Source organism: Cellulophaga sp. Hel_I_12 (genome assembly GCF_000799565.1).
Classification (GTDB): Bacteria; Bacteroidota; Bacteroidia; order Flavobacteriales; family Flavobacteriaceae; genus Cellulophaga.
In genome coordinates, this window is the sequence record NZ_JUHB01000001.1 from 1850515 (window position 1) to 1908185 (window position 57671).

General features: G+C 35.0%; 50 protein-coding genes and 1 tRNA gene (1 of these 51 running past the window's edge). 28 read left to right on the forward strand and 23 right to left on the reverse strand.

Annotation, left to right across the window (positions count from 1 at the left end):
- Both GQ45_RS08245 and groL read left to right on the forward strand, forming a co-directional pair.
- Positions 1–220, forward strand: partial view of a four helix bundle protein gene (locus GQ45_RS08245; RefSeq protein ID WP_369798284.1) — the 3' portion only. The gene continues 140 nt to the left of window position 1, outside the view; the window shows 220 of its 360 coding nt (coding positions 141–360); its start codon lies off the left edge, out of view; the stop codon is at positions 218–220.
- Positions 221–283: 63 nt separating this feature from the next.
- Positions 284–1912 (forward strand): chaperonin GroEL, encoded by a 1629-nt coding sequence (gene groL / locus GQ45_RS08250; protein WP_047416634.1) that lies wholly within the window; start codon positions 284–286, stop codon positions 1910–1912.
- Between the two features lie 279 nt (positions 1913–2191).
- Here groL and GQ45_RS17565 read toward each other — a convergent pair whose 3' ends face one another.
- From GQ45_RS17565 to GQ45_RS08290, 8 genes are all read right to left on the reverse strand, one after another.
- Complete coding sequence (locus GQ45_RS17565) at positions 2192–2911, reverse strand: GLPGLI family protein (protein WP_052188168.1); 720 nt, start codon at positions 2909–2911, stop codon at positions 2192–2194.
- Positions 2912–3131: 220 nt separating this feature from the next.
- Positions 3132–3488 carry a heavy-metal-associated domain-containing protein gene (locus GQ45_RS08260; RefSeq protein ID WP_047416635.1) on the reverse strand — a complete coding sequence of 119 codons (357 nt, stop codon included), beginning with the start codon at positions 3486–3488 and terminating at the stop codon, positions 3132–3134.
- A gap of 191 nt (positions 3489–3679) precedes the next feature.
- Entirely contained in the window at positions 3680–5962 is a 2283-nt protein-coding gene (locus tag GQ45_RS08265; protein ID WP_047416637.1) for a TonB-dependent receptor, read from the reverse strand.
- Positions 5963–6694 (reverse strand): heavy-metal-associated domain-containing protein, encoded by a 732-nt coding sequence (locus GQ45_RS08270; protein WP_047416639.1) that lies wholly within the window; start codon positions 6692–6694, stop codon positions 5963–5965.
- Positions 6695–6708: 14 nt separating this feature from the next.
- Positions 6709–7545, reverse strand: a complete 837-nt coding sequence (locus GQ45_RS08275) for an NHL repeat-containing protein (RefSeq protein ID WP_052188367.1) — start codon at positions 7543–7545, stop codon at positions 6709–6711.
- Positions 7546–7634: 89 nt separating this feature from the next.
- Entirely contained in the window at positions 7635–8261 is a 627-nt protein-coding gene (locus GQ45_RS08280) for a heavy-metal-associated domain-containing protein (protein ID WP_047416640.1), read from the reverse strand.
- A gap of 17 nt (positions 8262–8278) precedes the next feature.
- On the reverse strand, positions 8279–9049 hold the full coding sequence (locus GQ45_RS08285) for a hypothetical protein (RefSeq protein ID WP_047416642.1): 771 nt from the start codon (positions 9047–9049) through the stop codon (positions 8279–8281).
- Positions 9050–9153: 104 nt separating this feature from the next.
- Entirely contained in the window at positions 9154–9570 is a 417-nt protein-coding gene (locus tag GQ45_RS08290; RefSeq protein ID WP_156125385.1) for a hypothetical protein, read from the reverse strand.
- A 131-nt stretch (positions 9571–9701) separates the two neighbouring features.
- Here GQ45_RS08290 and GQ45_RS08295 point away from each other — a divergent pair, with 131 nt between their 5' ends.
- The 7 genes from GQ45_RS08295 to rodA all read left to right on the forward strand — a co-directional run bounded on the left by GQ45_RS08295 (position 9702) and on the right by rodA (position 17489).
- Positions 9702–10154: a GAF domain-containing protein gene (locus GQ45_RS08295; protein WP_047420210.1), complete on the forward strand. Its 453-nt coding sequence runs from the start codon at positions 9702–9704 to the stop codon at positions 10152–10154.
- 91 nt (positions 10155–10245) lie between these two features.
- Positions 10246–11778 carry a bifunctional phosphoribosylaminoimidazolecarboxamide formyltransferase/IMP cyclohydrolase gene (gene purH, locus GQ45_RS08300; RefSeq protein ID WP_047416646.1) on the forward strand — a complete coding sequence of 511 codons (1533 nt, stop codon included), beginning with the start codon at positions 10246–10248 and terminating at the stop codon, positions 11776–11778.
- Positions 11779–11832: 54 nt separating this feature from the next.
- Positions 11833–12861, forward strand: coding sequence for a rod shape-determining protein (locus GQ45_RS08305; RefSeq protein ID WP_047416648.1), 1029 nt, complete (start codon positions 11833–11835; stop codon positions 12859–12861).
- 85 nt (positions 12862–12946) lie between these two features.
- A complete protein-coding gene (mreC, locus tag GQ45_RS08310; protein WP_047416649.1) occupies positions 12947–13780 on the forward strand; it encodes a rod shape-determining protein MreC in 834 nt (277 codons plus the stop codon).
- Positions 13767–14276 (forward strand): hypothetical protein, encoded by a 510-nt coding sequence (locus GQ45_RS08315; RefSeq protein ID WP_047416651.1) that lies wholly within the window; start codon positions 13767–13769, stop codon positions 14274–14276. The genes mreC and GQ45_RS08315 overlap by 14 nt, the downstream gene beginning before the upstream one ends.
- 65 nt (positions 14277–14341) lie before the next feature.
- Positions 14342–16216 carry a penicillin-binding protein 2 gene (locus GQ45_RS08320; RefSeq protein ID WP_047416653.1) on the forward strand — a complete coding sequence of 625 codons (1875 nt, stop codon included), beginning with the start codon at positions 14342–14344 and terminating at the stop codon, positions 16214–16216.
- Positions 16200–17489: a rod shape-determining protein RodA gene (gene rodA / locus GQ45_RS08325; RefSeq protein ID WP_047416654.1), complete on the forward strand. Its 1290-nt coding sequence runs from the start codon at positions 16200–16202 to the stop codon at positions 17487–17489. Before GQ45_RS08320 ends, rodA begins: the two co-directional genes overlap by 17 nt.
- On the opposite strand, the gene GQ45_RS08330 is transcribed toward rodA, so the two are convergent.
- Complete coding sequence (locus GQ45_RS08330; protein ID WP_047420211.1) at positions 17486–18286, reverse strand: DNA/RNA non-specific endonuclease; 801 nt, start codon at positions 18284–18286, stop codon at positions 17486–17488. The genes rodA and GQ45_RS08330 overlap by 4 nt on opposite strands.
- Positions 18287–18358: 72 nt before the next feature.
- On the opposite strand from GQ45_RS08330, the gene GQ45_RS08335 reads away from it, so the two are divergent.
- Positions 18359–19924: a YdiU family protein gene (locus tag GQ45_RS08335; protein WP_047416656.1), complete on the forward strand. Its 1566-nt coding sequence runs from the start codon at positions 18359–18361 to the stop codon at positions 19922–19924.
- Positions 19925–20033: 109 nt separating this feature from the next.
- On the opposite strand, the gene GQ45_RS08340 is transcribed toward GQ45_RS08335, so the two are convergent.
- Positions 20034–22217 carry a carboxy terminal-processing peptidase gene (locus tag GQ45_RS08340; protein WP_047416659.1) on the reverse strand — a complete coding sequence of 728 codons (2184 nt, stop codon included), beginning with the start codon at positions 22215–22217 and terminating at the stop codon, positions 20034–20036.
- A gap of 181 nt (positions 22218–22398) precedes the next feature.
- Between GQ45_RS08340 and surE the strand changes: the two genes are divergently transcribed.
- From surE to GQ45_RS08365, 5 genes are all read left to right on the forward strand, one after another.
- Positions 22399–23175: a 5'/3'-nucleotidase SurE gene (gene surE / locus GQ45_RS08345; protein ID WP_047416662.1), complete on the forward strand. Its 777-nt coding sequence runs from the start codon at positions 22399–22401 to the stop codon at positions 23173–23175.
- Positions 23176–23460: a hypothetical protein gene (locus GQ45_RS08350; RefSeq protein ID WP_047416663.1), complete on the forward strand. Its 285-nt coding sequence runs from the start codon at positions 23176–23178 to the stop codon at positions 23458–23460.
- A 58-nt stretch (positions 23461–23518) separates the two neighbouring features.
- A complete protein-coding gene (gene lpxB / locus GQ45_RS08355) occupies positions 23519–24637 on the forward strand; it encodes a lipid-A-disaccharide synthase (protein ID WP_047416665.1) in 1119 nt (372 codons plus the stop codon).
- Positions 24638–24852: 215 nt separating this feature from the next.
- Positions 24853–25425 carry a C40 family peptidase gene (locus GQ45_RS08360; RefSeq protein ID WP_047416666.1) on the forward strand — a complete coding sequence of 191 codons (573 nt, stop codon included), beginning with the start codon at positions 24853–24855 and terminating at the stop codon, positions 25423–25425.
- 13 nt (positions 25426–25438) lie between these two features.
- Positions 25439–27472 (forward strand): ComEC/Rec2 family competence protein, encoded by a 2034-nt coding sequence (locus GQ45_RS08365; protein WP_047416668.1) that lies wholly within the window; start codon positions 25439–25441, stop codon positions 27470–27472.
- Between the two features lie 77 nt (positions 27473–27549).
- Here GQ45_RS08365 and GQ45_RS08370 read toward each other — a convergent pair whose 3' ends face one another.
- A complete protein-coding gene (locus tag GQ45_RS08370) occupies positions 27550–29082 on the reverse strand; it encodes a peptide MFS transporter (RefSeq protein WP_047416671.1) in 1533 nt (510 codons plus the stop codon).
- A 30-nt stretch (positions 29083–29112) separates the two neighbouring features.
- Entirely contained in the window at positions 29113–31278 is a 2166-nt protein-coding gene (locus GQ45_RS08375; RefSeq protein ID WP_047416673.1) for a S9 family peptidase, read from the reverse strand.
- Between the two features lie 401 nt (positions 31279–31679).
- Between GQ45_RS08375 and GQ45_RS08380 the strand changes: the two genes are divergently transcribed.
- Positions 31680–32999, forward strand: a complete 1320-nt coding sequence (locus GQ45_RS08380; protein WP_047416674.1) for a hydroxymethylglutaryl-CoA reductase, degradative — start codon at positions 31680–31682, stop codon at positions 32997–32999.
- Positions 32999–33907 (forward strand): GYDIA family GHMP kinase, encoded by a 909-nt coding sequence (locus tag GQ45_RS08385; RefSeq protein WP_047416677.1) that lies wholly within the window; start codon positions 32999–33001, stop codon positions 33905–33907. Before GQ45_RS08380 ends, GQ45_RS08385 begins: the two co-directional genes overlap by 1 nt.
- A gap of 161 nt (positions 33908–34068) precedes the next feature.
- Here GQ45_RS08385 and GQ45_RS08390 read toward each other — a convergent pair whose 3' ends face one another.
- From GQ45_RS08390 to GQ45_RS08420, 7 genes are all read right to left on the reverse strand, one after another.
- On the reverse strand, positions 34069–36189 hold the full coding sequence (locus tag GQ45_RS08390) for a peptidylprolyl isomerase (RefSeq protein WP_047416678.1): 2121 nt from the start codon (positions 36187–36189) through the stop codon (positions 34069–34071).
- 510 nt (positions 36190–36699) lie between these two features.
- The gene (locus tag GQ45_RS08395; protein WP_081980908.1) at positions 36700–37989 is read right to left on the reverse strand and encodes a hemolysin family protein; all 1290 of its coding nucleotides are present in this window, start codon (positions 37987–37989) and stop codon (positions 36700–36702) included.
- Between the two features lie 2 nt (positions 37990–37991).
- A complete protein-coding gene (locus GQ45_RS08400) occupies positions 37992–38195 on the reverse strand; it encodes a hypothetical protein (protein WP_047416682.1) in 204 nt (67 codons plus the stop codon).
- Positions 38188–38799, reverse strand: coding sequence for an LPS export ABC transporter periplasmic protein LptC (gene lptC, locus GQ45_RS08405; RefSeq protein ID WP_047416685.1), 612 nt, complete (start codon positions 38797–38799; stop codon positions 38188–38190). Before lptC ends, GQ45_RS08400 begins: the two co-directional genes overlap by 8 nt.
- A 1-nt stretch (position 38800) precedes the next feature.
- On the reverse strand, positions 38801–40171 hold the full coding sequence (locus GQ45_RS08410; RefSeq protein ID WP_047416687.1) for a lipopolysaccharide assembly protein LapB: 1371 nt from the start codon (positions 40169–40171) through the stop codon (positions 38801–38803).
- A 17-nt stretch (positions 40172–40188) separates the two neighbouring features.
- The gene (locus GQ45_RS08415) at positions 40189–41451 is read right to left on the reverse strand and encodes a membrane protein (RefSeq protein WP_047416689.1); all 1263 of its coding nucleotides are present in this window, start codon (positions 41449–41451) and stop codon (positions 40189–40191) included.
- Entirely contained in the window at positions 41452–42180 is a 729-nt protein-coding gene (locus tag GQ45_RS08420) for a type III pantothenate kinase (protein WP_047420212.1), read from the reverse strand.
- 101 nt (positions 42181–42281) lie between these two features.
- Between GQ45_RS08420 and GQ45_RS08425 the strand changes: the two genes are divergently transcribed.
- Positions 42282–42354, forward strand: a tRNA-Phe gene (locus GQ45_RS08425).
- Positions 42355–42394: 40 nt separating this feature from the next.
- On the opposite strand, the gene GQ45_RS08430 is transcribed toward GQ45_RS08425, so the two are convergent.
- The gene (locus tag GQ45_RS08430; protein WP_231555173.1) at positions 42395–43918 is read right to left on the reverse strand and encodes a glycoside hydrolase family 32 protein; all 1524 of its coding nucleotides are present in this window, start codon (positions 43916–43918) and stop codon (positions 42395–42397) included.
- A gap of 137 nt (positions 43919–44055) precedes the next feature.
- Between GQ45_RS08430 and GQ45_RS08435 the strand changes: the two genes are divergently transcribed.
- The 5 genes from GQ45_RS08435 to GQ45_RS08455 all read left to right on the forward strand — a co-directional run bounded on the left by GQ45_RS08435 (position 44056) and on the right by GQ45_RS08455 (position 47520).
- The gene (locus tag GQ45_RS08435) at positions 44056–44544 is read left to right on the forward strand and encodes a rhodanese-like domain-containing protein (RefSeq protein WP_047416693.1); all 489 of its coding nucleotides are present in this window, start codon (positions 44056–44058) and stop codon (positions 44542–44544) included.
- Between the two features lie 69 nt (positions 44545–44613).
- Positions 44614–45234, forward strand: a complete 621-nt coding sequence (locus tag GQ45_RS08440) for a TIGR04282 family arsenosugar biosynthesis glycosyltransferase (RefSeq protein WP_047416695.1) — start codon at positions 44614–44616, stop codon at positions 45232–45234.
- Positions 45227–46042 (forward strand): purine-nucleoside phosphorylase, encoded by an 816-nt coding sequence (locus GQ45_RS08445; RefSeq protein WP_047416697.1) that lies wholly within the window; start codon positions 45227–45229, stop codon positions 46040–46042. The genes GQ45_RS08440 and GQ45_RS08445 overlap by 8 nt, the downstream gene beginning before the upstream one ends.
- 46 nt (positions 46043–46088) lie before the next feature.
- Positions 46089–46829 (forward strand): DUF547 domain-containing protein, encoded by a 741-nt coding sequence (locus tag GQ45_RS08450; protein WP_047416699.1) that lies wholly within the window; start codon positions 46089–46091, stop codon positions 46827–46829.
- Positions 46816–47520: a TIGR04283 family arsenosugar biosynthesis glycosyltransferase gene (locus tag GQ45_RS08455; RefSeq protein WP_047416700.1), complete on the forward strand. Its 705-nt coding sequence runs from the start codon at positions 46816–46818 to the stop codon at positions 47518–47520. The genes GQ45_RS08450 and GQ45_RS08455 overlap by 14 nt, the downstream gene beginning before the upstream one ends.
- A gap of 41 nt (positions 47521–47561) precedes the next feature.
- On the opposite strand, the gene GQ45_RS08460 is transcribed toward GQ45_RS08455, so the two are convergent.
- The 3 genes from GQ45_RS08460 to GQ45_RS08470 form a co-directional block, all read right to left on the reverse strand.
- Positions 47562–48584, reverse strand: coding sequence for an N-acetylmuramoyl-L-alanine amidase (locus GQ45_RS08460; RefSeq protein WP_047416702.1), 1023 nt, complete (start codon positions 48582–48584; stop codon positions 47562–47564).
- Positions 48585–48622: 38 nt separating this feature from the next.
- On the reverse strand, positions 48623–49564 hold the full coding sequence (locus tag GQ45_RS08465) for a hypothetical protein (protein ID WP_047416703.1): 942 nt from the start codon (positions 49562–49564) through the stop codon (positions 48623–48625).
- A 93-nt stretch (positions 49565–49657) separates the two neighbouring features.
- Complete coding sequence (locus GQ45_RS08470) at positions 49658–50659, reverse strand: glycoside hydrolase TIM-barrel-like domain-containing protein (RefSeq protein ID WP_047416706.1); 1002 nt, start codon at positions 50657–50659, stop codon at positions 49658–49660.
- Between the two features lie 118 nt (positions 50660–50777).
- Here GQ45_RS08470 and GQ45_RS08475 point away from each other — a divergent pair, with 118 nt between their 5' ends.
- From GQ45_RS08475 to GQ45_RS08495, 5 genes are all read left to right on the forward strand, one after another.
- On the forward strand, positions 50778–52130 hold the full coding sequence (locus GQ45_RS08475; protein ID WP_047416708.1) for an NAD(P)/FAD-dependent oxidoreductase: 1353 nt from the start codon (positions 50778–50780) through the stop codon (positions 52128–52130).
- Positions 52131–52285: 155 nt separating this feature from the next.
- On the forward strand, positions 52286–53875 hold the full coding sequence (locus GQ45_RS08480) for a 4Fe-4S dicluster domain-containing protein (RefSeq protein WP_047416710.1): 1590 nt from the start codon (positions 52286–52288) through the stop codon (positions 53873–53875).
- 39 nt (positions 53876–53914) lie between these two features.
- Positions 53915–54604 carry a glycosyltransferase family 2 protein gene (locus GQ45_RS08485; RefSeq protein WP_047416712.1) on the forward strand — a complete coding sequence of 230 codons (690 nt, stop codon included), beginning with the start codon at positions 53915–53917 and terminating at the stop codon, positions 54602–54604.
- Between the two features lies 1 nt (position 54605).
- The gene (locus GQ45_RS08490) at positions 54606–56090 is read left to right on the forward strand and encodes a cellulose synthase family protein (protein ID WP_047416714.1); all 1485 of its coding nucleotides are present in this window, start codon (positions 54606–54608) and stop codon (positions 56088–56090) included.
- Positions 56091–56266: 176 nt separating this feature from the next.
- A complete protein-coding gene (locus GQ45_RS08495) occupies positions 56267–57574 on the forward strand; it encodes a glycosyltransferase 87 family protein (protein ID WP_231555174.1) in 1308 nt (435 codons plus the stop codon).
- The last annotated feature ends 97 nt before the right edge of the window (positions 57575–57671 follow it).

Genomic DNA, 57671 nt, shown 5'->3' on the forward strand with positions numbered 1-57671 from the left:
TTCAATTTCAACAAATATTTCTGAAGGATGCGGAAGAGATAGTGATGCTGAATTCAGTCGGTTTTTGACTATTGCAGTTGGCTCTGCTTCAGAAGTTGAATATCTTATTTTACTTTCGAAAGATTTGAATTATTTAGATTTAAAGACCTACGAAAAATTAAATGAAGACATCAACACCATTAAGAGAAAAATATATTCTTTAAAACAAAAATTAAATTAATAAATAATTAGCAAAAAGCATAGCGCTTATAGCCTATCGCCTTTTGCATAAAGCAAAAAAAACATGGCAAAAGACATTAAATTTGATATAGATGCACGTGACGGACTTAAAAGAGGCGTTGATGCATTGGCTAATGCAGTAAAAGTAACTCTAGGACCAAAAGGTAGAAATGTAATCATCAGCAAATCTTTCGGTGCTCCAGTAGTAACTAAGGATGGTGTTACAGTAGCAAAAGAGATTGAATTAGCAGATCCTTTAGAGAATATGGGAGCGCAAATGGTCAAAGAAGTAGCGTCTAAAACCAATGATTTGGCTGGTGATGGTACTACTACTGCTACGGTTTTAGCACAAGCCATCGTTAAAGAAGGTTTAAAAAACGTTGCCGCAGGTGCTAACCCAATGGATTTAAAAAGAGGCATCGACAAAGCTGTTGAAGCGATTGTTGAAGATCTTGCGAAACAAGCACAAAAAGTGGGTGATTCTTCTGATAAAATAAAGCAAGTAGCTTCTATTTCTGCTAACAATGACGAAACTATTGGTGAGCTAATCGCTAAGGCTTTCGGCAAAGTGGGTAAAGAAGGGGTGATCACTGTTGAAGAAGCTAAAGGTACAGATACCTATGTTGATGTTGTTGAAGGTATGCAGTTTGACAGAGGATACCTTTCTCCTTACTTCGTAACCGATTCTGAGAAAATGGTTTCTGAGTTAGAGAATCCTTATATTTTATTGTTCGACAAGAAGATTTCTTCGATGAAAGATATACTTCCTGTTTTAGAGCCTGTTGCACAATCAGGAAAACCACTTTTAATTATTGCAGAAGATGTTGATGGTGAAGCCTTAGCTACTTTAGTAGTGAATAAATTAAGAGGTTCACTAAAAATTGCTGCAGTTAAAGCACCAGGTTTTGGAGACCGTCGTAAAGCGATGCTTGAAGATATCGCTATCTTAACGGGTGGTACGGTAATTTCTGAAGAAAGAGGTTTCTCTTTAGAAAATGCTTCTTTAGATCTTTTAGGTACTTGTGAAAAAATAACGATCGATAAAGATAATACCACAATCGTTAACGGTGCTGGTGTTGCTAAAGACATCAAATCTAGAGTAAACCAAATTAAAGCTCAGATAGAATCTACAACGTCTGACTATGATAAAGAAAAATTGCAAGAGCGTTTAGCTAAATTAGCAGGTGGTGTTGCCGTTTTATATGTAGGTGCTGCTTCTGAAGTAGAGATGAAAGAGAAAAAAGACCGTGTTGACGATGCTTTACATGCCACAAGAGCGGCTGTTGAAGAAGGTATTGTTGCTGGTGGTGGTGTTGCCTTAGTGCGGGCTAAAGCGGTACTTGCCAAATTAAAAGGTGAAAACGCTGACGAAGAAACAGGAATGCAAATTGTAGCTAGAGCCATTGAAGCTCCTTTACGTACTATTGTTGAAAATGCAGGTGGTGAAGGTTCCGTAGTGGTTTCGAAAGTATTAGAAGGTAAAGGTCACTTTGGATACGATGCCAAAGCTGAAGTGTATACCGATATGATGAAAGCCGGTATTATCGATCCTAAAAAAGTAACAAGAGTAGCCTTAGAAAATGCTGCTTCGGTTGCAGGAATGATCTTAACTACCGAATGTGCTTTAATTGATATTAAAGAAGAGGCACAAGCGGGCCCTCCAATGGGTGGTGGTATGCCAGGAATGATGTAGTGGCGAGCCGCCACAGGCATTAATTATACTAAATTTAAACGCTCTAACAAAAGTTAGAGCGTTTTTTTTTGAAGTTCTAAAGTTGTGCACTTTTCTTCATGAGTGTTTTATATTCACATTTTTCATAATTAAGCTAATTAAATTTTTTTTCAGTCAATTAAGTTACCCAAACATGTACCATTCTTTGCGAAAGAATTCTGTGAATAGCCCAAAAATTGAGCTTTTGGCTTTTTTATACTACCTAAATGTAAAATTCTAAATATTCCTAAAGACACAATTTTAGAACCTTCCGTATTCACTATTACTTATTTTTTTAAATTCACTCTCAGATATCCACTCGTTTAAGGGGTAGTTTGATTCAATATTTATCATTGGGTTTGTTAGAATATATTCTGCAATGTAAGAAAATCGATTTTTTCCTTCATGAAGTTCTAGTATTATTCCAGGCAGACCTAAATATTCTTTTGGACCATAAGGAAAGGCTAAATCTAATGCAAACCAGGCAGTAATCTCTAAGTCATCTTCTTGTCCTAATCGATTAGTATTTTTTTGTAAAGTCACAGCTTTTTGACATTGATAACCTAGTATTACTTTCTTCTCATCTAATATTTGCCAATTAATTATTGGTGATTCTGTTTTAACAATGTAATTTTTATTATTGATTTCTGTAACTTTATAGAGTTCTTTGGTCATAAAGTCGTAATGGAAGCAATGAGTACCTCCTATGATTAATTTTCTAGCCATATCGAGTGCTTTTGGGAAATCTCTACTCTTTTTTTTTAATAACTCGTATGTGAAAATTGAAGTATAATCATTAAAAAATAGCTTCATTTTCAAACTATCCATGTAGTAAAAAGTATCCTGAGTAAATTTAGAAACACCTTCTATTTTTTCCTTGTTTTTATGAACCTTAACTTTATAACTCAATTCATAATTTTGAGCATTCAAATTGAAAATTGAAAAAATTAAAAATGTGAACAAGTAATATCTATTAATCATAACTCAAAAATTTACAACTTTTAATAATTAAAGCTTTTTAAAAAAAATTAAAAAAAATAGGATAAAAATATCATCAAACAATCTATCGTATAAATTTATTAAAACGTTGTTTTTTTGGCACATTGATCTTATAAAAACCAAAAACGCCCCAAATTTCAATGGAGCGTTTTAAAAAATTATAGTTTAGCCTAAAGCCTATTGCTTAAAGCACGTGGCTACATTAATTCTTATGATCATCCTTTACTTTATCATCTCTGTATTTACAACAAGGATGTACAGTATTGTAAGCTTCATCTGTTGCTTTTAATTCTTTGGTATCATGACCAACCGCAACAATGGCCGTTTTAATTTTCATCACATCGGTTTTGCGTTCATCCATAATTAGGGAAAGTTGATGCGAAGGAATATCCCAAGTGGCAAATTTCACCCCTTTTACGCCTAATGCTGCTTTTTCAATACGCTCTTTGCACATCTCACATACACCATCCACATCAAAGGATAATTTTTTATTTTTCTCTTGGGCATAACTAAATGCTGCAACGAATAGGACTACGACGGTTAAAATTGTTTTTTTCATTTTAAAATGGCTTTATGCTTTAGGCAATAGGCTTTAGGCGCTATGCTCTAAGCGGTTCTTACTAGTTACTTTTATTGCAAGCGAAGCAATCTGTCTAAACTTTTTCACTACCTTTTTTTCTTTTCACTTTTCTATTTTCTATATTTTATTTTCTATATTTTCAATTTTCGGACCTTAGACTTTTGCCATCATCAGATCTTAAACCTAAACCCCGCATAAAACATGCGACCCATAATAGGTGCAAAAACAATGTTGGTATCAAAATTTGAACCAAAAGGGTTATCTGCGCCCAAAATAGGATTCTTCTGTGTTACATCGCTTAAATTTTCACCTCCTAAATATACTTCAAAAGCGGGAGAAAACACCTTAGTTATTTGCGCATTCATTAGGCTATAAGGGGCTGCAAATTCAGGCAATTGGTAGGCTATAGGATTTGATGCTGTGCCCGGCAAACGCTGCTTCCCTTGCGTATGCAGGGTATAATCAAAACGCCATTGCGCACCATTATCCTTTAAAGTGGTTTGATAGCCCAAATTCGCAAAATACCTATTTTGAGCTTGTAAGGGTTTTTGCAGGCTACCACTTCTGTAATCCGTGGTAACATCATAATACTTATAAGCGGCCCTTAATTGTAGATTAGGTAGTATTTCATGATTTACTTCTACCTGTAAACTACTGGCATAACTTTTACCGTTTAAATTGTAAAATGCTATTTCGTCGGGATTCTCCCAATCTACCACAATCTGATTTTTAAAATCGGTTTTATAAAAGTCTACCGTTACATTTCCCTTACGCTCTAAAAATATAAAACCTTGTAAAAAACTTACACCATAGTTCCAAGCGTCTTCGGGTTGTAATCCGTAAATATCACCATCCGTATCTAAAATTTGCAACTGTCTTGATGAAGCAAAAAACTGTTGATTTTCTGCAAAAATATTGGCGGCTCTTTTACCACGACCAAACGACCCTCTTAAACTACCCAGTTCCCAAGGGGTATACCGAATATGAAATCTAGGCGTTACAAAAGTTCCTAATCTGTTGTGGGTATCTGCGCGTATACCTGCGGTTAAGCTTACCTTTTCGATATTATCATAACTATATTCGAAAAAAGCACCTGCCGATGTATCCGCTCGGCTAAAAATAGTACTGTTTACTACTTCTTGGTAGCCGTCATAAGCAAAGGTCAGCCCAGTTTTAAAGGTATTTCTTGTGTCACCAATAATAGAGTTGAACAATAGATTCGTGTATAAACTTTCATGGTCTATGTTATATTGGTTAAACCCAAAATAAGAATCTTGCTTGTGCAAACTATAAGAAGCCTGAAGACCCATACTTTGAAACGGTAATTCAGGAAAAACATAACCTAGCTTCAAAGAGGTATCAAACCGGCGGGTATCAATCTCGCTACCCCACACTTGGTCTCCGCTCAGTGAATTATTGTTATTTTCTCCGAATGCCGGATTGTTATCGACCCGATCAGTTAAAGGATTAAAATCGACCTGACCCACTTGCTTTTCATCATTTAAGAACCTAACATTTAAAAAACCAATCCAACCTTTTTCTGCATTTTGATACTGCCAACGGTTCATAATATTTATTTGATCTGCCAACGGAGCGTCTAAAAAGCCATCGTCGTTAGCGTCTTCTTTTTGACTGCGTTTATTGCCGTGGATATAGATCCCAGTACTTAGCTTATCGGTTAGTTTCTTGTTAAAATGGGTATTGAGTTCTAAGCGTCCATTTTGATTTGCATAACCGTTGACAAAAACCGAGGTATCAGTTAGTGGTTTTACCAGTTCTGTATTAATTTGTCCAGATATACTCTCATAGCCATTGACGACACTCCCAGCACCCTTGGTTATTTGAATACTTTCTACCCAAGTTCCAGGGGTAAACGTAAGTCCATAAGTTTGTGACGCACCACGAACCATAGGTAAATTTTCTTGAGTAATCATCAAATACGGACTTGTTAAGCCTAGCATTTGAATTTGCTTTGTACCGGTAAGGGCGTCCGAAAAGTTTACATCGATTGCTGGGTTCGTCTCGAAACTTTCAGACAAGTTGCAACAGGCAGCCTTTAATAGTTCTTCGCTATTTATAGTCACCACATTCTGTGGCGTAAAAAAAGATTTTTCTAAGGCATCTCTTTTTTGCTGTACCACAACCTCCCTTAATTCATTGGATGGTTTTAAAAGGTGTGCAATTGTCTTTGGTTCATTGATGATCAATGTATCTGATTCAAAACCTACATAACTAATAATTAAGCTTGTATATTCTTTTGTAAACGGAATAGAAAACGCTCCTTTTTCGTTCGTAACTACGCCTAATTGAGAGTTCATCCAATACACACTAGCGCCTGGCAGACCCATTTGATTAGCATCTTTAACGGTTCCCTCTACTTTATCTTGTGAAAAAACTACAAAGCCACAGAAAAATAAGTAGGCACCTACAAATTTTATTTTTTGTGTTTTCATCTAACTATACACTTGAATTAACATAGCGATGGCCATCACTAACATAATGGCATTTTCTATAAAAGTTGCTTCGGTCATCGGCAGTTTTAAAGCAGTACCTAAACAAGCACAGCGAATACTTTTTTTATCTAAAAGTGTTTTTGTTACTCCAACGGTAGTAATTCCTAAAATAATCACCGTAACTAGTAAAGCTAGTGGAATTTGGATCCGCATTAAAAAAAGGAGTCCTAATATCGCTTCCATAAAAGGATAGATACGCCCATATACAGGTATCACTTTGGCTAATGGATCGTACATCCTGAAACTTTCTGGAAATCCCTTTAAATCTAAAAATTTGAAAAAGCTAAAAACAATGTAGAAAAGCCCCATAAAATCGAGCATCGCATCGTTTAGGCTTCCATCTTTATAATTCAGCAACACAACAGCTACCGATAAGTATCCTAAAATTAGGAATAAAGGTTTTAGTTGTGCTAGTTTAGATGTAGCTTCAATGGGTAGCGCTTCTTTAGGGTTTTGCGTATCGGCAATATATTTTTCCCTAATCTCGTATTTAGGTTGTAAAGCCTCTTGTAATTGGCTTAGCGGAATATGCCTTGTCATATCAATAGTTCCTTCGGCCTTAGCCAAATCAATAGAAACGGAAGTTATTTCGGTAATTTTAGCGAGTTTTTCCTCAACAGATGCTACGCACCCACCGCAGGTCATTCCTGTTATACTATATGTATGTGTCATAGTTCAGTATTGATTTAGTTGATTTTTACGGGTACTGCTTCACTTTCAAAAATATTTATTTGACCATTTCTATAATTAATCACATAAAGTTTAGAATTCATGATTAATACATCAGTAGCTTTTTCAATATTTTTCGAAATTTCTTGCTTTAAATTGCCCATCATGTCGAAAACTAGAACGCGATTATTTTCAAAATCAGTTGTAAAAATCTCATTTTCAGTCACTAAAATACCCGTTGCCGCGTTCATTTTTTGATCTTGCCCCATCATTTGCAAAAATTTTCCTTGTTTATCAAAAACTTGAACGCGATTATTATACGCGTCGGCAACCCAAATTTTATCTTTTGTGATTTGTACATCAGTAGGATAATAAAATTCACCTTCCGCTTTGCCTTCTTTGCCAAATGAAATCCAATCTGTTCCGTTATAATAAAGAATACGGTTGTTATAAAAATCTGCAATTGCTTTTTCTTGCTTAAAAACCGATATGGCCGCCGGAGCATCCAAACTATCTTTAATTACTATAGATGTTAATTCTCCCTGAGCAAACCTGCCTATTAAATCGTTGCCATATTGCGGAATGTATAAGACACCATCTAAGGCATCAATGTGCATGGGCCTGTCTAAACTGTCGATAAAAGCTTCTATTTTCCCTTGTGCATCAATTTGCACCACACGATTGTGGTCACCGTCAGACAACCATAGTTTTTCGTCAACCTGAGCTATACCAATCGGGTTAATTCCTTCCAATTGAATAGTACTAGAAAAAACCCAAGTTGTTGGTACAATTTCTTTTTGTTTGCAAGAGGAAAATAGAATGATGAAGACTACTATGATACCTATATTTTTCATTGTTTTCTGTGTTTTTTTTCGCAACATCATGAAGTAGTATCAAAAAATTAAGTTTTAACTACGACGATCAGAGGTAACTATTTATAATTTTATTGAGCTATTCGATCATAAAGACAACAAGGTGGTAAATCATTATACGTGCTTGTTTGTGCTTTATGGTTTTTGGTATCATGACCAGCTTTTGCTATCGCTATTTCAATTTCAGATAAGGTAGTAGTACCCCCATCGAAAGACACTTTCATCATTTTAGTTTCTTTATTCCAGGAAATCTCAGAAACTCCTACAACACTTTTCGCAGCCTTTGTAATTCGCGCTTCGCACATACCGCAGTTCCCTGCCACCATGAGGTTTTTAGTGACTGTTCCTTTAGTTTTTTCTGAGAGGATTTTTGCTTCAGAGGTTTCAATTTTACCGTTAGCTCGTTCAATTTTAGTAGTAATTGGCGTATAGCCCGCATTTTCTACTTGTTTTTCAACATCTGTTAGCGAAAGAGCCTTTTCCGCTGGATAATTAAAACTAAAATCTCCTGTCTCAATATCAATTTTTACACTTTTTATCCCTTTAAATTCCTTAAATTTTTTCTCTAAGCCATAGGCACAAAACGGACAGCCAAGTCCGTCTACTTGTACCCTAAATTTATCCATATTTTGTTGTGCGTTTGCACTCAACATGGTCATTATTCCAAAAATCACTGTTATTATGATTGTATTTTTCATTTTTTATATTTTATGTGTTAAAATGTGAATCTACTTCCTAAAAATATACTGTAATTAAACTTTCTACCTTCAGCTACGTCATTGACTAAAGGTACCTGAACTGCGACTTCGAAAGTTGTATTTTTCCGAGCATACTGTACCCCTTGTGCATAAAGTAGTTGATACCAACTGCGCTCCACGAGCCATAAATTAGTATATTCAAAAAATAGATTGAGTTGTTTGTTGGGGTATTGTGGTTTTAGGAGCGGAAGACCAAAACCTAATTTATACCGAAAGTCATCCATTGTACCATCTGGCATCCAGTTATACCCAATTTCATTAGAAATTCCGTATTTAAGGGTTTCATAACCCGCAACTACGCCGTAGTATCCAGCATAATTACCCATACTTAAATCCATTTCATCTAAATCTTCTCCAGTTGGTAAAGTCTGTACTGTTTTACCTACCACTCTAAAGGTTTTCCCAGTAGCATCCTTTCTGAAAAATTGATATTTGCCCATTAATTTTATATCTGCTAAGGAACTGCTAGTTAAAGCACCTTCAAGAGAATTAGACAGGTATGGAATTTCTACCCCAAGCTCAATATTTGAAGTGGGCAAGTAACTAATAGTAACTGGAACATAGGTAAAAGTAGCACGCTGGGTAGTTCTAATTTCCGTTAAGGTTCTAACAGTGAAACTGCCTGCTCCTAGCATAATAGGTTTATCGGATGTTATTGGCGGCCCTTGTGCCCGAGAAATAGTAGTAAACAAAACTAAAATGACTAAAAGCCAAAATGTATATTTCATGTTTTTATAATTTGATTATCCTTCTTTTGAGTATTTCCATCTAATTAAAAATTATTTAAATGGAAAAAATTCCGCAATATCTGAACGAACTAAAAAGAAAAAAATCAGATTAAAAAAACTCCGTCAAGTACTTGAATGTCTTTGACGATGTTCGGGGGAAGATAATATTGGTGTACTACACGCTGTACGTTTTCGGCGGGTAAAAAATTAAAATAAGAATATGAAAAAGCAACTAACAACTGCTGCTGATCTATCGTAAAATCATGAAATGCAATCGCTAAATCATCTTGGCCTTGCAGGATGATCGTTTCATCTGAGCAACAAGCATTTTCATATTGTGAGGCATTCTCTTGATCAGCAGCATCGTTTGCTTCCATCCCACAGCCATTTGAGGCCGCAAACAATGAAATATCGACTACATGACCCAAACAATAATGCTTTTCTACTTTCCAAGAGGTGGTAGAAGCCAATAGCAAAAGTGCTAAAGCAATAGACATTATTTTTTGAAAAACTTTTTTCACGATGCAAATTTACTAAATTTCTAAATCACTAGCGAGGTATTGTTTTTTATTAACGAATATTTAATGATTTTATTTGGTAATTTTTGATGAAAAAAATCGACTTTTGGTACTCCTATTTTATGACTAAAATTATGTTCGAAAAATTAAAATCAGAAGCGCTTGTACTGATAACAGATAAAAATTTAGCTGTAGAGGAGCGTTTGCAGCAGGTTTGTGATCTATTAAAAGAAAATGTTACTCATTATGATTGGGTAGGTTTTTATTTTAAAAACGGTGATAAAAACGAATTAAAATTAGGCCCTTATGCTGGCGCTGAAACTGACCACACTATAATTCCATTTGGCAAAGGTATTTGCGGACAGGTAGCCCTTAGCAATCAAAACTTTGTAGTGCCCGATGTCTCAGCCCAAGATAATTATATTGCTTGCAGCATTACCGTAAAGGCAGAGATCGTAATACCCTTATTTGTAAATGGAGAAAATATAGGTCAAATTGATATTGATTCGAACACACCAGACCCTTTTTCAGAGGAAGATGAGCGCTTTTTAGAGTTTATAAATAACGAAATAGCTAAAATTCTTTAAAACTTTAGCATTTTGTTGATAACATCGAGGTTTTTTAAACTCAAAAAAATTACTTTTGCGTGCTTAAATTACTAATAACAAGCACGTAAAAATGAGTACCACAAAAAAAGCTACCTCGGCATTAATTTCTGTATTTCATAAAGATGGTTTAGAGCCTATTGTAAAAAAATTCAAAGAATTAGGAATTACCATCTACTCTACAGGCGGTACTGAAAAATTTGTAAAAGATTTAGGGATTGATGTTGTTCCGGTTGAAGATGTTACCAGCTACCCCTCAATTTTGGGAGGTCGCGTAAAAACCTTACATCCGAAAGTTTTTGGCGGTATCTTAAACCGTCAAGACAATGCAGAAGATCAAAAACAATTAAAAGAATATGAAATTCCTCAAATTGATATTGTCATTGTTGATTTATATCCTTTTGAAAAAACAGTAGCAAGTGGTGCTTCTGAACAAGATATCATCGAAAAAATTGATATTGGCGGTATTTCTCTCATCCGTGCTGCTGCAAAAAATTTTAAAGATGTGCTCTGTGTTTCCTCCATGGAAGATTATGCCGATTTTTTAGGGCTTATCACTGAGAAAAATGGGACCACAAGCTTAGAAGATCGCAAACGTTTTGCGGCAAAATCGTTTAACGTTTCTTCGCATTACGATACCGCTATCTTCAACTATTTCAACAAAGACAAGCAAGAAACAGTTTTGAAAATTAGTGAAACTAACGGACAAGTGCTTCGCTATGGTGAAAATCCGCATCAAAAAGGCTATTTCTTTGGTGATTTTGAAGCGATGTTTACCAAACTACATGGTAAAGAATTGTCATACAACAATCTTTTAGATGTTGATGCTGCGGTTAATTTAATGAATGAATTTAAAGGTGATGAGCCTACGTTTGCCATTTTAAAACATAACAATGCTTGTGGTCTAGCTTCGCGAAGCACCTTACATCAAGCCTATATTGACGCTTTAGCTGGTGATCCTGTCTCTGCTTTTGGAGGTGTTTTAATAAGCAACAAAGAAATTGATGTTGCTACCGCCAATGAAATTCATGAGTTATTTTGCGAAGTAGTCATAGCACCGAGCTATGAAAAAGAAGCCATGAACATTTTACAAGGCAAGAAAAACAGAATTATTTTAATCCAGAATGAGCTTGCTTTACCAGACACAATAGTAAGGACTTGTTTAAACGGTATTTTAGTACAGGATAAAGATTTTATTACAGATGCTAAAACCGATTTAAAAACTGCCACCACTAAGGCACCAGCAGCTCAAGAAATCGAAGATTTACTTTTTGCTTCTAAATTATGTAAACACACCAAATCCAATACAATTGTATTGGCCAAAAACAAGCAATTATTGGCAAGCGGAACAGGACAAACATCGCGCGTTGACGCCTTAAACCAAGCAATCCATAAAGCAAAATCGTTTAATTTCGATTTAAAAGGAGCGGTAATGGCAAGTGATGCCTTTTTTCCCTTTCCTGATTGTGTAGAAATTGCACATAAAAGCGGAATAGCAAGCGTAATTCAACCAGGAGGCTCTATTAAAGACGAATTAAGTGTCGCTTACTGCAATACGAACGGAATTTCTATGGTAATGACTGGTACACGTCATTTTAAACATTAATTTTGTTACTTTCATCGATAAAACTTACATTTAGACCGTAACAAATTATTATAAATGGGATTTTTTGATTTCTTGACAGAGGAGATAGCAATTGACTTAGGTACTGCTAACACTCTTATTATTCACAATGACAAAGTCGTTGTTGACAGTCCGTCTATTGTCGCTAGAGATAGGATAACAGGGAAAATAATTGCTGTGGGTAAAGAAGCCAGCATGATGCAAGGTAAAACCCATGAAAATATAAAAACCATTCGTCCTTTAAAAGATGGCGTGATTGCTGACTTTGATGCTTCTGAAAAGATGATCAATATGTTCATTAAAAACATTCCAGCATTAAAGAAAAAATGGTTTCCACCAGCCTTAAGAATGGTTATTTGTATTCCTTCAGGAATAACCGAAGTTGAAATGCGTGCGGTAAAAGAATCTGCAGAGCGCGTTAATGGTAAAGAAGTATATCTTATTCATGAACCAATGGCCGCAGCTATAGGTATTGGATTAGATATTATGCAACCTAAAGGAAATATGATTGTCGATATAGGGGGTGGAACTACCGAAATTGCGGTTATTGCTTTGGGTGGCATCGTATGTGATAAATCGGTTAAAATTGCAGGTGATGTTTTTACCAATGACATCATTTATTATATGCGTACTCAGCATAACCTGTATGTAGGGGAGAGTACCGCCGAGAATATAAAAATTACCATTGGTTCAGCAACAGAAGATTTGCAATCACCACCAGACGAAATGTCGGTGCAGGGTCGCGATTTACTAACTGGAAAACCAAAACAAGTACAAATATCGTACAGAGAAATAGCCAAAGCCTTAGACAAATCAATCTTACGCGTTGAAGATGCCGTAATGGAAACTTTATCGCAAACTCCCCCTGAATTAGCTGCTGACATTTATAACACTGGAATTTATATGGCCGGTGGCGGCTCTATGCTTAGAGGTTTAGATAGAAGACTTTCACAAAAAACAGATTTACCTGTTTATATTGCCGAAGATCCTTTGAGAGCTGTTGTTCGAGGTACAGGAATTGCCTTAAAAAATTTAGAAAGGTATAAGAGCATCTTGATAAAATAACATAATCCCGGTTGTAAAAAGCGATTAAAAAACGTATTTAAAATGCTGTATAAGCAGAAAACGAAGTAGAAAATTAGGAGAGCAGATGCAACAGATTATCAATTTTATTTTTAGAAATAAAAATCTGCTGCTGTATTTATTACTGTTGTTTATAGCACTTGGTTTTACGGTACAATCACATTCGTACCATCAATCAAAATTTTTTAATTCTGCCAATTGGATTACTGGTGGTATATACAAAGCCTCAAATAATATATCGGATTATTTTAATTTAGAAATAGAAAACGAAAAATTAGTTCAGGAGAATATTCGATTAAAACAATTACTCTTTAACCAAGAATACAACGCAGAAATACCAATCGATACTTTATTGCTGGATACCACACAACTCGATTACACCATCGTTTCGGCAAAAATTATAAAAAATAATTATTCACTTCTCGACAATTACATTACTTTAAACAAAGGAGCTAAACAAGGAATACAACAAGACATGGGTGTTATTACACCGAACGGAATACTAGGAATCGTAGAAAATACAAGTACTAATTTTTCTCGAGTTCAAAGTATTCTAAATAGGCGGTCTAACCTCAATGCCAAACTAAAGAATACCGAAAATTTCGGTTCCCTAATTTGGAATGGGAAAGATTATAATACCGTACAACTCATTGACATTCCCCGAAGAGTGCCTATAAAAATTGGAGATACCATATTAACAGGAGCTGCTTCAAGTATTTTTCCAGAAAACATTCTTATTGGTACCATCAAAAAATTTGATTTAGATGTTTCAAAGAGTTCTTACAGCATTGATGTTCAGCTTTTTAACGATATGACTAATATCAAGAATGTGTATATCATTAATAATAAGAATAGAACCGAATTGAAACAATTAGAAGCACAAAATAATGTCCAGTACTAATTATCTAATACTTTTTTTAAGGTTTATAGTGCTCGTATTAGCGCAAGTACTACTGTGCAATAAAATTGGATTTTTAGGTTTTATAAATCCCGTCATTTACATTTTGTTTCTATATTGGTATCCGATTAAGCAAAACAGAGCTGTTTTTATTATACTCTCTTTTTTATTGGGTTTTACTATCGATATTTTTTCAGATACTCTAGCCTTTCATACCGCAGCTACCGTAACCATAGCCTATTTAAGACCCACCATCATGCGTTTTTGCTTTGGTGTTAATTTTGAATTTCAAAGTTTTAAAATTGCGACGGTTCCTTGGATACAGAAAATTACTTTTTTAGCCTTGCTTATTAGTATTCATCACATGGTATTCTTTAGCTTAGAAGTTTTTAGTTTCGATAATTTTCTGCTAATTTTAAAGAAAACAATACTCGTGAGTTTGGCCTCATTACTACTTTGCATACTGTTCAGTTCCTTATTTAGCCTTAAAAAAGAATAGTATTCTAAGCGTAATCGGTATTATTTTCAGTTCCTTTGTATAAATTATTTTATTTTTCATTCGTCATGAAAAAATTTCTTTTATCCTCGATCATTATTATCATAGGGCTTTCCTTCATTGGAAGATTGTCTTACTTGCAGCTATTTAGTTATTCTTCTACACAAGTGTTGGAAGATATTGCCATTAAAGCAGTTTATGACTACCCAGAACGTGGGTATATTTATGATAGAAATGGAAAATTACTCGTTGCGAATCAACCCGCTTATGATGTCATGGTTATTCCCCGTGAAGTCAAAAAATTAGATACCCTAGAGTTCTGTAAATTATTAGGTATTGAAAAAAAAGATTTTTTAAAGCAAATCGCAAAAGCTAAAAATTATTCCCCAAGACTACCCTCTGTTTTAGTGCCGCAATTATCAAAGGTCGATTATGCGCGATTACAAGAGAAGATGAGAAAATACCGTGGATTTTACATTCAAAAACGTTCTTTACGTTACTACGACACGAACAGTGGAGCAAATGTTTTTGGTTTTATTTCTGAAGTTAATGATTTTGAATTGAGTGAAAACCCCTACTACAAACAAGGAGAATTAAAAGGGAGAACAGGTATTGAAAAACAATATGAAGAACTATTAAGGGGTAGAAAAGGTGTAAAATACATTCAAAAAGACCGATTTAACAGAGATATTGGTCCCTATAAAAATGGAACCCTAGATACGCTTCCACAACAAGGTAAAGAAATTAAAATTACGATTGATAAAGTTTTACAGGAGTATGGAGAGCTTTTAATGCAGGGAAAACGAGGTGGAATTGTAGCCATAGAACCAGCCACAGGAGAAATATTGGCCATGATTTCAGGCCCTTCTTATGATCCTGCATTGTTAGTGGGTAGAGAACGCTCAAGGAATTATACAAAACTTTATAACGATTCTATAGCGCAACCTACCTATGATCGCTCTGTGCTCGCCCAAACTTCACCCGGGTCCCCTTTTAAAACTATAAATGCTTTAATTGGTTTACAAGAAAATGTAATTACACCCGAAACTAAAATTCAATGCTTTAACGGGTTTTATGTCGGGCAAAGAAAGCGAGGTTGCCATTGCGGCGGTGGTTTAAGAAAATTAAATGATGGTATTTTTAGATCATGTAATGCCTATTTCGCAGGAACTTTTAGAAAAATATTTGACAAATACCCAGATTCTGACGAGGGATTAGATGTTTGGGATGAACATGTAAAAAGTTTTGGTTTGGGAAGCTTCCTAGGATCTGATATTCCAACAGGTAGAAGTGGCCTTATCCCTACAACCGACACCTATGACAGAATGTATGGCGACAATAGATGGTCATCAAGCTACTTTATTTCTAACGCGATTGGTCAGGGAGAAGTATTGGTGACCCCGATTCAATTGGCCAACATGACTGCTGCCATTGCCAATCGAGGCCACTATATTGTTCCACACGTATTAAAAGAAGTTGAAGGTGTTCGTATAAAAGATTCTATTTTCACCCAGCCTCAATATACTACCATAGATAAAAAACATTTTGAACCTGTTATTGAAGGGATGGCCGATGTTTTTAGACAAGCAGGTGGTACTGCACATCGACTGCAAATTGAAGGTATTGCTATCGCTGGAAAAACAGGAACTGTAGAAAACTTCACCAAAATTAACGGTGTTAGAACACAACTAACCGATCATTCTGTCTTTGTTGCTTTTGCACCAGTCGACAATCCTAAAATTGCTTTAGCTGTGTATATAGAAAATGGCTATTTTGGTGGGCGGTATGCCGGACACATCGCTGCCCTTTTAATAGAAAAATATTTAAAAGGAACCATCACAAGAACCGATTTGGAGAAAAAAATGTTGGAAAAAACACTAGAAAAAGAATATGCCAAAGCATTGAGTGGTGAACCTTTTAGAATAAATGAGCGCAACTGGTAAAGGAGTATTAAAACGATTAGACTGGGCATCGATTTTTATATTTATGCTCTTAGTTGGTATTGGTTGGTTAAATATCTATTCTAGCACCTACTCCCAAGGGCAAGAAGATATGTTCGACTTTTCTACGGTCTATGGGAAACAACTTATTTTTATTGGGTTAAATATTGTTTTAATCATTATTATTCTCGCGTTAGAAAGTAACTTTTTTGAGCGTTTTTCAAGTGTTATTTATGTTATTTCTTTGATGTTACTCCTTGGCCTTTTTGCTTTCGGCACTACCATTGCAGGAGCAACTTCATGGTATAATCTGGGATTTTTTAATTTACAACCTTCCGAACTAGCTAAAGTAGCTACTGCCCTTGCCTTAGCAAAATATCTAAGTGATATACAAACAGATATTAAACGAAACAAGGATCAATTATTTGCTTTTTTAATTCTTTTAATTCCTGCTTTTTTGGTCATCCCTCAACCCGACCCAGGAAGCGCTCTTGTTTTTTTCTCCTTAGTTTTTGTTTTGTTTAGAGAAGGAATTCCTATTTACTACCTTGGAATCAGCATTTCTGCTATCCTTGTATTTGTTTCCACACTTATGTTTGGTACGATTTGGATTGTCATTATTCTTGGTCTATTGATAGGGTTGTTCCTTTTGCTAAAAAAACAATCTTTAAAAATACCGCTGATCCCTATAGCCATAGTTTTTATAATCACCATCCTTTTTTCGCTGTCCGTTAATTTTGTCTTCGAAAATGTTTTTGAACAACGCCATAGAGACAGATTTAGCTTATGGTTAAGCCTAGAGAAAGATCCTAAAAAATTAGAAGAAATACGAAAAACGATAGGGTATAATACCTATCAATCGGAAAAAGCCATTGAATCTGGCGGTTTATTTGGAAAAGGTTTTTTAGAAGGAACAAGAACAAAAGGTGATTTTGTACCAGAGCAACATACCGATTATATTTTTACCACGGTGGGAGAGGAATGGGGTTTTATGGGTACAACCGCTGTAATTGTACTGTTCACTCTTCTACTTTTACGCTTAGTATACATGGCCGAACGACAGAAAAATGCCTTTAACAGAATGTATGGCTATGGGGTCATATCTATTTTATTTGTCCATTATTTTATAAATATTGGTATGGTTATAGGCGTACTACCCACCATCGGTATTCCTTTGCCATTTTTTAGTTATGGTGGCTCAGGATTGCTTGGGTTTACAGCCTTACTTTTTATTTTTATAAAAATGGATGCGAACCGATTAAAAGAAGGATTTTAAAATTTCCAGTCTTTATCCCCTATTTGGCTTTCTAGTGTATTTTCTTCCTGGTCTGGAAGCTTTTCAAAAAAATCTATTTTTGTTCTTCTTTCTATTTCATCCACAGATACCAAAAATGATTGCAAAGGAGCGTCAGTAGGCTTATTGGGAAACAGAAAACCAACCATTTTAATGCTAGTCCCTTGATTACGTGCTACAATTTTATAAAAATAATTAGGTACACTTACCGCTTCGTCACCAATGGCGTCCAAATTTTCTTCTAAAACACCTCCTGTCATGATATATAAATCGCCGTACTTTTTACACCAATAGCGCACTTGTTGCTCCAAATCATTCCAAACACCTGCATTAAATTCAGAATTTTGAGGACTAATGTTACTGGTGTAAAATGTCTCGTTATAGGCATACTCTGAAAATCTACGATCACCAGCAGGGCATAAATGCCCTCGATCATATCCAGAACCACGATAGTTTCTCCAGTCAGCTGACTTCGTGCGCACCTTAGGATCTTCAATAAAATAAGGTCGTTCTCTATCGTCGTAAGTAAGCTGTTCTTTTGTCAAGGCATAAAAAACCCATTCTGCTTGTTCATGTTTTTCGTGATAAGAGAGTGAGAAGTTTGCATGATGTACAATTTCATTCGTTGTCGAGCTCGGTAACAATAAAGCAGCAACAGGAGCTTTGGTTGTATTTTTATTCGGGTCGGTATAGCTAGCTGGCGTATAAAAATTATCAACTAACCAAAAAATAACAATACAAACCAACATTAACAAGGTGTAAATTGCTTTTTTATTCATAGGAGTTCTCATAAAAGACCAAGTTACTGTAATTTTGTATATTCTTAAAAATTCATCTTCAACTTTAAACCTATGAATCGCCTTCTCCAAGATACTTTTACCAAAGAGTTACCACAAGATCCTACTGTAGAAAATACGCGGCGACAGGTAGAAAAGGCTTGCTATTCTTTGGCAACGCCTAAAAAAACATCGAATCCAAAACTACTTCACGTGGCTACAGAGATGGCAGAAACTTTGGGAATTTCTAAAGAATTTATCGGTACTCATGAATTTTTAGAAATTGTAACTGGAAACAAAGTCATAGAAAAGTCTAAGCCTTATGCTATGTGTTATGGCGGGCATCAATTTGGGCACTGGGCTGGTCAATTAGGAGACGGAAGAGCTATAAACCTAGGTGAAATAGTACAAGATAACCAACGATGGTTTTTACAATTAAAAGGGGCTGGCGAAACCCCTTATTCCAGAACAGCAGACGGACTTGCGGTTCTAAGATCTTCAGTTCGAGAATATTTATGCAGTGAAGCCATGTTTTATTTGGGAGTACCCACCACCCGTGCCCTTTCCTTGTCATTAACAGGCGATCAAGTGTTACGAGATATGTTGTATGATGGCCATCAAGCTTATGAAAAAGGAGCTATAGTTTGCAGGGTTGCTCCTTCTTTTTTGCGCTTTGGTAGTTTTGAAATTTTCAGTGTGCGTCAAGATTACAAAACATTAAAAACACTAGTCAATTATACCCTAAAATATTATTATCCTCACTTACCAAAAAACAGTAAAGCATCGTATATTCAATTCTTTAAAGAGGTTACAGAACGTACGCTCACCATGATTATTCATTGGCAGCGCGTTGGTTTTGTTCATGGGGTCATGAATACCGATAATTTATCTATTTTAGGTTTAACTATAGATTACGGCCCCTATGGCTGGTTAGAAGGCTATGATCCGGAGTGGACACCAAATACCACCGATAGGCAACATAAAAGATACCGATACGGCAATCAGCCCAATATTGGGTTGTGGAATTTATACCAGTTAGCCAATAGCCTCTATCCTTTAATCGAAGATGCCGAACCTCTAGAAGAAATTCTAGAGGACTATAAAACTAATTATGGCCTGTCCTACTTGGAAATGATGAGGGCTAAGGTTGGCCTATTTTCTAAGCATGAGTTAGACTCTGAACTACTAGAAGCATTAGAAACTGTTTTACAAAAAACAGAAACAGACATGACACTATTTTTTAGACTACTCAGTACTATACATAAAAACGATACCCCAGCTGCTGCCATTACAAAAATTAAACCTTCTTTCTACACACCGTCCGCATTAAAAGGTACTGTTTTAACGCGTTGGGAAACCTGGTTTACAAACTATCTAAAAAGAGTTCAAAACGAGTCGCTCTCGGATGTAGAAAGACAAGAAAAAATGAATAAAGTAAACCCAAAATATGTCTTACGAAATTATATGGCTCAATTGGCCATTGATAAGGCAGACGAAGGTGACTACTCTTTAATTGACGAATTATACACGCTATTAAAAAATCCGTACGATGAACAGCCTTCTTATGAAAAATGGTTTTGCAAACGCCCAGAGTGGGCTAGGAACAAAGTAGGATGTTCTATGCTATCTTGTAGCTCATAGGAGGCATAAATACGATTTACTTCTTAATTATTTGATTACAATAAAAAATCCTGTGATGTACACCACAGGATTTTTTATTGTAAAGGTTGACTTTGATACTTTGTATTATTTAGCCTTTTACACTTGCGTATTTTCCGTTTTTGATTTCATGCTTTTTTAAGTCCTGCAATACATTTACAGCTTCTTCAATATACACATCTTTAGCTAAATCTTGATACCAATCATTGCGTTTGTCCTTCAAAACAGCATCTTTAACAAACAAGCTTTCCTCATATTTCAAAGACTCAAACGTAAGCTTAGAGTCGTACTCTGATAACTTTTTAAAGTACTTCGATTTTTCCTTACCAGCAACTTCCTCTTTTTTATAATCAGCATAATTTAAAGATACCATGGTTTGGTCTTGTTGCGACTTTAACCATTGGGCGTTTTCTTCAATTAATTTTATTTGCGCATTATTTGCCATCCGTTTAGAACTGTTCGCAATAGTTACCTCATAATCTATATACCCATCCCAAGTTTTGTAATTAGCAGGCTCAATCTTATCCCAACCTAGTGGGTTTTGTTGATCTCTTTCGCCAATATCAATATAACTGTAACGATCTGGCACCACAACATCTGATTTTACACCTTCTAGTTGCGTAGAACCACCATTAATTCTATAGAATTTTTGGGTCGTTAATTTTATAGCTCCTAAATCCCCATGTTCATTGCTACTTACAATCCGGTCTAAAGGAATTACATTTTGAACCGTTCCTTTACCAAAGGTTTGTTTACTGCCTATAACTACGGCTCTTTTATAATCTTGCATCGCGGCAGCTAGTATCTCTGAAGCTGAAGCCGATAATTCATTGACTAAGATAACTAAAGGCCCATCCCATTGAATGCGTTCATCAATATCATCATGAATTTCACGTTGATTGTCTTTAGAACGTACTTGAACAATAGGTCCATCTTTTATAAATAAACCAGCCATTTCAACTACCGTTTTTAATGATCCCCCACCGTTATCTCTTAAATCTAAAATTAAGCCTTGGGCACCTTCTTCCTTCAAACGTTCTACTTCTTTAGCTACATCCGAAGCCGCATTGCGTTCTCCTTCGTAATCATCAAAACTAACATAAAATTGAGGTAAATTAATGATCCCGTATTTTTGGTTGTCTTTAATAATATTGGCTGATTTAGCAAAAGTTTCTTCAATTTCAACAATATCTCTTGTAATAGAAATTACTTCTACACTACCATCTACTTTTCGCATGGTTAAATCAACCACGGTTCCTTTTGCTCCCTTAATTAGTTTTATAGCGTCGTCTAAGCGCATGCCCACAATACTTACCGGAGGCTCTCCCTTTTGACCCACTTTTAAGATTTCATCACCAACTTCAATTTGCTTATCTCTCCATACTGGACCACCAGAAATAATTTCAACAATTTTAATTCCCTCGGTGCGTTTTTGCAATCGCGCTCCGATACCCTCAAATTTACCTGACATTCTAGTATCAAACTTTTCTTTTTCCTCTGGAGCAAAATAAAAAGTGTGAGGGTCAAATTCTTCTACAATGGTGTTCAAATACTGAACAAACCAATCTTTGCGCTCCAAGTCTGCCACAAAGTCAAAAAATTCATCTAAAGTTTTACCCGTATCTTCACGAGCTTCCTTTTCTGCTTCTTTTTTAGTTAAAGGCTTTTTGTTGGTCTCCTCTGTGCTTTCTAAACTAGTTTCGAACGCTTCATCATTTGCTGATGTATTTACAGCAACATCAGTATTACTTCGTGTTAATTTTGAATCGTAATTTCCTAAAGTAGCGTATTTTAATTGCTTTCTCCAGCGCTCTTTTAATTCTTTTCTAGTGCTTACAAATGATTGCTTATTGTAATCAATATCAATATTTTCTTTAACGTCGTAATCAAAAGGCGATTCTAAAACTTCTTTATAAATGCCTTTAGCCTCTTCCATACGTTTCATTAATTTATCGTAAACGGTATTGAAAAAAGTGATGTCTGTGTTTTTAATTTGATCATCAATAGAAAATTTATACTGCTCAAATTCTTTGATATCACTCGCTAAGAAATAGCGTTTTGTAGGATCTAATCCATCAATAAAATCTTCAAAAATATGAACTGAAAAATCATCATCAATAGTTTTGGATTGATAATGCCCCTTTTCTAAAACATAGGTAATAAGGTCAAGCAAAAGCTTGTCTTTATCGTCGTTTTCAAAAGATTTATTCGTAAAACTACAAGATGCTACTGCAAATAGCATCATTAAAAGTGCGTAGGCTAATTTGTTTTTCATAACTTTTTTTTAATCAAATTTAGTATTAAAAAAGTATAGCAATATGCTTTAATACATTTTGAACTCTCTAAGATACTGAAAAAACCGTGCCAGTTTATTACTCAAATAGTAAATTTTTGTTAAACAGTTTATTCAGCCAATAGTATTGAAAAACGTATTTTTACAAGATAAATTATATAGAATGAAAAAACCTTTGATTTTAGTCACTAATGATGATGGCATAACAGCACCCGGCTTAAGAGCTTTAATAAGCTATATGAAGGAAATTGGAGATGTTGTTGTTGTGGCTCCAGACAGTCCGCAATCGGGGATGGGTCATGCCATTACTATTGATAGTACGCTATATTCAAAAAAGGTAGTCATCGACTCAGAGGATACAAAAACTCAGGAATATAGTTGTAGTGGCACACCTGCTGACTGTGTAAAATTGGCTTTACAAGAATTATTAGATAGAAAACCTGACTTATGCGTAAGTGGCATTAATCATGGTTCAAACTCATCGATAAATGTAATTTATTCTGGAACTATGAGTGCAGCCATTGAAGCAGGCATTGAAGGTATTCCGGCCATTGGTTTTTCTTTATGCGATTATTCTTGGAATGCAGATTTTAGTCATGCAAAAAACGATATACAAAAGATAGTGCGAGAGGCTTTAAAAAACAGCATCCCTTCAGGAGTGGTTTTAAATGTAAATATTCCTAAATTAAATAAGGAAGATTTAAAAGGTATTAAAATTTGCAGGCAAGCTAGAGCCAATTGGAAAGAAAAATTTGACAAAAGGCAAAGTCCCACTGGAAAAGACTATTACTGGCTTACTGGCGAATTTGAACTACTCGACAAAGGAGAAGATACTGACGAATGGGCCTTGTCTCAGGGCTATATTTCAGTAGTACCCACGCAATTTGATTTAACAGCACATCATGCCATACAATTAGTAAATAACTGGAATTTAAACTAAATGAAAACAAAAAAAGAAATAGGTATTGGGTTTATGGTAGGCCTTATTGCTAATACTATAGGCACTTTGCTATACATCGTTATTTTTTCTGATTTGAGTATTACTGAAACTTATAAAGCTGCCGTGGCAGAAGGACATATAGGCAGTTTATTAGCCTTGGGTGCCGTTCTTAATCTAGGCGCATTTTTTTTATTTTTAAAAATAAAAAGAGATGCTCGGGCAAAGGGTGTTTTAATTGCAACACTTTTAACTGCCTTATTGATTATGTATTATAAGGTGTTTTAAAAAAAGTTGTTCGTCTTTTCAATTATTAATTATTCCTTTTTAATTTTTAATTATACAAATGAAATATTACGTAATTGCAGGAGAAGCCTCAGGAGATCTTCATGGAGCCAACCTTATAAAAGAATTAAAAGCAGTGGATCCTCAAGCATCGATACGCTGCTGGGGAGGTGATTTAATGCAAGCTGCTGGTGGGCATTTAGTAAAACATTATAAAGAACTCGCTTTTATGGGTTTTTTAGAAGTGTTCACTAATATCGCTACTATTTTTAAAAATATTTCATTTTGTAAAGAAGATATTCATGAGTTTCAACCTGATGTTCTTATTTTTATTGACTATTCCGGTTTTAATCTTCGCATTGCAAAATGGGCGAAAAAGGAAGGATTTAAAACCAGCTATTATATTGCTCCACAAATCTGGGCATCAAGAGAAGGTAGAATAGAAAAAATAAAAAGTACCATCGATAACATGTATGTTACGCTGCCTTTTGAGAAAGAATTCTATGAAAAAAAACATCAGTATAAAGTGCATTTTGTTGGGCATCCTTTAATCGATGCCGTAGAAAACTATCCTAAAATAGACAGCCTAAGCTTTAAAAAAGAATATGATTTAAGCCTGAATAAACCCATTATTGCCTTACTACCCGGAAGTCGAAAGCAAGAAGTATCTAAAATGTTACTCGTGATGCTTTCTGTAGCTCAGGATTTTCCCGATTATCAGTTTGTCATTGCCGGAGCACCAAGCTTAGATGAAGAGTTTTATACCCCCTTTTTAAAAAACACAAACATTGGGTTAATCTTCAATAAAACCTATGAAATTCTACAAGTTGCGCATGCAGCCTTAGTAACGAGTGGCACCGCTACATTAGAAACTGCACTTTTTAAAGTGCCTCAAGTGGTTTGTTACAAAGGCAGTTGGATATCGTACCAAATTGCAAAGCGAATTATTACCTTGAAATATATTTCATTAGTCAATTTGATTATGGATAGAGAGCTGGTCAAAGAACTAATTCAAGAGAATTTAACTACCCATAATTTAAAAACCGAGCTAAGCCATATTTTAGATCCTTCCAAAAGAAAAACACTGTTAGAAAACTACGACTTATTAGAAGAAAAATTAGGAGGTTCCGGCGCCAGTAAAAATACAGCTCAACTTATTTATCAACAATTAAAAGCATAAACTGAACGTTTTTTACCTTAAAAAATAGGCAGGGCCAACAGTTAGCATAAAAATAGCTAAACAACATTATTTTAAAAAGAAAGGATGAATTAGGAAAGCTATACTGTCTATTTTTAATTTTATTGGTTCTTTCCTTATTAAATATATTTTCACGCAAGCCACCATTCAAATAAATTTTCTACTTTTGGTATGAAATCAGCCCTAAATCAGTATTAATGCATCGGAAGTTTTTATATATTTTATCTACTTTTTTGATTTCAAGCTGTGGTGTTGCCAAGAAAAAAACTACCTACGGCACAACGAATACTAAAAAAATTACAGTTGGCGGTTCTCCTTCTTCCACGAACACAACAGCTCCTGCTGAAGTTGTTATCGCTAACACTGAAGGTCCGCGCTATGTACTTAATAGAGCAGAAGACATTATAGATTCTGCCCTTGAATTCTCAGGTACTCGTTACAAATTAGGAGGCACTACGAGCAAAGGCATGGATTGCTCAGGACTTTTATTTGTTGCTTTTAGCAATCATGATATACATTTACCGCGAACCTCCTATAGCATGGCCGAAGAAGGCAAAGAAATTCGCTTAAAAGAAGTAACGAAAGGAGATTTAGTATTTTTTAAAACCAGTAGAAAAGCAAAAAAAATAAATCATGTAGGCTTAGTTGTGGCTATAGACGATGGTGAGATTAAATTTATACACTCTACAACCTCAAGAGGCGTTATTGTATCTTCATTAAAAGAAGGGTATTGGAATTCTGCCTTTATAAAAGCCACTAGAATTTTGTAAAAAAATATAGCGTATGCAGTTATTAAAATTTGTGCCAATAAAATTGACACTTTTTTTAGTGGCAGGAATTTTAACAGGATACTATTTTAACTTTTCTATTCTATTTCCCTTCATAAGCGTACTACTTTTAATAATCATTCTAGGCTTTCTATTTAAAATTAAGAAAAGAACCTCTTCCGCCCTTTTCGGAGTGATCGCTTTACTAAGCACTTTCTGTATTGGTTTGTTCGCCGTAAGTATGGCCAACCCAAAAAATTATAAAACCCATTATTCTAATTTTAACGGCAATGAAGTACAGGCTATTCAACTCAAGATCGTTGAAGTTCTGAAGCCCAATAGCTTTTCTGCCAGATATATTGCCGAAACTCAAGCCATAGGAAAACAAGTTGCTTCAGGAAAATTACTTTTAAGCATTGCAAAAGATAGTACTAAAGCAGTATTGCAAATTGATGAGGAAATCCTTGTTTATAACAGCATTAAAGCAGTTAATTCTCCCTTAAATCCACATCAATTTAATTATAAGAAATATTTAAAAGATTTAGGAATTCTAGGACAACTACACGTTAAAGAAGCTGATTATATCAAAAAAACAAATCCTTCTAAAACTGTATATGGCCTTGCAGCCCATATCAGGGAACGTATTATTAGGTCTTTAAAAACTGAAAACTTTGGCACCGAAGAATTAGCTATTATTCAAGCTTTATTGCTAGGGCAAAGAAATGATATTTCCGAAGATACCTATGATGCTTATAAAGACGCTGGTGCCGTTCATATTCTTGCTGTTTCTGGTTTGCACGTGGGTATTCTGCTACTTATTTTGCAATTTTTACTACAACCGGTAAAAAGCTTAGCCTTTGGGCAGAACATAAAATTAGTTTTGGTTGTCGTATTCCTTTGGGCCTTTGCCTTTATTGCCGGATTGTCGGCTAGTGTAGTTCGAGCTGTTACAATGTTTTCGTTCCTGGCCTATGCACTCTATTTAAACAGGCCGTCAAATAAATTTAATATTCTAGCCTTGTCGCTTTTCTTTATTTTACTTATAAAACCAATGTATCTATTTCAGGTAGGTTTTCAAATGAGTTATGCAGCCGTGTTTGCTATTTTATGGATATACCCAAGGCTTCAGCGTTTTTGGTTTCCAAAGCAATTTTTAATTCGAAAAATCTGGCAATTAATGAGTGTAAGCATCGCTGCACAATTAGGCGTTTTACCGATTAGCTTATTTTATTTCCACCAATTTCCTAGTTTATTCTTTATCTCTAATGTAGTGATTGTTCCCTGTTTGGGAATAATTTTAAGTGGTGGTCTTCTGGTTATTATTTTATCGGTACTACAAATTTTACCAGATTTCGTCACCTACTTATACAACGAAATAATACAAACAATGAATGCCATTGTATATTGGGTAGCCCAGCAAGAATCGTTTGTTTTTAAAACAATATCTTTTGACGGTATACAATTAGTTCTTACCTATATTTTGATATTTTTACTAGTTACTTACTTTAACAAACCCGCGTTTAAAAAGATGATGTTTTTTTTAGGAAGTATTATTGCACTTCAAACTTGGTCTTTTATTCAGGTATATACCACCCATAAAAAGGAGCATCTTATGGTACTACATCAAACAAAATACACAGGAATCTTAGCTCAAAATGGAGCAGCACTAAAACTTTGGACTAATCATCCTAAAAATTTTGAGACTATCATTCAGAACTATAGTTTGAACGAACGAATAGTAAACTTTTCGGTAGATTCTTTACAAAACAATTATCAGTTCAAGACCAGAAGTTTGTACCTATTCGACAGTTTGGCTATTTTTCCTCCAAAAGACTTTTCTTACGATATCGTAGTACTCACACAATCTCCAAATATTAATTTAGACCGTTTAATTGAAGCTTTAAAGCCTACCCTAATCATTGCCGACGGTAGTAATTATAAGAGTGATGTGGTACGTTGGCAAGCCACTTGTGCAAAAACAAAACTCCCTTTTCACTATACGGGTGACAAGGGAGCTTATGATGTATCCCTTTCAGAAAGGAAACATTGAAAAAGTAGTTTCTAGCTCTTTACAGGCGCTCTAGTATTATACCAAAGTGAGCGTTAAATAAAAATGCTTAAAATATTCTAATGAACTTTACCCATTAATTTTTTAATAAATGGAGACGCTATTAAAACGATGATTGCAGCACCTATAGCGTACTTCGCAATTAATCCAAAACCATCGGTGTAAACCGTCAGTGTATCCAAACCTCCAATATTTTTATCATCACTTTCAATCGCTAGCTGCTTACTTATAAACCCTACGATTTGAAATGCAAAAGCAGACGATAAAAACCAAATACCCATCATAAATGCCACGATACGCTTTGGCGATAAATCAGTTATTTTAGACAATCCTACTGGAGACATGAACAATTCTCCAACCGATATTAAAAAATACATAATTAACAAGTAAGAAAATGGCACCATCCCATCTGCATCGGCACTACCACCGCTAAGAGATAGTATTAGGAAGCTTATTCCCGCGAAGGCTAAACCTAGTGCAAATTTGTAGGGTGTTCTTGGATCCAGCTTCTTCTTTTTCAAGTAGGTAAAAAGCATCGAAATCGGAATCGATAAAATAATGATATACATTGAGTTTAAAGCGTTGGTTTGTGATGCATCAATAAAGGACAAATTCACATTTCGCTCCGCAAATAAAGTAATAACACTACCTGAAAGTTCATGAAAACCCCAAAATATGGTCATAAAGAAGGATATCAAGATAGCCACAATCAATTTTTTACGTTCATCCACATTGGCTTCAATCAAAATTTTGGTTAAAAATAAGGCAATAGCTGCCGCGATGCCATAAAATATAAGATTTACAATATTTTCGCCCTCCAAAAAAGACCCTTCTTCTCCTAAAGACTTATAGGCTGATAATAAAAAAGCAATTATCGGAACTGACAATACTGCCAAAACCGGAATCATAATTCCTTGCCGTACTCCTGCTATTTTCTTGTCTAAAATCATTTCTGTTGGTGGCAGCCCTTTATCGCCAAAAACGTTCTTCTTTATACCGCTCCAAAAAGCTATAAGGCCTAATAACATGCCTATTCCCGCTAATCCAAAACCATAATGCCAACCATAGGTTTTCCCTAACCAACCACAAAGTAAAGGAGCTACAAAGCCCCCAATATTAATTCCCATATAAAAAATCACAAATCCAGAATCTTTTCTGATGTCGCCATCTTTATATAAAGACCCTACAAAAGTGGAAATATTAGGCTTAAAAAAACCATTACCCACAACAATTAGTGCTAAGGCTGTAAAGAATGCGTAATTGTTTTCTATGGCCAACACAAAGTGCCCAAATGCCATTAAAATACCACCTAAAAATATAGAATTTCTCAATCCTAAAATCTTATCTGATATTCTACCCCCAATAACGGTGGAAGCGTATACCAAAGAACCATAAGATGCGTAGACCGCCGCTGCTGCAAAATCTCTTGTCGTTAATGCCTCAAAGACTACATTCACCATGTAAAGCGTTAATAAGGCCCGCATTCCGTAAAAACTAAAACGCTCCCATAATTCTGCAAAGAAGAGGTAAAATAATCCTTTTGGGTGCCCGAAAAGCTCTTGCTCTTCCATTGGTTTCAATGTATTTTCCATACTATTTAATTGGTTTTAAATGGGTTTTAGTTATAGGTTTTCTTTAATAAAATTGGTCATTTTGTTATACAAATGAAGTCTTGTATTGCCCCCGTAAATTCCATGATTTTTATCAGGATACATAGCCCAATCGAACTCTTTGTTGGCTTGCACCAAAGCTTCGATCATGCGCATGGTATTTTGAACGTGCACATTATCATCGCCAGTACCATGTACTAGTAAATAGGCTCCTTTTAGCTTATCCGCATAATTAAATGGAGAATTTTCATCGTACCCACTTGCATTTTCTTGAGGGGTTTGCATATAACGTTCTGTATAAATACTGTCGTAAAAACGCCATGAAGTTACTGGGGCTACCGCAATAGCCATTTCAAAGGTGTCATTGCCTTTTAAAATACAATTGGTGCTCATGAAGCCACCATAGCTCCAACCCCAAATACCAGTTCTGTTAGCGTCAATATAAGGCAATTCACTTAATTTTTGAGCAGCACTGATTTGATCTTCAACTTCAAACTTCCCTAATTCTTTCTGCGTTATTTTTTTAAAATCGCGCCCTTTATATCCAGTTCCTCGACCATCTACACAGACTATTATATAGCCTTCCGACGCAAGTAATTGGTACCAGTAATCGTTTGATCCCATCCAAGTATTTGAAACCGATTGTGAACCTGGTCCGCTATATTGAAACATAAATAAGGGGTATTCTTTAGTGGCATCAAAATTTGCTGGTTTGATCATCCACATATTTAAGTCGTTATCATTTACCGAGATGGTTGAAAATTCTTTAGGACTTATTTGATAGTCTTCTAATTTTTTTACTAAAGCCTTATTATCTAAAATGTCTTTTACTTTTTTACCTGTTAATGCCTTGTGCAAGGTATATTCTGGTGGAGTGGTGGCACTAGAAAAAGTATTGATGAAATAGGTGAAATCTGCACTAAAATCGGCTCTATTTTGGCCCTCCTTGCTGCTTAACCGCCTTTTATTTTTGCCGTTGGTACCAATACTATACACATCGCGATTTATGCTGCCATTTTCAGTGCCTTGATAGTATACTTTATTTTGCTTTTGGTCGTATCCATAATAATTAGTCACTTCCCAGTTACCTTTAGTAATCTGCTGTATTAACTTCCCATCTTGACGGTATAGGTAAATATGATTGTAGCCGTCATTTTCGCTCGTCCAAATAAAACTATCATCTTTTAAGAATGTTAAATTATCCGTTATATCAACATAGGCTTTATCTTTTTCCTCTAATAACACGGAAACGGTATTATCATTAGCGTTTACCGCATACATTTTTAAATGATCTTGATGCCTGTTTAAGGTTTGAACGCTTAGCATATTGTTATCGTTCATCCATTTAATCCGTGGAATATAGTAGGCATTGTCAACATTTACATCAGAAATTTTACCTGAATCAACATCGAGCATGTGCAAGGTCACTAGGGCATTATCTTCTCCGGCTTTTGGATATTTAAAAACCGTTTGTGTTTGGTATAAATCGGTGCCATAAACATCCATAGAAAACTCAGGTACCTTGGTTTCATCAAATCGTATAAAGGCAATTTTACTGCCATCTGCATTCCAATCGAAGGCCCTCACAATGCCAAATTCTTCTTCATAGACCCAATCGGTTACCCCATTGATAATTTTGTTTTTAATGCCATCAGTGGTTACCTGCATTGTTTTTTGAGTAGCAATGGTAAAAATATAAAGGTTATTTTCGAAAACATAAGCAACCTTACTGTTATCTGGCGACAGCGTTGGTTCTTGAATTTTAGTATCCGAAATTTTTATAGTTGATTTTGTCTTGACATCGTAGATATAATAAATGGCAAGCGAAGACCTTCTAAAAATAGCCTCTCTTTCAGTTACCAATAATACCTTGCTTTCATCAGCACTAAACACATAGGATGAAAAATTAGGTATCCCTGGTAAATTTCCAGAATCAACCACAGTGCCTACTTTGTTTAAGGTTTCATAATCATAAATATCAATACTAGAAGTTCGGGTATTTCTATCAAAATTTAAAACAGTGTATTGCGTTCCGTTATTCAGTGAACGCAAGGCATCTAAGCCTTCAGTTCTAAACGTGCCATTCCATATTTCTTCGAGGGACACTGGTTTATTCTGGGCCTGAGCACTTAGGCTAATAGCAATTACAATAAGGAAAAAGGATAGAATTTTTTTCATGTTATTCGATAAGGTTTACAAGAAAAAGAAGTCAATTTAGAAATATGCTGGAGACTAATTTTACGAGTGAGACTAAAAAAAAAGTTTTTATTTATAATTTGAGATAAAAATAAACTTTTATAAAGAAAAACACACCAATTCATGCATAAGATTATTTCACAGCTTAGGCTTGATGGTTGCGCGCTAGCTAGAGCCCTAAAAAGAGCCTTAAAAGGGAACCTAAAAAAAATGTCTTACAGTTCTTAGCTCATGCAACACTAAAATTTATGTCTTTTGGCACTGTATAGCAGCAGGGCTGGTTTTCAAATGAGTGGCAGTAAAGCCAAAAATTTAAAAGTTTTGCTTACAAACAAAAAATTTATACGAGTTCAGTATCTTTGACACTTGAAATAAAACAATATATGATTACGCCTATACAAGGATTCTCAAAGCTTACTAAAGATCAAAAAATTAAATGGATTGCTGAGAATTATACCTCAAATACAGCGCATACCACTACCCTTCTGGAACGTTATTGGAATACGGATGCTAAGGTTCAAAAGCTTCATGACGAGTTTATAGAAAATACAATTACCAACTACTATTTGCCTTTCGGGATAGCTCCTAATTTTTTAATTAACGATTCACTCTACGCTATTCCAATGGTGATTGAAGAGAGTTCGGTAGTTGCCGCAGCAAGTAAAGCTGCAAAATTTTGGTTGACCAGGGGCGGATTTAAGGCGCAGGTTCTAAATACTGAAAAAGTAGGTCAAGTTCATTTTATGTATGACGGTGATGCTGATCAAATAACTTCTTTTTTTAAGCAATTAAAGCCCATTTTGAAAATGGATGCTGCATTGCTTACTAAAAACATGGAAAAAAGAGGAGGAGGCATTTTAGATATTGAGCTCAGAAACAAAACGAAGGAATTAAAAAATTACTATCAATTGCATTGCACCTTTGAAACACAAGATGCCATGGGCGCCAATTTTATAAATACATGTTTAGAGCAATTTTCAAAAACGCTGAGAAGAGAATTTGATGACAGTGCTTTGAACACTCAAAATAAGGAGACCTTAGACATTGTGATGAGTATTTTAAGCAATTACGTACCGAACTGTATTGTAAAAGCCGAAGTGAGTTGCCCCATAGAAGATTTAAACGAAGACAAAAATATAGCGCCTGAAGTTTTTGCAAAAAAAATACTTAGAGCGGTTGAAATTGCCAAAGCTGAACCTTTTCGAGCGGTAACCCACAACAAAGGAATCATGAATGGGATTGATGCGGTTGTACTCGCCACAGGTAATGATTTTAGAGCTGTAGAAGCTGGAGTGCATGCCTATGCTGCAAAAAATGGCAACTACTCAAGCTTAACGCACGCGAGTATTGAAAATGGTATTTTTAAATTTTGGATTGAAGTACCACTAGCCTTGGGCACGGTTGGCGGTTTAACCTCTTTACATCCTCTGGTAAAATTAGCTTTAGAAATATTACAAAAACCATCAGCTCAAGAATTAATGAAAATTACGGCTGTAGCCGGTCTTGCTCAAAATTTTGCCGCTGTTCGTTCTTTGGTGACTACGGGAATTCAAGAAGGGCACATGAAAATGCACTTGATGAATATTCTAAATCAGTTTGAAGCTACTGAAAGTGAAAAAATAGCCTTGATTGACTATTTTAAAAAGCATACGGTAAGCCACAGTGCCGTTGTAGAAGCCTTAGCTCAATTACGCCATAAATAATGACAAAAAAGTTCTACAGCAACGGGAAATTATTACTCACTGGAGAATATGCCGTTCTCGACGGGGCTCTTGCCTTAGCCGTGCCAACAAGGTATGGTCAATCACTTGTACTTACCCAAAACACCACAAAAAAAATAGTATGGAAAAGTTTTGACTATCAATCTAAAATATGGTTCGAAGCACTTTTTGACAGTAAAACATTAGAAATAGTATCTTCCACTGATCGCCAAATAGCGAAAACGCTTCAGAAAATAGTTATAGAAGCTCAAAAATTAAACGCTAGTTTTCTGTCTGAAAATGTCGGGTATGAGGTACATACCTATTTAGACTTTCCCAGAGATTGGGGCTTGGGCTCCTCCTCTACCTTGTTAAACAACCTTGCTCAATGGGCAGAAGTTAATCCGTTTACCTTACTGTGGAATGCCTTTACCGGCAGTGGTTATGACATAGCCTGTGCGCAGCATAAGCAACCCATTACGTACCAAGTGTTAGAAAAAAAACCTTTGGTTACTGAAGCACCATTTACGCCTAATTTTCTAGATGCTATTTACTTTATACACCTCAACACAAAACAAAATAGTAGAGACGGTATTAACAGCTATCGAAAAGCAGCATTTGATACCCAAACATTCATTTCAAAAATAACATCGCTTACCAAAGAAATCTGTTCTTGTAAAAATATTGATCTATTTAAACAGCTTATTGTAGCACATGAAGTTTTAGTTGGTGCCGTACTGCATAAAACTCCTATACAGCAAGAACGATTTAGCGATTTTAATGGGGCTATTAAAAGTTTAGGGGCTTGGGGCGGTGATTTTATTATGGCTGTCGGAGCTGAAAATACGCCGAAATATTTTAAGGATAAAGGCTATACGACTGTTTTACCTTATGCAGAAATGGTACTTTAAAAGCTTTACCCATCACTACTAAAAAAGCAAGTGATGGCAGCATAACTAGCGTAATATAAAATATTAGCTCTTGTTTATCACAAATAATATACTTAAAAAATACACCCATAAAAAAAGCCTCCTAATGGAGGCTTTTTTAAGTCGTTCGGTCTATGGAGCTACTAGTAGAAAATAGCTCTATTATCTTCAATTTCTGCACCTGATTTTAGCGCTTCAAATAATGAAGAATATATTGAATTTGACTTTGCATTTTTTAGCGTATTTGCAAAAGTGCTGTAGTTATCTAGCTTAGGAGCCTCGGTTTTTTTGGTAACACTAATCATATAAATTCCGGTATTTCCTTCTAGCAAGCCTGAAGATTTACCTTCCCCTAAAACATAGGCGGCACCAACAATGGCAGGTTCATTCCCTGCACCTGGAATGGTTGCAGCTTTTACCGTTAAAGCGGTAGCTGTAGCAGCAGAAACATTATTACTTGAAGCAAAATTATCCATAGACTTTCCTTTGTTGGCAGCTATGATTTGCTCTGCTTTTTTCTTTTTACGCAATATAGGCAATACCGTTGCAGAAGCATCTTCAGCAGTCATTAAGCCCTTTTCATATTTTGCTACTAATTGAACAACAGCATAGCCGTTATTTAAGTCAAAACGCTTGATATCTCCTTTTTCAGTGTTTTCATTAAATGCCCATTGAACGATACTGCGTTGTGCAGAAAGTCCTGGTAAATTTTCATCCATAGGATTAATTTTATTTACCGGTCTTACCACATAATTTTTTTCTGCAGCTAAATCTGAAAATACTTTTTTACCATCAATAGATTCCATTTCGAACTTCGTTGCGTCTTGGAACAATAAATCTGTAGTTGTTTCAGAGGCCTCAATTTCTCTAACTAGGTTTGCTATTTGATAAACATCTTGCTTTTCTTCTACTTTCACTATATGAAAGCCAAAATCAGTTTCTACCAATCCTATAGAACCCGTGCTATTGCTAAAAACAAAATCATTAAATGGAGCTACCATAGCACCTTCCTGAAAAAACCCTAAATCTCCACCTCTTGGTGCAGAAGGCCCTTCAGATTTTTCTTTTGCCAAGTCAGCAAAATTGACATCCGATTTTTTAGCTTCAACTAAAATTTCCTTTGCCATTTGCTCGGCTTCTTCTTTTGTTCTCGTCGTTGTCTCGTCAGCACTTTGAGAGTCCTTATATTTTATTAAGATATGACTAGCTTTAACATTGCCATTAGCCTTTTTTCCTGTTAGCTTCGTTACCTTAAACATATTACCATCACGGTAAGGTCCAAAAATTTCTCCAACATTTAATTGTGCAATTGTATCTGCAAATTTTACTGGTAAGCTCGATTTTGGTTTGTAAACGGTATCGAACTTCATATCAGAATTAAGATCTAAAAATACCGCCATATCGCTTGTATTTCTAAATCCTTTTATCACTTCGGTTGTGTCTTTAGCTTCACTAAAGACCTCTTTGTCATTTAAAAGTGCTGTGATATTTTCTTTTACAGAATTTTCATCTCCTACAGATGCCTTTTCTTCAAAATATACAAATTGAATATCTCTGCTCTGTTCTTGTTTAAAATCTTCTTTGTGTGCCTTTATGTAGGTTTCAATTTCAGCTTTACTTACGGCAACGGTACTATCGGCTATAGCGGTAAAAGGTACTCTTACATAGCTAATATCTAGTTTGTCATTCGCAAATTTATAGTCTAATTCTCCTTCTTTTAAAGTAGCTCCTACACCTGATCTAATTAAGTTGAAATAAATTTGCTCCTTTGCAGCACGAATAATATCTTTTTCGTTCTGTAACCACGCCTGATAAGCTGGTGGGTTATTTTCTTTTAAATCAGCGATGTACGAAATAAACTTTGTTTCGTCGAAAACCCCATTGTCATTTAAGAACTGAGGCATTTGTGAAAACTGAGGATTTGATCTTAAGAAATCTACAATTTGATCTTGTTCTACTGTAATTCCTAAAGCCTTAAATTGCTCCTCTAGAATCGCATTTCGAACTTCTTGGTCGTATACATTATTCACCACTTGCATTGCTGTAGCGCTAGGACCGTAGTTACGAGTTGCTATTTCAACCTTTTCTCTAAATTCATCTATAGAAATTTCATTACCGTTGATTTCTGCAATAGCGGAACCAGCTTTATTCCCTGAAAAGGAATCTGCGCTAAAGATACCAGATACTACAAATGCAAATAATGCTAAACCTATGATTAAAATCAATATGGTTGTTTGCTTTCTAATTTTATCTAAAATTGCCATTCTATATTACTATTTTATATCAGCGCACGAAATTACCATTTTTCTTTTAAATACTAAAGACAAAAATTTTATAATATTTACTGCACGAAAAATAGAAAATACCCCTGTACAGTTACGCTAACACTTTGGTTTGTAGTGAACTGTCGTCAAAATAAAAAAAACAAGCCTATAAAAAGAACTACCTAATTGTTTTTCAGAAGATTATAAACCTGCAGGAAGTGAATTTTAGTACTAAAAAAGGAAGCTAAGGCGTTCAAAAATAAAATTTAAACACAAGCCTTAAAAGAGTATCGATATCAAGAAACCATAGGACACTGAATCCTAAATTTATTCCCATCTCATACCCAAGGTATTAGGCATGAAGTCAAGCCTTGAGGACTTTTATAGATGAAAATGAATTAGTTCACTAATCAGGATACTTCCGCTAACTTTAATTAGCTAAGGCTAAAAACGCCTTGAACCTAAAAGCAAATATAGAATTGTACCCCTAAGACTAATTAGGAAGTATTTCTAATCTTTATCTAATATTTCAAGGGCCACTAAATCTATCTTCGTGCTCGAAACTTCAAGAATAGTAAATAAATAATTATTTATTTTGATCTGAGCATCCTTATCCGGTATTTCCCCGGTTTCATTAACAATTAACCCTCCTAATGTTCCGTATTCGTCGCTTTCTGAAAGCTCTAACCTGTAATTTTCATTGATATAATCGACTTCTAAACGTGCCGAAAACTTATAGTTTTTCGAATCGATTTCTTCTTCAATTAAATCGGTTGAATCATGTTCATCTTCGATTTCACCAAAAAGCTCCTCTACAATATCTTCAACGGTCATGATTCCGGAAGTTCCGCCATATTCGTCTAAAACAACCGCCATGCTTTTTCGTTTTTTAATAAGGTTGCTCAAAATATCACTAATTAACATGGTTTCCGGCACAAACTCAACCGGCATTAAAATGCTTTTAATCGTCTTAGGCTTATTGAAAAGTTCATAAGAATGCACGTAACCAATAATATTATCAATAGTGTCTTTATAAATCAATATTTTCGAATAGCCCGTATCAGAAAACCTTTTTATTAAACTTTTTGGTGTCTCGTGAAGCTCGACCGCTTCAATTTCTGTGCGAGGCACCATAACTTCGCGTGCTTTAACAGCCGAAAACTCAAGAGCATTTTGGAAAATCTGGATCTCAGAATCTACTTCATCTTCTTTTTCTACCGCTTCCATTTGCTCTGTAATATAATCGCCTAATTCTATTTTACTAAAGGCCAATTGTACTTCATCACCGTCGGTTTTAAAAAACACCTTTAAAATAATATCAGAGATTTTAATCACAAAATCTGAGATAAATGAAAAAAGAATATAAAAAATATAGGCAGGTAAAGCCAGTATTTTTAGTAAAGTGTTTGAATATATTTGAAAGAGCACTTTAGGCAAAAACTCCGCAGTCAGCAATATAATTATCGTTGAAATTACCGTCTGTGCTATTAGACTAAAATCGGTTAAGAGTGCCGTTACCAAGGTACTATTTGATGGGCCATAACTCAAAAACCAATTCATGAGCAAGTCACCCATATACAGGCCATACACGACCAAGGCAATATTATTACCTATAAGCATGGTGGCGATAAACTTCGATGGTTTTTTGGTAAGTCTTGTTAATACTTTAGCTAAAAAACCTTCTTGTTTTTTTTCAATTTCAATATGAATTTTATTTGCAGAAATAAAGGCGATCTCCATCCCTGAAAAAAAGGCAGATAAAATCAAGCAGCCAATAATAATAACAATTGATAGTCCCAAGATTACTCTTTATTATCTTGTTTGTGTTTTTCGAATTTTATGCGATAGTTTCGTCTAAACAAAAACATACCGAAGGATACTACTGCAAAAAATATAAACAAATAAGCTCTTTGCTTGTCGCTACTCCAATTGGTATAAATAACATTGAGCGATAAAAACCCGATAATTAAATATATATATTCGGTGTATTTAAAAAATTTAGTCATCTATTTCGTCTTTAATAATTTTATAACCATCTCCGGTTTTATGCGCATTTAAAATCGTAAAATCTTCATTAAAATCCATTCCCATACCATGAATTAAGGTACCGTCTTTTTCGTCAGAAAATTTAAATTTTTCTTGCGTAAAAATCCATTTATTTGCACGATCGTAATAGAGCTGTGGCGTTTCTAACTTTTTACCGTCTTGCATCTCTATAATCACGTTGCCTATTAAATCTATGATGTCAGTTCCAGAATAAATAATTCCGTAATCTGCCAAAATTACACTTTTATTCCCTTCTTTATCAAAATAATCGATTTTTAAGCCTTTTGGAAACGTGATGTATGGAAAAGCGAGATTCTCAAAATTTTCACTTATTGCTCCGGTGAGCACTACCAATTTTTTTGTTTCAGCTATTTGCTCTGCAAGTGTAACCTCAGGTATTTCAGTATAAACAAGCTTATAATTTTCGGCAGTCCACTGAGGATACAGTTTCTTTTTTAATTCGTCACCCGTTTTACTGTACTCGTCGGCACAAGCCAAAAAAAGCATTGCTGTAGCGCAAACTACAGCAATGCTTTTAAAATTATTTATATGAAATAGCTTCATATTACAAACTAGGAACCTTTACACTGCCACCTACCCAGCAGTTAAATGTCACCGTTTTACCCGCCATATTCTCACTAAAAATCATTTCTCTAGAGGGTACTTTAGACATGTAACTCTCTACGGCTCTAGCCGATCTGCTGGCTAATGAAGGATCTACTCTTCCCGCTTGGCGAGCAACATCTGCAGCCTTCCAATACATAGCACGCTTTTCGAAACTAGTGCTACCGCAATCATTAGCACTACTGGCATACAAACTAGCAATTAATAAATAAGCCTTACCATTTGAAGGATTTGCATCTAAAGCTTTTTGAGCATAGCTTCTAGCGTTAGACTTACTGCCACTTCTAGAAAAATCGGTGGCTACTTTATACAATAAGTTAGACTTTTTAAATTTATCGGTTTCTAAATCTATAGCTTTAGTAAAGTATGATAATGCTGAACTCTTATTCCCAGCTTTACTTTCTAATCCACCTAAATACACATACAAATCTGCTGTAGGCTTTAACGCCAATTGTGCATCTAAAACTTTTTTAAACATAGGATCATCTGTACATTCTTTGTTGTACATTCTGCTTGATGCTCTTTCTAACCAAGTGATATCTGTTTTTTTATCTTCGAAACTCTTTTCGTATAGGGGTATTAAATTAGAGCAATCCGCTAAAGCTCCTAGTTTAGCATCAATACTACCTTCTATACTACCATAAATTCCTGAGTTTTGAGTGTACGCTGCTAATCTTCCTTTCTCTTTTGCCGTAATAGTCCCATCATCTTCTTTTGGCAATAACTTTTCGATATTATCTGTTAATTTTTTGTTTTCAACAGAAATTTGCTCCGTTACGTTATCATAGGTATCAAAAACTTCTTGCAAATCTTTTGCACCTGCTTTATGTAAATCTACGAGTAGTGAAAAATACAAGTATAACGCTTTTGGATTCCCAAAATTATCTTTGTCTACTGTAAAACCATTATGTAAAACATCATAGATTTCTTGATCAGAACCCATTTTTTCATCATTCATCAACAAGGCTTTATCGATGGCAATACCCGCTACTGTAAAATCTTTTGGAAAGTATTTAATACTTGCATCATAAAGACCCATTAAATCATTAATGAAACCAGTTTTTTCCGCACCGGCTGATTTTTCAATTTTAAACTTTAAAATTCTTTCACCGTAGATATAAATGGCTTTATTTAAATCTGGACATGTGGTGTACAGCATTTTCCAAGGCGTGAAAGCAGCCTCATAGTTTTTCACCTTCACATTTTCATGCACTATGGATAAGTTTGTAGGGCATTCTGGGTTGGCTTGTGCTATTGCACCCCCCGTAAACCCAAAAAGCAACATAGCTACGATATAAATTCTCTTTTTCATGATCTAGTATTTAACGGTTAATTAATTTTTCGTTTGTAGAACCACTCTGCATTTAAAGATAGTCCAATATTAAATTTAAAATAATTTTCTTTTATCAGTCCTGCGTCAATAGTTCCTCTCTGACCAAACTCAAAACCTATGTTCAGATTAGAAAAGTCCTTCAACGGTAATCCAGTTCCAAAAGTTATGCCAAAGTCGTTTATTGATTCATTATTAATTACCATTCCAGTATCCGCATAACGTAAACCAGCCCTGTAAACTACTCTATTAAAGTAGTTTGTAAATGAAGAATAATCAGGAATATAGTACCCTCCAACAGCAAAAGTACTTGCTTCGCCGTATTGTAAATTGTCTACTTGAAAGAAATCATTTTTATAGTCTGTTAAGGATTGAAAACTATACTCTGCCCCCACAAACCATTTTAAATCCTCACCCATTCCAAGACCCAATGTAGCTATCGTTGGTATTCTCACATCTGCCCTATTTAAACCCTCTGCCTGCAAATCTACTTCAAAAACTTCAATTTCTTGTCCGTTTATCCTTGAAAAGGAGCCTAATGATTGCTGATTCTCAGCATTGAGATTCACCTGGGTATCAAAGGCTAAAGAAGAATACAACCTGTATTTATCATTTAGCTTAGGCGTGTAATTTAAAGAATAATTAAAGTCATACCCACTTAATTTTGACTCTCTTCTATCTAAAGTTCCAAATTGAACGTCTGATGATGACTGAACTCTTCTGTTATTGATGGTTCCAAAATTATAATTAACTGTGGCACCAACACTCAAATTTTCGAGGATCTTATATCCTAAAGACAAATAAACCCTATTTAAACCTCCGTCTCCGGAATATTCATTACTTAAGGTTGTTTCATTGGCGTCAGTGGTGCTTGATTCTATATTATACCCCACAGAAGAAAATGGCATTAGGCCAAAACCCATACCCATGCGACTACTTAACGGAACGCCTATAGATAGATAATCCAAATTTGTTAAGGTAGAGTTTTCCTTACTCGTTGCGCTAGTATATCCTAAACGCTTATGCGATATTCCCGCAGCATATGTGGTTAATCTTAGCTGGCTGTAAGCCGCAGGATTTTTTAAGTTTATATGTATGCTATCAGCATGCATGCTTATACCACCCATCATTTGATTATCTACAGTACCTGAGGCTATAATATCACCTAAACCAAAATAAGAGTAAGGAGATGAACTTCCGCTTTGCGCCGTTAACCCCCAAGAGGCAAAAGCGACTATTACAACTACTAATTTTCTAATCATTTACTTTTTATTGTATTCCAATAAGTAATTTAATCCCTCAAGGAGAAATTTTGGATTCGCAAATATGGTATTTTTTGTTCGTTCTGACAAAAATAGGGCATCACCACCTGTTAAAATAACTGTTAAATCTTTAAAACGCTGATTGTACAGGTCTACCAGCCCATTAATTTCAGCTAAAACACCATTAATAACACCACTATGAATGCTTGAATTTGTTGTATTTCCAATAAGATTCACCTCTTTTTCTGGTTCTAGTAAAGGTAGTTTTGAAGTTTGTTGGTACAAAGCCTTGTATCGCATTTGTAACCCAGGCGAAATAGCACCGCCTAAATACTCTCCAAAATCATTTACCATATCGTAGGTAATACAAGTTCCCGCATCTATGACTAAGCTATTCCCCTTTGGATTATGATAAAATGCTGCACATGCCAAGGCTATTCTATCCACTCCCAGCGTTTGTGGAGTGGCATATGAATTTTTAAAAGGAACTTTAGATGCATGACTCAACTGATGTACTTTACAGAAAAGTTTAAGTACTTTAAGCTCTTTATCGGTTACAGACCCTACCGAAGAGACTATAGCATGGTTGATATTTGGATATTTTTTAAAAATATTTTTGATCCGAAGTACAAATTCAGAAAGCTCAAATTGTTCGTCATTCAAGAGGCTATTTCCCTTAAAAACAGCTACCTTAACAAAACTATTTCCTGCGTCTATTACTAGGTTCATTTTACAAAGTTGCAAAAATGATAAAAAACATTTCGCTTTTTTTTCATTTTTGTTTGGATATCGCAAAATTGAAATTATATTTGCAGCCGCTAATAAGCGTTGGTGCCTTAGCTCAGTTGGTAGAGCAATGGACTGAAAATCCATGTGTCCCTGGTTCGATTCCTGGAGGCACCACATTAAAAACCCGAACAGAAATGTTCGGGTTTTTTTGTTTTTACTTCCAAATACTTTTTACTTTTTCAAGTTTAATCTCATTAAAAATTACATCTGCTTCTGAGGTGTTTACAAAATTTAGCTGAGAGTAATTTTCGTTGGGAAATAATTGAGCTGTCATTACATACTGTCCTTTGTTGATAAAAATTTCTATCGAAGACCAATCCATTAAAATTTTAACTTCTATTAAATCTTTTGGCAGATGGCCAATAGGCATTTTTTGAATTGATGCAAAATCTTCTTGAAAATCTACTTTTCCAGACTTTTCTCTATTAAGGATAAAAGTGTTTTCTTTTCCATTCATTTCAAGCAATAAATTATCGCCAAAATTATTTTTAAAATTTAATTTAAAATCTCTGGCCTTTGTCGTAAACGTAATTTGAGTTTGGTTGAAATGATCATACACTACAGCTTCCTCAGCCTGTGGTTTTAATTCTACAGTTTTTGTTATGGCATTTTCAAGAAGGTTTTTAAAGTTATCGATAGGGTAATTTATTAATTGATATTCATCGTTTATTTCTTTTAAAGATAAATTTCTTGGTATTGTCATAGCACTTCGCCATGTATTGGTTGGCGTATCACGAGCGTAAGACCAATTGCTCATCCAGCCTATAAAAATTCGCTCTTGATTTGGCGTATTATTATACGTGATCCCTGCATAATTATCGGTGCCCCAATCAAGCCATTTTATATTTTCCTGTTTTGATGTAAATGTTGTGCCATCAAAATCACCTACAAAATATTGAGTGCCACTTCCCCCATTTGGCGCTCCTGGATTAATACTAATTAACAATACCCATTTTTCTTCACTTTCACCTTCTACTTTCAGAGGAAATAAATCAGGACACTCCCAAACTCCGCCATGAGCACCTTGGTTTTTGCCAAATTCACTTACTTTCTTCCAACCTATTAAATCTTTAGATTGCCAAATTTGCAAATGATTCCCAGCTACTAAAAGCATCGTCCAAGACTTGTTTTTTTCATTCCAAAAAACTTTTGGGTCTCTAAAATCTTTCATTCCTTCATTTTTTATGACAGGATTTCCTTCATAAACCTTAAATGTTTCTCCATTATCTAAACTGTAAGCAACTCCTTGAGTTTGAAAATCTGTTCTGCCTGCCTTTTCTCCATCCATATTGTGATATGTAAAAAGAGCTACTAAAGCAGGGTTTTCTTTAGATCCAAAACCAGAACTATTTTCAAAATCAATTACAGCACTCCCAGAAAATATATAACCATTTTTATCTGGGTACAAGGCTATTGGTTTTCTATCCCAATAGATCATATCTTTACTAGTTGCATGACCCCAATGCATGGGACCCCAAACAATATCATCAGGATAATATTGATAAAATAAATGATATACGCCTTTATGATACACTAACCCATTAGGATCATTCATCCACTTTTCTGATGGCGTAAAATGATATTGAGGTCTGTAGCTTTCTTCGTTTTCGTTTTTGATAGACTGAATTTCTACCGTATTCTTTTCTTTTTTCTGATTACAAGAAAAAAACACTGCCATACTTAAAACAAATATTTTTTTTACCATCGCGTTTATATGATTTTAAAAATTTTTTACAACTCTTAAATATAAGAAATATGTTGCTTTGAATTACAGTCTACAAATCGGTATCTTTGTTATCTATTTTTTAAAATACCATGAAATATAGTATCTTTCTTTTTTTAGCTTTTTCATTTTCGAATTTCTCAAACGGACAAAGAACCATTGAAAAAACACTTGAAAAGTGGAATAAAAATACCGTCTCATATATTAGCGTTGAAGCTTTATATTCAGCTGAGCATAGTATTATTTTAGATACCCGAAAAAAAGAGGAATTTGAGGTAAGCCACCTTAAAAATGCAATTTGGGTGGGGTATCATGATTTTAACATCGCAAATTTAAGCCTAACAGATAAAAATGCGCCCATTGTAGTCTACTGTTCAATTGGGGTGCGTTCGGAAAATATTGGTGAAAAATTAATTGCCGAAGGTTTTACGAATGTCAAAAATTTATACGGTGGCATTTTTGAATGGGTTGAAAGAGACTATCCCATTTTTGACATTGATGGAAATACCACCACCAAAGTACACACCTTTAATAAATATTGGGGTAAACTTTTGACCAAAGGAGAGAAAGTTGACCGATAAGCTATTTTGATACAAAAAAATCTTCTGATCCGAAGCATTGGATAAGTACTAAAACTTAAATTCTATCTTGTGTCCTCTAAAAACTTACTCCTTATTTTTACTAGAAATCCTGAGCTTGGCAAGTGCAAAACGCGATTAGCAGCGACAGTTGGCGATCAAACAGCACTAGATATCTACCAATTTTTACTTCAACATACCGTGCGCATTACCAAAAATTTGAAAGTCGCAAAATCAGTGTACTACTCTGAAACTATTTGGCAAGATGATATCTGGGATGCTACCATATACCAAAAAAAATTACAAAGCGATGGTGATTTGGGAGTGAAAATGGCCCATGCTTTTCAAGAGGGTTTTGCAGCCGGATTTGAAAAAATTATTGTTATTGGTAGTGATATGTACGATTTAAGTGAAGGCGACCTAGAAAATGCCTTTTCCCAACTTAACAATACCGATGTTGTCATTGGCCCAGCGGAAGATGGCGGTTATTACCTACTGGGAATGAAAACCCTTCAGCCCAGTGTATTTAAAAATAAAAAATGGGGAACCGAAACCGTTTTAAAGGCTACATTAAACGATTTAAAAAATAAAAATACAATACTTTTAGACACCAGAAACGATGTTGACTATTATGAAGACATTGAAAACATTTCGGCGTTTAAACCTTTCTTAAAAAAGTATAAAAATGACTAAAAAACAATTAAAAGAATCTACAGACTACTTAAAAAGCAAAGGTTTTGAAAGCCCTGAAATTGGTATCGTTTTAGGTACCGGTTTGGGAAAATTAGTAGATGAACTTGAAAACACCATTGAAGCTCATTATAACCACATTCCGTTTTTTCCTTTAGCTACCGTAGAATTTCATAGCGGAAAACTTATTTATGGTACATTTCAAAACAAAAAAGTCGTGGTCATGCAAGGACGTTTTCACATGTACGAAGGTTATGATTTAATGGATGTAACTTATCCAATTCGGGTAATGCACCAGCTCGGGATTAAAAAGTTATTAATCTCTAATGCATCTGGAGCCATCAACTTAAGTATGAAAAAAGGCGATATGATGTTGATTGAAGATCATATTAACCTACAAGGTGCTTCTCCTTTAGCTTTTAAAAATGTAAGTGAATTTGGATCAAGGTTCACTGACATGAGTAATCCGTATGATACAGACATGCGAAAGAAATTACTAGCCATCGCTGAAAAAGAAAACATTACGCTTAGACAAGGAGTGTATGTTTCTGTTCTTGGCCCTCAATTAGAAACAAGAGCAGAATATCGAATGCTTAAATTGTTAGGCGCTGATGCTGTTGGCATGAGTACTGTTCCTGAAATTATTGTCGCTAATCATTTAGACCTCCCTGTTGTAGCGATCTCTGTTCTCACCGATGAATGTGATCCCGACAATTTAAAGCCTGTAAATGTTCAAGAAATTATTGCAGTAGCCGAAAAAACCGAGCCTAAAATGGTTAAACTCTTTAGAGAATTATTAAAACAATTGTAAGCTTTTGTTGAAAGTGGATACTAACTTGGTATTATAAAATAGTACTATGAAGCTTATTATTGTAAATATATGGATGCTTTTGTTTTTTTCCTTTCCATGGGAAAGTGAAAGTATACCTCATTCTGATTCTTTTTCGGGGCTTGCAGACCATTCCCAATGGAATCAACTTTTAAAAAAATACGTTGATAATGATGGCAATGTAAATTACCAAGCTTTTAAAAAGGATGAAAAAGCACTCGATGCGTATTTGACAAATCTAGCACAATCCGAACCTAACGCAACTTCAAGTACATCAGAAAAACTGGCCTATTTTATAAATCTGTATAACGCGGCAACGGTTAAATTAATTTTAGAAAATTATCCTATTAAAAGTATAAAAGACATTAAAAAGCCTTGGGATAAAGAATGGATTAAAGTAGGGACAAAACTATATTCATTAGGAGATATCGAACACAAAGTACTCCGAAAAATGAACGAACCCCGTATTCATTTTGCTATAAATTGCGCTTCTTATTCATGCCCAAAGTTGCTTAACGAAGCTTTTGTAAGCTCAAAATTAGAAACACAGCTTCAAAATGCGACCATTGATTTCATTAACGATCCTAAACGCAATGTAATTGCCAATGAAAAAATAAACATATCCCATATTTTTAAATGGTTTAAGGGTGATTTTACCGAAAATGGATCTATCGTAAATTATGTGCAGTCTTATAGTAAAATTAAAATAAGAAATGAGGCGAAAATTGACTTCATCGACTACGATTGGCGGCTAAATGAAACAAAATAAACCTAACATAAGTATTATTATTCCTGTTTTCAACGAAGCAGATTGCATTGGCACGCTACTTCCCTATTTGAAGGAAAATTACGAATCGAACGCTTCACATGAGATTATCATTGTTGATGGCGGAAGCACAGATGATACGATTGCCATAGCTCTTGCACATGGCGCAAAGGTAATTCGTTCAGAAAAAGGAAGAGCTATACAATTAAATCGCGGTGCTGCTTTGGCGCAACATGCTATTTTATATTTTTTGCATGTAGACACCTTTCCGCCCAAGAATTTTGATAAAACAATCATAAGCGCCACTGAAAATGGAAATCAGGTAGGTTGTTTTCAAATGAAATTTGATAGTAATAGTCGTTTTTTGAACTTTTTTGCTTGGTTTACCAGGTTAAATTACAAAATATGTCGAGGTGGCGATCAATCCCTTTTTATCACCAAAGACTTGTTCCTAAAAACCAATGGTTTTAATGAAAATTATACCATTTACGAAGACAATGAATTTATTGGAAGACTCTATAAAATAACCTCTTTTACCATATTGCCATTTCACGTAAAGACGTCGGCTAGAAAGTATCGAGAAAAAGGTGAACTGCGTTTACAATATCATTTTGGAATGATACATCTTAAAAATTATTTAGGAGCAAGCCCAGAAAAACTACACGACTATTACAGACGAAATATAGCTGTTTAAGCCATATTAATTTAGGCATCAACTACCGTATTGAATTAAGACTACTGCTGTTCAAAATCTAAAATAGCCCCTTCACTGATCCACTTGGCTAAGGCCTGTCTATTATCCGGATCTAAAATTCTGCGTTGATCTTTTACGTTGGTGATATTTCCAATCTCAATAAACACCATGGCAGGATGCGTTTTACGTACCAGATAGAGCGCTGTTCTATCTTTAAAAGTACCTGAGTAATTTCTGTTCGGTTGGTATTTTTTGTACTTAGTTTCAAAAGTGGTGTGGATACTTTCTGCTAATTTTTTACCGTTACTGCTATTTTCATGATGGTAAAAGAAAACATCAATATTCTGCCCTACACTTCTGCTATCTACATGGGTAACAATTAAACGTTGATACTTACCCTTATTCTGTTGGTACAATTCGTTCACAGCATCGACTCTCTGTTTAAGTCGGGCTAATTGATTTAGAGGAATTTCTAAATTTGGATAAACTACCTCATCACGGTCCATTGCCAATATTCGTTCATCACGAATACCATCATCCGGATCTCTGACGATCACAAATACCGTTGCCCCATGGGAGATTAATTCTCTGGCTAAGCGCAGTGTGATGTCATAGGCATATTCATCTTCAGAAATCGGTGTATCTAAATAGGTTGTCATGGCGCCAGGGTCTGGACCCCCATGACCCGAAATTAAATAATAGATAGCATCTTTTAGAACATCACTTTGGGAAACCACCTCTGCATACTTTTTACCAAAAATATCATAGGAAATGCCTTTAACCGCTTTTGTTTCTGTGACCACTTTTGCTTCCTCGTTTTTAACTTTAAAGGGCACTTTATAAGATCTACCTTCAAACAAATGAATACTGTCTCTAAGGTTGTCAATATTTAAGGCTACAAAATCCTCATAAACTTCATAGGGGTTTGCACCATGTTTTCGGATCAAAGATAAGATACCATCCCCTTTTTCTGCGGTGACTGTTTTTAATAGGTCTTGCGCTTGAACGGCACAAAAGCTGATGCTAAAAACTATAAAAAATAAACTATTTTTAAAACTAATCATTCGCATTATATATCCTGATCTAAATCTATTTTATGGTACTAATGTTCTAGTATAATTGTACTATAATCGACCTGTATGCCTTTTGTCAGTATAGCAATAAAATTATCTTTTTCAGTGCTAACTAAAGCCGCATTTTCGTTGCGCTTTACAGCCCCTTCTAATTTCACAAAAGTCATTGCTGGGAGTGCGTTGTTGGCAATAAAAAGATTAATTTTATCTGTAAAGATGCTTTGCTTTTCAGCAGCCGAAGCTAGTTTCATCTTTTTTTGTTTCACTATATTTTCAATACTCTTCGCAAATTTTTCGCCTTCTTTACTGTTCTCACTATGCGAAACTACAACTGTTGCATTTTTATTAAAATGCCCATAGTCAATATCAAGAACCAATAAACGTTGGTGTGCACCACGAAACATAAAAAATCGCTTATTAATAGCATCAATATAGGCGCCTAAGTTTAGACGCTCATCTAAGTTGTACTCAAATAAAAAAACACGCGCTCCTTGCTCCAAAAGTTCTTTAGACATGGCTAAAGCTACATCTTTCCGTACCTTGGTATTGGCCTTAACCACTTGTAAATTATTGGGTTCAAACCTGTCTAGAAGCAAATAATAAACCGTATTTTTTAGTATAGTATCTTTTTTGGACAAGCTGTTTAGCCTAGTGTCAAAAATAGAAGATTCTTTATGGTTAGTAAGATTTATTACCCTGCCCATATTGTTAAATGAAAACTCACTTTGTGGTATTTTATACGTTTTACCCAATTGAAGAAGACTCCCATTGCTAATTTGATCTTGATTTAAATCAATAAATTTTTGGTAATTGGCTTTAACATCTAGGCCTTCACGTCGTAATACAGAAATAATGCCATCCCCCTCTTTAGCGATAAAGGTCGCTAAGGAGTCTTGTGAAAAACCTGATTGACAGGTCGTTAACAAAACAATTGAAAAGAATAATAGTTTCGTTTTATTCTTACAAATCATGGTCGTATGCTTTAGACAAAGGTTGTTAAAAATCTAGAAATCTCCAAATGCAATCCTACGAGTTTCTACAGCATATAATTTTAACCTGAAAGCTCACTTAAAACTGCTATATAGTTGTTTAATAGTTTCTTGCGCTGGCTTATTCTGAGGTGTAAATCTATTATTATCCTTCCCGCCAGATTGCTTGTGATTAATAAACCATTTCCATACATATCCACCAGCAAACCATTCTTCAGACCAAAATTCTTGAATAATTGCTTGGGTTGCATTGGTTTGCGCTTGTAGATTTACATTTTCTTGATTGCGATCTACAAGCCATGGCTTTTTAGCGGTATAATCCATACTTCTATACCCATATTCTGTAAATAAAATAGGTTTATTTTTCTCATTTGACAGCTTAGCCAAACCAGGTTTCCATTTTAACCAAGCATTCCTCAAGGTCTCTACCGAGGGCGACTTTTCATCAGACAAAGGAAAATAAGCATCCACTCCTATATAATCAAGAAGTTCCCAAAACGGAGTTTTAGCGTATTCATCCCAATTCGCGGCGTAGGTTAACTTTCCTTGGTATATTTTCTTTATATCACGTATTAATTCAATCCAGTAATCAGGTCTGTTTTGCACAAATTGCTCTAATTCTGTTCCAATACAATATACTTCAACCTTTGCTTCTTCCGCCAACTCAGCATAGGTCATAATAAACTTCCTATATGAGGTTTCTAATGTTTTCCATTCTGCTTCTGTATTCATTTTTAAATTACCGGTAAACTCACCTTTCCAAATCCAAATCTGTGGTTTTAACATAACGCTTATACCATTTTTATGGAGCATGCTAATGTACTGTTTGGCGCCATTTTTAGTCTCACCATACCACTGCCTATCGGAGTCAAAACTTAATTCAGGAGAACTTAAATCACGTATAAAACCAAAAGGCATTACTGCGGCATGATTCGCGTTTAAATTAACGACCTCTTGTACATGCTCTTGTGCAACTTCTTCTCGAGAAGCCACAAAACTCACACCGTTGATTTTCTTTTGTTGACTTGTACACGACATTTCAATAAGAAATAAAATCAGGAGGCTTAACTTTTTCATAGTACTACTTTTTATCAAAAATAGTACATTAATAAGGTATCTGAATTAAATTAAATCTTTTTTACATTAAGGTTCTTGAATAAAATACGACCTTTAAATAAATTACCAATACCAGCATATGGAACCAGAACACGTAGTCATTATTGGAAATGGAATAGCAGGAGTTACCGCTGCACGACATATTCGAAAATTATCCGACAAAAAAATTACCATAGTTTCGGCTGAAAGCGACTATTTTTTCTCTAGAACGGCATTAATGTACGTGTATATGGGTCATATGAAGTTTGAGCATACCCAACCATACGAAAATTGGTTTTGGAAAAAAAACAGGATTGAATTACAAAAAGGCTTTGTTGAAAGAATCGATGTTCATGCTAAAAAACTATACTTAAAAGACGAAAATACTATTGGTTATGACGATTTAATTATTGCTACGGGATCAAAACCCAACAAATTTGGATGGCCTGGACAAGATTTAAAAGGAGTTCAAGGTTTATATCACAAACAAGATTTAGAACAATTAGAAAAAAATGCCCCTAATAACAAGGTATGTACAAGAGCGGTTATTGTGGGTGGTGGACTTATAGGTATTGAAATGGCTGAAATGCTTAGAACAAGAGATATTCCCGTTACTTTTTTGGTCCGTGAAGAAAGCTTTTGGAACGGCGTTTTGCCTTCAGGAGAATCACAATTAATCAATGAACATATTCTAAACCATCATATTGATTTGCGTTTAGATACTAATTTAGAAGAAATAATTGCAGATGAAAATGGTCATGCTAAAGCAGTTAAAACTGATAAAGGAGATGTCATTGAATGCTCCCTAGTAGGACTCACAGCTGGTGTAACACCAAACATAGATTTTCTAAAAAATTCAGGAATCGATTTAGGAAAAGGCGTAAAAGTAAATCGATTTTTAGAGACCAATATCAACAATGTTTATGCCATTGGGGATTGCGCCGAACAGCATGAAGCTATTGGCAATAGAAGACCTATTGAAGCCGTTTGGTACACAGGTAGGATGATGGGCGAAACACTAGCACAAACTATTTGTGGAAATAAAACGGCCTACCAGCCTGGACATTGGTTTAATTCTGCCAAGTTTTTTGATATTGAATATCAAACCTACGGCTGGGTATTTAGCGAGCGGAATAAAAAAGAAACTGAACTCCATTTTCATTGGCGGCACAGCGCCGAAAATATTTGTATCACTATCGCTTACGATGCTGAAACAAAAGAATTTTTAGGTATCAACACTTTTGGCATTCGTATGCGTCACGAAATATTTGACCGTTGGTTGACCGATAAAAAAGACATTTTTTATGTCATGGAATTTTTAAAAGACGCCAATTTTGATCCCGAGTTTTATAAAAACTACGAAAATGACATTGTAGAAAAATTCAACAGCGCATTCGGAACACAAATAAATCCCAAGAAAAAAAGCTGGAAACGTATTTTTGCCAGTAGTTGAAAGTATACAGTTTTCGGTTGATAGGTTTTTTATTTAGAATACGCACCAACCCGAAACGAAAAACAGACAGCTAGCCATCGAGAAGCGACAACAAATAAACAAATTCACCCCAAAGAATTTTCTTTCTTCAACGAAATGAAAAAAATAATTTTTTTATGAAAATAATACAAAAAATTGGCTTAGTTATTTTTTTAATAGGCTTAGCTATTTTTACGGTTTTACCCCTTTTGGGTACCTTTATTTTAAATGAAAATAGCCTAGGGCAAATTGTTCAAGAAAAAAATATTAAAAGTGCTGTTTTTATTGAAAACCTTAAAGATAATATTGTAAATAAGGAATTTTCTGGAATGCAGGAACTATCTCCTGTGGTGGCAAAAGCTTTAAAGTCTGCGAACGAAACACATACTGAAAATAAAGAATACGATAAAAAAATATATACCAGTACAAGCGATATGGCTAGCTTGATAGGTAAAAAATCAGGTTCTGGTTTTATCGTCAATAATAAAGGGCTGATGTGGTTGTTAACCTTTGGCTTAGGTATTATCGGTGCCCTTATGTTTATTACGCCTCAAGTAGTTACCTTGGGCAAAAAAGGTATTAAAAACGATCATATTTACCATCAAGATTCTACCAACAGAGGATGGATTGCCTGGTTGGTGTTTATTTTTTTAGTATCGTTTTACATTGTTTTGTATTTCGCTTCAGAATATGCAGTCAACTGGACCTATTTATTAGACCCAACAAGTGAAGCTTTAAGTGGCAATCCTGCCGGGCATTGGTTTGTATACGGGTTTATGTATTGTGTAGTCATGGTGGTTATGGCAGTGCGCATGTATATCAAATACCGTCATAATGTATACCAAATGGTGCGTACAACGTCCGTTTTATTTTTTCAAATTGTTTTTGCCTTTTTGATTCCTGAAATTATGGTGCGTTTGCAAATGCCTTATTATGATTTTAAAAATGCGTTTCCGTTAGACTATGACTTCTTTTTTCAATGGAATTTAAAATCACTCTTAGATAGTGGTGGAATAGGCTTATTTATATTAGTCTGGGGTATTGTACTAACCCTTATCGTCGTTCCCGTAATGGTTTATTTTTTTGGAAAAAGATGGTATTGTTCATGGGTTTGTGGTTGCGGTGGTTTGGCCGAAACATTAGGCGATCCGTATCGTCAACACTCGAGCAAATCGCTATTTTCTTGGAAAGTAGAACGTTGGCTTGTACACGGCGTTTTGGTTTTTGCAGTGGGGATGACGGTACTTACTTTAATTAGTTTTTTTACGGCATCTGGTACCGTCATCGGTATAAAAACATCAAGCATACAAAATTTATATAGCCTTTTGATTGGCGCTATTTTTGCCGGGGTAATTGGAACTGGCTTCTATCCAATTTTTGGGAATCGCGTTTGGTGTAGGTTTGGATGTCCTTTGGCTGCTTATTTAGGATTTGTTCAACGTTTTAAGTCTCGTTTCAGAATTACCACCAATGGCGGGCAATGCATTTCTTGCGGAAATTGCTCTACCTATTGCGAAATGGGGATTGATGTGAGAGCGTATGCCCAAAAAGGAGAAAATATTGTACGTTCTAGTTGTGTGGGTTGTGGTATTTGTTCTGCGGTATGCCCGCGTGGGGTTTTAAAATTAGAAAATGGTCCAGAAGAAGGCAGAATCAATCCAACAGAAATACTCTTGGGGAATGATGTTGATTTAATGACCTTAGTGAATAAAAAAAGAAGCTCGTAATTTTACATTTTAAACTGATTAAGATTGACACAAATAGTAATGCCTGAAATAAACGTTATCATTCCCGCATACAACGAAGCTGATTCTATAGCTCATGTAATTAAAGAAATTCCGGCTATTGTTTCCGAAATCATTGTGGTTAATAATAATTCTACCGATAAAACTGCTGAAAATGCAGCCAATGCCGGAGCCACAGTTTTAACCGAAAACCGCAGAGGCTATGGCTATGCGTGTTTAGCAGGAATTAATTACATCGAACAAAAGTCTAAACAACCTGACATCATCGTATTTATCGATGGAGACTATTCTGACTACCCAGAAGAACTTTCTAAATTAGTTGCACCTATCATAAAGAGTGATATAGATATGGTTATTGGCGCTAGAGTAGATAGTTTAAGAGAAGATGGTGCTATGACACCACAGCAAATTTTCGGAAATTGGCTGGCAACCTCTTTAATGAAGCTGTTTTTTGGAGCTAATTTTACAGATCTTGGTCCCTTCCGAGCTATTAAATACAACACTTTGATGGCGCTAAATATGGAAGATAAAACCTACGGATGGACCGTAGAAATGCAGTTAAAAGTATTAAAAAAGAAATTTACATATACCGAAGTACCAGTGCGTTATAAAAAAAGAATTGGCATATCAAAAGTATCAGGTACGATAAAAGGTAGTATATTTGCAGGCGTAAAAATTCTAAGTTGGATTTTTAAATACAGTATAAAATAAAATGGCTTTAACAATTACTTACATTATCATTGCTATCTATAGCATCGCATTAGTTCTAATCTTCTTCTACAGCCTTGCGCAGTTGAATCTTTTAATCAACTACTTAGGCAACAAAAGAAAAAATGATACCGCTGCGAAATTCAATCTCTTAGATCCTAAAGAGATACCCTTTGTGACGATTCAACTCCCCGTATATAACGAGGAATACGTTATGGATCGTTTATTAGAAAATATTGCAAAAATAGAATATCCATCTAGTAAATTAGAAATTCAGGTTTTAGATGATTCTACAGACGAATCTGTTGAAGCTACTGCCATACACATTCAAAAATTAAAAGAGACAGGTTTAGATATTACCCATATCCGCAGAACTAACCGTCAAGGATACAAAGCTGGTGCTTTAAAAGAAGGTTTAGAAATTGCTAAAGGAGACTTTATTGCTATTTTTGATGCCGATTTTTTACCAGCCCCCGATTGGTTAAAGAAAACCGTAATTTACTTTAAAGACGAAGAAATTGGTGTTGTTCAAACCCGTTGGGGACATATCAACAGAGATTATTCTACCTTAACACGTATTCAAGCTTTTGCGCTAGATGCACATTTTACACTGGAACAAGTAGGTAGAAATGCAAAAGGGCACTTTATCAATTTCAATGGTACTGCTGGTATTTGGCGTAAAGAATGTATTTTAGATGCTGGTAACTGGGAAGGCGACACCTTAACAGAGGATTTAGATTTAAGCTACAGAGCACAGTTAAAAAACTGGAAGTTCAAGTATTTAGAAGATGTTGAAACTCCTGCTGAACTTCCTGTGGTTATTAGCGCTGCGCGCTCTCAACAATTTAGATGGAATAAAGGTGGCGCTGAAAATTTCAGAAAAACGGTCTCAAGCGTTATCTTTGCTAAGAACATTCCATTTAAAACTAAATTTCATGGCGTAATGCATCTTTTAAACAGCTCCATGTTTTTATGTGTATTTATTGTTGCCTTTTTAAGCATCCCCATGCTCTACATAAAAAACAGTTATGGCCATTTAGGGTGGATTTTTGAAGTAACCAGTTTTTTTATTGTAAGTACCATTATCCTATTTGTATGTTATTGGTTTACTTATAAGAGTATTCAAGGCAGTAGCTTTGACAATTTTATAGATTATATTAAGTTGTTCTTTACGTTTTTTTCTATTGCTCTTGGTTTTTCTTTACACAACTCTATTGCAGTTTTAGAAGGTCATATGGGTAAAAGAAGTGAATTTGTACGGACACCAAAATTTAATTTGAGCAACTTAAAAGATAGCTGGAAAACCAATAAATACTTAGCTACAAAATTGTCGCCAAATATGATTTTGGAGGCTGCTTTGATGATTTATTTCTTATTTGGAATGTACAGCGCAATTCCTTTAAACGACTTTGGTTTGTTTCCCTTCCATTTCATGTTGTTTTTAGGTTTCGGATTTGTATTTTTTAAATCCCTTACCGCGAGAGCTTAAATCTTTCAAAATAAAATAAAGTAAAACCGTTCTTTCAAAAAGAGAACGGTTTTTTTGTTTTTGTCTGATACCAAAACCTAGATAGGTGAAACCATTTAATTTTCTTATTTTTCCATCTGGAAAACCCCTTTAAATAGATGTTGAATACCTTTCTAAAATACTGCAAACTGCATAGGATGTCTCTCATTTTGATGCTCGTAAGCAGCTTGTTTTATTATGTTATTGCCTATCATTTTCAACGAACAGAATTTATAAAACTCATCGTACTTTTTACTGGACTATTCGTTTTATCGTATAAAATAGTTCAGTTTGAAAAATTCAACTTTAAGTTTCTTCTTTGGTCAGGCGTTTTTTTTAGACTGGTTTTTCTGTTGACACTTCCTAATCTATCGCAAGATTTTTATCGGTTTATTTGGGACGGAGAACTCGTAAGTAATTTTATTAATCCGTATTTAAAAGTTCCCAACGAATTAATTTTACAGCCAGATTTAGTCATTGACAATGCCCAAGAACTGCTATTAGGCATGGGCGAATTGAGTCCCAAATTTTATAGTAATTACCCTCCTTTAAATCAAATCATATTTGCTATTGCCGCGCTATTTGGTGGTAAAAGTATTTTAGGTTCTGTTATTGTAATGCGCCTTAGTATTATTCTTTCTGATGTGGGCATCGTTTATTTTGGAAGAAAGTTATTGAAAAATCTAAATTTTTCTCCACATCTTATTTTTTGGTATTTCTTAAATCCTTTGGTGATTTTAGAACTTAGCGGAAATCTTCATTTTGAAGGTGTGATGCTTTTCTTTTTTGTTTGGTCTTTATACCTATTATCCAAAAACAATTGGCAAATGGCTGGGGTATTGTATGCCTTCTCGATTTCTATAAAACTAGTGCCCCTATTATTTCTTCCTCTTTTTTTGAACTACTTGGGCTTAAAAAAAAGCATCTTATTCTATAGTATTGTAGCCACAGTATCCCTGCTATTACTACTCCCCTTTTATAGTGCTGATTTTTTTGCTAATTATTCGGAAACCGTAGGCTTATGGTTTTCTAATTTTGAGTTTAATGCTAGTACCTACAATGTGGTTAAAAAAATTGCTGTACTTTATTTTGATAAGAAACCATGGGAATTAATTGTCAGTTATGGAAAAATAACGCCGTACATAATTATTGGTATCGTCCTATGCTTTAGTTGGTTCCAGAAAAATCAAAAATTACCGCTCCTTATAACTTCAATGTTATGGGTACTTTGTATTTATTATTTGGTATCGGCCACGGTTCATCCTTGGTATCTTGTATTTCTAGTTTTTTTAACACTATTTACTAAATTCAAGTTTCCCATACTTTGGTCTGCCTTTGTCATCTTAAGCTATTGGGCCTATTCAAACCCGAGTTATACAGAGCATTTAGGAATTTTATGTATTGAGTATATAGCAATTTTAAGTTACATGGCTTACGAAATCAGTATTGTATATAGCAAAAAGTAACATTTTTACAAAAATTAGGCATCAAACCTTAATAAGTCAATTTTATTTGTACTTTTGATGTTATAATGAACAAAACCAATAACATATCTTCTTTAGA

What these genes read in the sequence shown, in the direction of transcription:
- GQ45_RS08330 (WP_047420211.1), bottom strand. Translation starts at nt 18,286, where the DNA reads ATGAATAAAAAAGCAATTTACACCTTGTTAATGTTGGTTTGTATTGTT.
- GQ45_RS08380 (WP_047416674.1), top strand. Translation starts at nt 31,680, where the DNA reads ATGATTACGCCTATACAAGGATTCTCAAAGCTTACTAAAGATCAAAAA.
- GQ45_RS08295 (WP_047420210.1), top strand. Translation starts at nt 9,702, where the DNA reads ATGTTCGAAAAATTAAAATCAGAAGCGCTTGTACTGATAACAGATAAA.
- GQ45_RS08400 (WP_047416682.1), bottom strand. Translation starts at nt 38,195, where the DNA reads ATGACTAAATTTTTTAAATACACCGAATATATATATTTAATTATCGGG.
- GQ45_RS08305 (WP_047416648.1), top strand. Translation starts at nt 11,833, where the DNA reads ATGGGATTTTTTGATTTCTTGACAGAGGAGATAGCAATTGACTTAGGT.
- mreC (WP_047416649.1), top strand. Translation starts at nt 12,947, where the DNA reads ATGCAACAGATTATCAATTTTATTTTTAGAAATAAAAATCTGCTGCTG.
- GQ45_RS08285 (WP_047416642.1), bottom strand. Translation starts at nt 9,049, where the DNA reads ATGAAATATACATTTTGGCTTTTAGTCATTTTAGTTTTGTTTACTACT.
- GQ45_RS08415 (WP_047416689.1), bottom strand. Translation starts at nt 41,451, where the DNA reads ATGATTAGAAAATTAGTAGTTGTAATAGTCGCTTTTGCCTCTTGGGGG.
- GQ45_RS08450 (WP_047416699.1), top strand. Translation starts at nt 46,089, where the DNA reads ATGAAGCTTATTATTGTAAATATATGGATGCTTTTGTTTTTTTCCTTT.
- GQ45_RS08270 (WP_047416639.1), bottom strand. Translation starts at nt 6,694, where the DNA reads ATGACACATACATATAGTATAACAGGAATGACCTGCGGTGGGTGCGTA.
- GQ45_RS08475 (WP_047416708.1), top strand. Translation starts at nt 50,778, where the DNA reads ATGGAACCAGAACACGTAGTCATTATTGGAAATGGAATAGCAGGAGTT.
- GQ45_RS08490 (WP_047416714.1), top strand. Translation starts at nt 54,606, where the DNA reads ATGGCTTTAACAATTACTTACATTATCATTGCTATCTATAGCATCGCA.
- GQ45_RS08260 (WP_047416635.1), bottom strand. Translation starts at nt 3,488, where the DNA reads ATGAAAAAAACAATTTTAACCGTCGTAGTCCTATTCGTTGCAGCATTT.
- GQ45_RS08420 (WP_047420212.1), bottom strand. Translation starts at nt 42,180, where the DNA reads ATGAACCTAGTAATAGACGCAGGAAATAGTTTTGTTAAGGTAGCTGTT.
- GQ45_RS08335 (WP_047416656.1), top strand. Translation starts at nt 18,359, where the DNA reads ATGAATCGCCTTCTCCAAGATACTTTTACCAAAGAGTTACCACAAGAT.
- GQ45_RS08365 (WP_047416668.1), top strand. Translation starts at nt 25,439, where the DNA reads ATGCAGTTATTAAAATTTGTGCCAATAAAATTGACACTTTTTTTAGTG.
- GQ45_RS17565 (WP_052188168.1), bottom strand. Translation starts at nt 2,911, where the DNA reads ATGATTAATAGATATTACTTGTTCACATTTTTAATTTTTTCAATTTTC.
- GQ45_RS08360 (WP_047416666.1), top strand. Translation starts at nt 24,853, where the DNA reads ATGCATCGGAAGTTTTTATATATTTTATCTACTTTTTTGATTTCAAGC.
- GQ45_RS08280 (WP_047416640.1), bottom strand. Translation starts at nt 8,261, where the DNA reads ATGAAAAATACAATCATAATAACAGTGATTTTTGGAATAATGACCATG.
- GQ45_RS08465 (WP_047416703.1), bottom strand. Translation starts at nt 49,564, where the DNA reads ATGATTTGTAAGAATAAAACGAAACTATTATTCTTTTCAATTGTTTTG.
- lpxB (WP_047416665.1), top strand. Translation starts at nt 23,519, where the DNA reads ATGAAATATTACGTAATTGCAGGAGAAGCCTCAGGAGATCTTCATGGA.
- GQ45_RS08275 (WP_052188367.1), bottom strand. Translation starts at nt 7,545, where the DNA reads ATGAAAAATATAGGTATCATAGTAGTCTTCATCATTCTATTTTCCTCT.
- lptC (WP_047416685.1), bottom strand. Translation starts at nt 38,799, where the DNA reads ATGAAGCTATTTCATATAAATAATTTTAAAAGCATTGCTGTAGTTTGC.
- GQ45_RS08385 (WP_047416677.1), top strand. Translation starts at nt 32,999, where the DNA reads ATGACAAAAAAGTTCTACAGCAACGGGAAATTATTACTCACTGGAGAA.
- GQ45_RS08315 (WP_047416651.1), top strand. Translation starts at nt 13,767, where the DNA reads ATGTCCAGTACTAATTATCTAATACTTTTTTTAAGGTTTATAGTGCTC.
- GQ45_RS08320 (WP_047416653.1), top strand. Translation starts at nt 14,342, where the DNA reads ATGAAAAAATTTCTTTTATCCTCGATCATTATTATCATAGGGCTTTCC.
- GQ45_RS08470 (WP_047416706.1), bottom strand. Translation starts at nt 50,659, where the DNA reads ATGAAAAAGTTAAGCCTCCTGATTTTATTTCTTATTGAAATGTCGTGT.
- GQ45_RS08390 (WP_047416678.1), bottom strand. Translation starts at nt 36,189, where the DNA reads ATGGCAATTTTAGATAAAATTAGAAAGCAAACAACCATATTGATTTTA.
- GQ45_RS08340 (WP_047416659.1), bottom strand. Translation starts at nt 22,217, where the DNA reads ATGAAAAACAAATTAGCCTACGCACTTTTAATGATGCTATTTGCAGTA.
- purH (WP_047416646.1), top strand. Translation starts at nt 10,246, where the DNA reads ATGAGTACCACAAAAAAAGCTACCTCGGCATTAATTTCTGTATTTCAT.
- GQ45_RS08410 (WP_047416687.1), bottom strand. Translation starts at nt 40,171, where the DNA reads ATGAAAAAGAGAATTTATATCGTAGCTATGTTGCTTTTTGGGTTTACG.
- GQ45_RS08370 (WP_047416671.1), bottom strand. Translation starts at nt 29,082, where the DNA reads ATGGAAAATACATTGAAACCAATGGAAGAGCAAGAGCTTTTCGGGCAC.
- GQ45_RS08485 (WP_047416712.1), top strand. Translation starts at nt 53,915, where the DNA reads ATGCCTGAAATAAACGTTATCATTCCCGCATACAACGAAGCTGATTCT.
- GQ45_RS08480 (WP_047416710.1), top strand. Translation starts at nt 52,286, where the DNA reads ATGAAAATAATACAAAAAATTGGCTTAGTTATTTTTTTAATAGGCTTA.
- rodA (WP_047416654.1), top strand. Translation starts at nt 16,200, where the DNA reads ATGAGCGCAACTGGTAAAGGAGTATTAAAACGATTAGACTGGGCATCG.
- groL (WP_047416634.1), top strand. Translation starts at nt 284, where the DNA reads ATGGCAAAAGACATTAAATTTGATATAGATGCACGTGACGGACTTAAA.
- GQ45_RS08460 (WP_047416702.1), bottom strand. Translation starts at nt 48,584, where the DNA reads ATGATTAGTTTTAAAAATAGTTTATTTTTTATAGTTTTTAGCATCAGC.
- GQ45_RS08265 (WP_047416637.1), bottom strand. Translation starts at nt 5,962, where the DNA reads ATGAAAACACAAAAAATAAAATTTGTAGGTGCCTACTTATTTTTCTGT.
- GQ45_RS08495 (WP_231555174.1), top strand. Translation starts at nt 56,267, where the DNA reads ATGTCTCTCATTTTGATGCTCGTAAGCAGCTTGTTTTATTATGTTATT.
- GQ45_RS08445 (WP_047416697.1), top strand. Translation starts at nt 45,227, where the DNA reads ATGACTAAAAAACAATTAAAAGAATCTACAGACTACTTAAAAAGCAAA.
- surE (WP_047416662.1), top strand. Translation starts at nt 22,399, where the DNA reads ATGAAAAAACCTTTGATTTTAGTCACTAATGATGATGGCATAACAGCA.
- GQ45_RS08375 (WP_047416673.1), bottom strand. Translation starts at nt 31,278, where the DNA reads ATGAAAAAAATTCTATCCTTTTTCCTTATTGTAATTGCTATTAGCCTA.
- GQ45_RS08455 (WP_047416700.1), top strand. Translation starts at nt 46,816, where the DNA reads ATGAAACAAAATAAACCTAACATAAGTATTATTATTCCTGTTTTCAAC.
- GQ45_RS08435 (WP_047416693.1), top strand. Translation starts at nt 44,056, where the DNA reads ATGAAATATAGTATCTTTCTTTTTTTAGCTTTTTCATTTTCGAATTTC.
- GQ45_RS08430 (WP_231555173.1), bottom strand. Translation starts at nt 43,918, where the DNA reads ATGGCAGTGTTTTTTTCTTGTAATCAGAAAAAAGAAAAGAATACGGTA.
- GQ45_RS08350 (WP_047416663.1), top strand. Translation starts at nt 23,176, where the DNA reads ATGAAAACAAAAAAAGAAATAGGTATTGGGTTTATGGTAGGCCTTATT.